Origin of the sequence: Gordonibacter sp. RACS_AR49 (genome assembly GCF_030418435.1) — a bacterium.
GTDB lineage: Bacteria > Actinomycetota > Coriobacteriia > Coriobacteriales > Eggerthellaceae > Gordonibacter > Gordonibacter urolithinfaciens.
Genome location: NZ_JAIUDM010000002.1, coordinates 629,358 through 671,014 on the forward strand (window position 1 = coordinate 629,358; position 41,657 = coordinate 671,014).

The 41,657-nt window shown below is 60.4% G+C and carries 31 protein-coding genes (1 of these 31 only partly in view); 22 read left to right on the forward strand and 9 right to left on the reverse strand.

What is annotated here, in order from left to right:
- The 5 genes from LB310_RS07355 to tagD all read left to right on the forward strand — a co-directional run.
- Positions 1–104, forward strand: partial view of a DegT/DnrJ/EryC1/StrS aminotransferase family protein gene (locus LB310_RS07355; protein ID WP_301154805.1) — the final stretch only. 1,048 nt of this gene lie to the left of the window's left edge; only the last 104 of its 1,152 coding nucleotides appear in the window; its start codon lies beyond the left edge, outside the window; it ends in the stop codon at positions 102–104.
- A 76-nt stretch (positions 105–180) separates the two neighbouring features.
- A complete protein-coding gene (locus tag LB310_RS07360) occupies positions 181–1,083 on the forward strand; it encodes a hypothetical protein (RefSeq protein WP_301154806.1) in 903 nt (300 codons plus the stop codon).
- Entirely contained in the window at positions 1,080–2,198 is a 1,119-nt protein-coding gene (locus tag LB310_RS07365; protein ID WP_301154807.1) for a glycosyltransferase, read from the forward strand. Before LB310_RS07360 ends, LB310_RS07365 begins: the two co-directional genes overlap by 4 nt.
- Positions 2,195–3,382: a CDP-glycerol glycerophosphotransferase family protein gene (locus tag LB310_RS07370; protein ID WP_301154808.1), complete on the forward strand. Its 1,188-nt coding sequence runs from the start codon at positions 2,195–2,197 to the stop codon at positions 3,380–3,382. The genes LB310_RS07365 and LB310_RS07370 overlap by 4 nt, the downstream gene beginning before the upstream one ends.
- Positions 3,383–3,406: 24 nt before the next feature.
- Positions 3,407–3,799 carry a glycerol-3-phosphate cytidylyltransferase gene (tagD, locus tag LB310_RS07375; protein ID WP_301154809.1) on the forward strand — a complete coding sequence of 131 codons (393 nt, stop codon included), beginning with the start codon at positions 3,407–3,409 and terminating at the stop codon, positions 3,797–3,799.
- Positions 3,800–4,025: 226 nt separating this feature from the next.
- Here the strand turns inward: tagD and LB310_RS07380 are convergent, their stop codons facing one another.
- The 8 genes from LB310_RS07380 to LB310_RS07415 form a co-directional block, all read right to left on the reverse strand.
- On the reverse strand, positions 4,026–4,850 hold the full coding sequence (locus LB310_RS07380; RefSeq protein WP_301154810.1) for a transposase: 825 nt from the start codon (positions 4,848–4,850) through the stop codon (positions 4,026–4,028).
- Positions 4,851–4,861: 11 nt separating this feature from the next.
- Positions 4,862–5,131, reverse strand: coding sequence for a hypothetical protein (locus tag LB310_RS07385; protein WP_301154811.1), 270 nt, complete (start codon positions 5,129–5,131; stop codon positions 4,862–4,864).
- A gap of 242 nt (positions 5,132–5,373) precedes the next feature.
- The gene (locus LB310_RS07390) at positions 5,374–5,499 is read right to left on the reverse strand and encodes a hypothetical protein (RefSeq protein ID WP_301154812.1); all 126 of its coding nucleotides are present in this window, start codon (positions 5,497–5,499) and stop codon (positions 5,374–5,376) included.
- A gap of 1,091 nt (positions 5,500–6,590) precedes the next feature.
- Positions 6,591–8,798, reverse strand: coding sequence for an AAA family ATPase (locus tag LB310_RS07395; protein ID WP_301154813.1), 2,208 nt, complete (start codon positions 8,796–8,798; stop codon positions 6,591–6,593).
- 81 nt (positions 8,799–8,879) lie between these two features.
- On the reverse strand, positions 8,880–10,181 hold the full coding sequence (locus LB310_RS07400) for a Wadjet anti-phage system protein JetD domain-containing protein (RefSeq protein ID WP_301154814.1): 1,302 nt from the start codon (positions 10,179–10,181) through the stop codon (positions 8,880–8,882).
- Entirely contained in the window at positions 10,181–13,555 is a 3,375-nt protein-coding gene (locus tag LB310_RS07405) for an ATP-binding protein (protein ID WP_301154815.1), read from the reverse strand. Before LB310_RS07405 ends, LB310_RS07400 begins: the two co-directional genes overlap by 1 nt.
- Positions 13,552–14,202: a DUF4194 domain-containing protein gene (locus LB310_RS07410; protein WP_301154816.1), complete on the reverse strand. Its 651-nt coding sequence runs from the start codon at positions 14,200–14,202 to the stop codon at positions 13,552–13,554. Before LB310_RS07410 ends, LB310_RS07405 begins: the two co-directional genes overlap by 4 nt.
- On the reverse strand, positions 14,203–15,678 hold the full coding sequence (locus LB310_RS07415) for a Wadjet anti-phage system protein JetA family protein (RefSeq protein ID WP_301154817.1): 1,476 nt from the start codon (positions 15,676–15,678) through the stop codon (positions 14,203–14,205).
- 349 nt (positions 15,679–16,027) lie between these two features.
- On the opposite strand from LB310_RS07415, the gene LB310_RS07420 reads away from it, so the two are divergent.
- The 12 genes from LB310_RS07420 to LB310_RS07475 all read left to right on the forward strand — a co-directional run bounded on the left by LB310_RS07420 (position 16,028) and on the right by LB310_RS07475 (position 32,816).
- A complete protein-coding gene (locus tag LB310_RS07420) occupies positions 16,028–17,065 on the forward strand; it encodes an AAA family ATPase (protein ID WP_301154818.1) in 1,038 nt (345 codons plus the stop codon).
- Positions 17,065–19,284 carry a S8 family peptidase gene (locus LB310_RS07425; RefSeq protein ID WP_301154819.1) on the forward strand — a complete coding sequence of 740 codons (2,220 nt, stop codon included), beginning with the start codon at positions 17,065–17,067 and terminating at the stop codon, positions 19,282–19,284. The genes LB310_RS07420 and LB310_RS07425 overlap by 1 nt, the downstream gene beginning before the upstream one ends.
- Before the next feature lie 37 nt (positions 19,285–19,321).
- Positions 19,322–20,872, forward strand: coding sequence for a serine/threonine-protein kinase (locus LB310_RS07430; protein ID WP_301154820.1), 1,551 nt, complete (start codon positions 19,322–19,324; stop codon positions 20,870–20,872).
- A 355-nt stretch (positions 20,873–21,227) separates the two neighbouring features.
- Positions 21,228–22,298 carry an N-acetyl-gamma-glutamyl-phosphate reductase gene (argC, locus tag LB310_RS07435; RefSeq protein WP_301154821.1) on the forward strand — a complete coding sequence of 357 codons (1,071 nt, stop codon included), beginning with the start codon at positions 21,228–21,230 and terminating at the stop codon, positions 22,296–22,298.
- Between the two features lie 54 nt (positions 22,299–22,352).
- The gene (argJ, locus tag LB310_RS07440; protein ID WP_301154822.1) at positions 22,353–23,687 is read left to right on the forward strand and encodes a bifunctional glutamate N-acetyltransferase/amino-acid acetyltransferase ArgJ; all 1,335 of its coding nucleotides are present in this window, start codon (positions 22,353–22,355) and stop codon (positions 23,685–23,687) included.
- Positions 23,684–24,676: an acetylglutamate kinase gene (gene argB, locus LB310_RS07445; RefSeq protein ID WP_301154823.1), complete on the forward strand. Its 993-nt coding sequence runs from the start codon at positions 23,684–23,686 to the stop codon at positions 24,674–24,676. Before argJ ends, argB begins: the two co-directional genes overlap by 4 nt.
- 86 nt (positions 24,677–24,762) lie before the next feature.
- Positions 24,763–26,031: an acetylornithine/succinylornithine family transaminase gene (locus LB310_RS07450; protein WP_301154824.1), complete on the forward strand. Its 1,269-nt coding sequence runs from the start codon at positions 24,763–24,765 to the stop codon at positions 26,029–26,031.
- A 220-nt stretch (positions 26,032–26,251) separates the two neighbouring features.
- Entirely contained in the window at positions 26,252–26,680 is a 429-nt protein-coding gene (locus tag LB310_RS07455; protein WP_015538624.1) for an arginine repressor, read from the forward strand.
- 246 nt (positions 26,681–26,926) lie between these two features.
- Positions 26,927–28,258 (forward strand): argininosuccinate synthase, encoded by a 1,332-nt coding sequence (locus LB310_RS07460; protein WP_301154825.1) that lies wholly within the window; start codon positions 26,927–26,929, stop codon positions 28,256–28,258.
- 14 nt (positions 28,259–28,272) lie between these two features.
- Positions 28,273–29,661 carry an argininosuccinate lyase gene (argH, locus tag LB310_RS07465; protein WP_301154826.1) on the forward strand — a complete coding sequence of 463 codons (1,389 nt, stop codon included), beginning with the start codon at positions 28,273–28,275 and terminating at the stop codon, positions 29,659–29,661.
- A 265-nt stretch (positions 29,662–29,926) separates the two neighbouring features.
- The gene (locus LB310_RS07470) at positions 29,927–32,236 is read left to right on the forward strand and encodes a transglycosylase domain-containing protein (protein WP_301154827.1); all 2,310 of its coding nucleotides are present in this window, start codon (positions 29,927–29,929) and stop codon (positions 32,234–32,236) included.
- Positions 32,237–32,312: 76 nt separating this feature from the next.
- Positions 32,313–32,816: a hypothetical protein gene (locus LB310_RS07475; protein WP_301154828.1), complete on the forward strand. Its 504-nt coding sequence runs from the start codon at positions 32,313–32,315 to the stop codon at positions 32,814–32,816.
- 121 nt (positions 32,817–32,937) lie between these two features.
- Here the strand turns inward: LB310_RS07475 and LB310_RS07480 are convergent, their stop codons facing one another.
- Entirely contained in the window at positions 32,938–35,082 is a 2,145-nt protein-coding gene (locus LB310_RS07480; protein WP_367316803.1) for a transglycosylase domain-containing protein, read from the reverse strand.
- 241 nt (positions 35,083–35,323) lie between these two features.
- Between LB310_RS07480 and LB310_RS07485 the strand changes: the two genes are divergently transcribed.
- The 5 genes from LB310_RS07485 (at position 35,324) to LB310_RS07505 (ending at position 41,270) form a co-directional block, all read left to right on the forward strand.
- Positions 35,324–37,813: a U32 family peptidase gene (locus LB310_RS07485; protein WP_301154830.1), complete on the forward strand. Its 2,490-nt coding sequence runs from the start codon at positions 35,324–35,326 to the stop codon at positions 37,811–37,813.
- A gap of 245 nt (positions 37,814–38,058) precedes the next feature.
- Positions 38,059–39,270, forward strand: a complete 1,212-nt coding sequence (gene tyrS, locus LB310_RS07490) for a tyrosine--tRNA ligase (protein ID WP_096227122.1) — start codon at positions 38,059–38,061, stop codon at positions 39,268–39,270.
- Between the two features lie 153 nt (positions 39,271–39,423).
- Complete coding sequence (locus LB310_RS07495) at positions 39,424–39,915, forward strand: hypothetical protein (RefSeq protein ID WP_096227121.1); 492 nt, start codon at positions 39,424–39,426, stop codon at positions 39,913–39,915.
- 24 nt (positions 39,916–39,939) lie between these two features.
- Positions 39,940–40,431, forward strand: coding sequence for an RNA polymerase sigma factor (locus LB310_RS07500; protein WP_015538618.1), 492 nt, complete (start codon positions 39,940–39,942; stop codon positions 40,429–40,431).
- On the forward strand, positions 40,428–41,270 hold the full coding sequence (locus tag LB310_RS07505) for a hypothetical protein (RefSeq protein WP_301154831.1): 843 nt from the start codon (positions 40,428–40,430) through the stop codon (positions 41,268–41,270). Before LB310_RS07500 ends, LB310_RS07505 begins: the two co-directional genes overlap by 4 nt.
- Positions 41,271–41,657 lie beyond the last annotated feature (387 nt).

Below are 41,657 nucleotides of genomic sequence, written 5' to 3' on the forward strand. Positions count from 1 at the left end.
TCTTGAGTCTCCCCATGGGGCCCTATTTGCATGAGGAAGAGATCGAAGTGGTTGCGACCCGGCTGTTTGACTTGCTCGCTGATGCAGGTGCTTCGCTTGACTAGGCTTCGGGCGGGTGCAAGCAATGCGAATGCCCAATCTCCCCCCCCCATCGTCGAACGCGATTCGTAAGGTTGCTGGATGATAAAACTGTTTCGAGGCGGTAGCTGGCATGTTTGCTTTCGAGAAAGACGAGAGGAGGACGACCGGCTCGAGCTGGATCTGCCGTTTTCTGTCGTCCCCAATCCGCCAAATGGGTGGATAGCCGACCCGTTCCTCTTTAGCCATGGTGATCGCCTGTTTCTCTTCGCGGAGTACTTCATAAACGCAAAAGAGAAGGGGGTGATCGGCGTGTCGGAATACCGCAACGGCGAATTCACGCCCATGAGGCAAGTCATCGAGGAGCCTTTTCATCTTTCGTATCCGATGGTGTTCGCTCATGAGGGCTCGTTTTATATGATTCCCGAATCTGGGCAAGGCGGACGAATCGGCTTGTATCGTTCCGCGAATTTCCCGCTTGAATGGGAATTTACGGCAGAAATTGCCTCTGGCGGCAATTTCGCGGACACGACTTTGACGAAAATCGAGGGTGGGGCATTGGAGCTGGTCTCATACCAGAAGGCCGATGATTGCTACCGGGTTTTCCTCATCGAGTTCTCGCTCGACGAAATGAGGCTCGTGAGATGCGATTCGTCTTCCTATGGCGAGGATTATTGTCGGCCAGCCGGCTTGCCGCTTACCGTCGACGGCCGGTCGCTCATTCCGGTTCAAGACTGCCGAGAAAAGTATGGCGAGTCCATTGGGCTGTTCCCCTTCGATCATACGGCTGGGTTCGCGGCTCGCAGGCCCGTGCGAGTGATCGATGCCGATTCCGTTTCCGTTGCGGAAGAAGCATCGTTTCAAAGGGTTCATACCTTCAATCGGCTCGGGTGTTTCGACGTGATCGATGTCTTCGAGGAGCGTTTCGACGTGCTGCATGCTCCTAAGATGCTCAGGCGTCGTATCCGCACTGCGGCTTTGAAGCACAATAGGCTTCGCGGATGAACGTCCTTTACGTGACCAATCAGGTTTTCGCGTTGAGCAAAAGCAACAAGATGATGTTCTCCTTGTTGGAAAAGCTTGAGCATAAGGTTTTTTGGGCTGCTAATTTCAATTCGTACGTCGGGGATATATCGACTATTCCGTGCGATATCGTGCAAATCGATTTGACTTCGAATCCTCTGAACAAGACCAACGTGAAGGCTTATCGCCAATTGTGCCGGGCCGTCGCGGAGAATTCGATCGAGGCGATGCACTGCCACACTCCCATCGGCAGCTTGCTTGGGAGGGTTGTCGCAAAAAAAATGGGAATAGCGCCTGTGATCTACACTGCGCACGGATTCCTGTTCTTCGAAGGCGCGCCTCGAGTAAGTGGGATGGTTTTCCGCATGGAAGAAAGTCTTCTTGCGAGGTGCACTGATGCCCTCGTGACGATCAACGAGATGGACTATCAAGCTGCCAGGAAATTCAAGCTTCGCAATGGCGGTCGGCTGTACAAAGTCCATGGCGCGGGCATCGAGGCGCAGGTTGATCGTGGGAAGACTGCGGGATTGCGCAAAGCCCTTTCACTGGAAGGCAAAACCTTATGTTTTTCGGCTGCGAGAGTCGATTCCAACAAGAATATCGAGACGGTTCTGAAGGCGATCAGCTTGGTGCCTGATCGCAACATCCACTACGTCGTTGCGGGGGATGGGCCGGATTTGAGTCGTCTGAAAGAACGTGCCGATCGGCTCGGAGTGGCGGATCGGGTGCATTTTCTCGGCTATAGGCTCGACGTGTCAGAGTTGCTCAACGAAATTGATATATTCGTCCTCTCTTCGATTCGCGAGGGCTTATCGAGATCCGTCATGGAGGCAATGTCCCATGGGCTTCCCTGTGTTCTGTCCCAGGCTCGTGGCAATCAAGACCTCGTTGCCCACGGAGTGGGCGGCTACATTTGCGAAACTCTCAACCCGCAGTCATACGCCGAGGCGATCAGAAGGCTGGCCGCATCGGAAGGATTGCGCGCAAAGATGGGCGAACGCAACCGGGCGTCCGTCGAGGAATTCTCATTGTCCAACGTGCGAGAAGAGTACCGGGAAATATATGAGCGTCATCTGGTTGAGGGAATACGGCGATGAAAGATCGGCTCGCGTTTATGAACAGGATTGAATACGCCTTGAAGCATAACAAGGCCCTTCTTTGGCTCTATCGAGTTGCGATGTCGACTTTGTTTCGCTTCATGGGCCTATTTGTCAGGACCGATGACGATCTTGTCTTGATATCTTCTTTCGGCGGCAAGCGCTTCGACGATAGCCCAAAGGCGATTTTCGAGCAAATGCTCGAAAGAAGCGATTGCGAGAAGTTCCGCTTCGCTTGGGCGTTCGTCGAGCCGGAAAAATTCAACTTGCCCAGAACGCGCTGCGTCAAAATGAATAGTCTGGCCTACTTTGTTTGCTCGCTTAAGGCAAGATATTGGATCACGAATGTGAATATCGAGAGAGGGCTCAGGTTCAAGAAGCCCGAAACCATTTACGTGAACACATGGCACGGCACTCCGTTAAAAACGATAGGAAATGCCGTTGATGGACGATTCGATTATGATTTCTCCCATGTCGATCTCATAACCTCCGACGGGGACTATTTCTCGCAAATTATGATGCGAGATTTTAACGCCAATCCTGCTTCGATTTTGAAATGCGGTCGCCCTCGCGAAGACGAGCTGTACCGCTTGGCAAAAGACGGAAACCGTGAAAAGATATGTTCAAAGCTGGGGATCCCCCCTACTGCAAGAGTAGTCCTTTACGCCCCAACCTGGAGAGAAAGCGCGGACGGAGGTTTGAGCTACGGCATAAAGCCCCCTGTTTCGATAGGCAAATGGAGGGAGATGCTCGGAGCGGATTCTGTGATTTTGTTTCGAGCGCACTCCATCACAACCAAGGTGACAGGGTTCGAATTCGGTAACAGGGTTTTGGATTGCTCAGAGTATCCGTGTGTAAATGAACTTCTTTTTATCGCCGACGTGTTGGTTACCGACTATTCGGGCATCTTGTTCGACTATGCGGGGCTCGAAAAGCCGATCATCTGCTTCGCATACGACTTTGAAGAATATCGCGCGTCGCGTGGCATTTATTTCGATATCAGGGAGCACCTCACGACTTTTTTCAACGAGGACGATCTCCTCTCCCATCTGGTGTCGATGGACGATGTCGAGGAGTCTGCCAAATCGAAAGCCTTTTTTGAAGCGTTTGCCGGCTGTGGTGGGAACGCTACTGATGCGTGCATTGATCGTATGCTGGATATTCGGCGACTCCGTTCCAGTTAAATTGTCCGGAGTGGGAGGAAGAGAATGAAACGGGTTATCACCTATGGCACATTCGATCTGCTGCACTATGGGCATATCAACCTTCTCCAACGTGCAAAGCAAAGGGGCGATTATTTAATCGTTGCCCTCTCGACCGACGAGTTCAACTGGAACGAGAAGCGAAAGAAGTGCTACTTCTCTTTTGAGAAGCGCAAGGCATTATTAGAGGCGATTCGCTACGTCGATCTGGTTATTTCCGAGGAATCGTGGGATCAGAAGGTGGAAGATGTGCGCCGATATCAAATCGATACATTTGTGATAGGCGATGACTGGGCTGGAAAGTTCGACTATCTGGAAGATGAAGGATGCGAGGTCGTTTACTTGCCGAGAACGCCTGAAATATCCACGACCCAAATAAAAAGAGACTTGATGGGCTGAAAGCTGAGGGAGCGCTGTCGAGATCCATACCCGCTTTTGATTCGGGGGATTGAGTTGCTTTGGGAATGCGATTGGCGTGGTCAGCATATATTCTGGATCGGACGACGAAAAAGAAAAGCATGGACTTATTAGAGAATTGCAGAACTATGCTCGTCATTGTCTAGCTTGGGATTTTGGGCACAGGAAACTTCGCCCTCGACAAGGCGTTCTTTGACAGATTCGATCTTCAGTGCCGAAGCGGCATGTCTAGGCCATACGCACCAACTTCTCTTTGCGCAGCAGCGCGATGTCGTTCACTTGCTTCACCTCCTGGGTGTTGATGACGGCTCCCTAGTGTCTTGGATCCTCGAACTTCACGTCGTTTGAGCTTCATGCCGCGCTTGATGACGCGCATGTAGCCGAGCGAGAGCAGACAGCGCCTCCTCATGCGCTTGAAGGTCTTGAACCCATAGTTCATCCGCTTCATCACCTTGATGGAATTGTTGAGACCTTCGGCGGTGGCGTTGGTCTTGTTGAACTTGTAACCGTTCAGCACACCTTCGCGGTTGCGCTTGAGCGTCTTGGCGGACCGCTTCATCTCGAAGATGTTGCTTCGCTGCGCAAGGGAAATCCATCTGGAAAGCGAATCACGCTTGTCTGCGCACCACGGCATGTCCGACCAGTCGCGAAACAGGTGCATGAGCTCGTTGGCGCACTTGAGGTCGGGGTCGGCTTCGAGCAGGCGTGCAACCTTGGCGGTGCGCGCTTTTCGGGGCTTGAGGTGAGAAAGATCGGCTATCTCTTTTTCTGTCAAAACGAGCGTGGACGTGAGGGCGGCTCCGTTAGTGGCCAGGCGCTCCGCGTAGGTGAAGGCGATATGCTCGAGATCTTCGGGTCGCATCAGGAAAAACTTCCAGGCACCTCTGATCTCTTTGCGAAGCGAGACGGGCAGCCCCTCGTCCTTCTGCACGCGCTTCCTCTTGTCGTTGAATGCTCCGCTCACGATCTTGACCACATGAAAGCGGTCGATGCAAAAGATGGCGTCCGGAAACCACTCCTTCTTAGTGCGCATGAACAAAGGGTTCATGCCCAAGCAGTAAAACGCACGTGGGATCTTTTCTTGGCGCTGAATCCGCCAAAGAAGCCGTCCGGGCATTTGCCGGTGAGCTTGGGCAGGATATCGACCAGGTATCCGGCGCCGCCATCGGCTATGGCGATGGCCATCTTGCCCTCGTCGGTGTTGGCCTTGAACTCGTCGATGCAGAGCGTCTCGGGCAAGTAGCTCGCATCAAGCACTGCCTGATCGAGCACGCAGTTCACCATATGAGGGCTCGGGCCGTTCTTCTCGCTCATCGCCTTAACCGGCTTCTTGTCCATAAGGCCGGCAAGATCGCATCCTGCGCATCGACGTTCATGTGGATGGAAGCCGTGCCGATCATCTCGTGGCGCTCGTTCCAAGACTTCTCGCATTTCGTGCACTGCATGCGCGTGACCTCGATCATGGGCATGAGTGGGCAGTTGCGGGCAGGTGTGTGCCAGACCTTTCTCCAGCGGCGTCCTTTGATGTGGGCATGGCCGCTGCATATGTGACACGTTCACTCTCGTACTTCGCGGCGCAGATAAGCCGCATCGTAGTCTCCCTGTCGGCTGAACTTGACCGCCTTGTAGTCTTGAGAGGCCTCCAGCACTTCGTTGATCCTGGGCTTGCGTGCGCTCACCATAGCTGCCGCCCCTTCAAGATAAGCTGGTGGCAGTATGCCCCACAGATGCCGGGACAGCCTGTGATGAGCTCATGTCTGATCGCATCCCAGGGGGATATGAAGTCGCCTGGGCAGAAGAGCGCGTCGCATACGTGCGTGAGCTGCTCGAGCGCCTCGAGGTCCTCTTCGCTTAACACTTCGAACCTGAACGCCCGCTCGACGAGTGCGGCGTCAGTTGCGGGCAGAAAGCCCTTTCCCTTGGTGTCATCCTGTGCTCCATGGCATTGCTCCGATCTACCGCGGACGCGGGTTGCCATAGGGCGGTGCGGGGGAGTGTCGTCTCCCCTCGCCGCCTGCCTTACCGGCGCGTGGGCACGCCCGTGCCCGCAGCGATCAAGGTGTTTTCACGCGCCGATCGCATCAATTGTAGGACAGGTGCATACCACCCAACAATATTTGAAGGCTGGGAATGTTTTTCAGAACTGGGGGGAAAGATGAGGGAGGCGACCTAAATGTCCGAAATCGAAACATCCCCCAAGTTATTAGGAAGAGCCCGAACAAACGTGCATTCTCGGAGATACTGTCGACTCCCGATACGATTCCGATGACTTCTTTGAGCATCGCCGCTAGTCATCATCAACGATGGCGCTCAACTTTTCTTTACGCTTTGCGAATGCTGCTAAGGCGGCGGATTCGAGCTCTGCGTTCGATTTATGAGCGGAGTTCTCCCGCGTCCTGAGCATCACGGCGCCCTAGACGCGTTCAAGCTCCTCCTCAAGGTGTGTAGCCATCCAGAATGGCTTTCACGTCCTCGTCAGAAAGCAGTCATGCGGCGGCTTTGGAGGGCGCTGCGCTTTTCGATATTTTCAATTCCGGCTCCGCATGTGGAGCCGGAATTGATTAGCTTGCACTTTCGCGCGAAGGCGCACGAGCAGGGTGGGGTGTTGAGTCGGTCGAGAGTCTCTGCCGGCTCCTTGGGCGCAATGCTGTAGAGGGGTCTGTTTGGTGACGATTGATGGATAGAGCAATGACCCGGGTAAATACGTGTCAAATCATTTGCCTATTTGATGGTTGAGCTAGTTCCATCTGGCCTGTCTAAGCTTTAGCGGGTGCTATATTCGGTTGATATTTATTATCTCATCAACCATGGCGAGAACCTCCTGAATCTCCGAAGTAAGCGTTTTTTCGCTGATATCTATAGCTGGCTGGAAGACATTAACATTCCACTCATAATGACTAAAGCTATTAAGTAGCGTCTTTTTGGATAGCATCTTTCGGCGCCAACGTTTTTCGTATTCGTTTTCGCTGTCTCTCAAGCAGGCGCTGATATAGTTATATAGTTTTGGTTTCGAAGGCAGCGATGCGTCAGGACAGTAGCTTAATAAGGCGTGTTCTACCTTTAGCCTTAACAGATAGAATGCATAGTTGTGAATGAGCGTTCGATTCAAGAGGGGATAAAGGTTTTCGTCAACGATAGTCTCCGGAAGGGTTTCGAGGTTTTTTTCTGCTAAGTCAGAGGGGAGCGCGGCTGTATCGTCGATCAAATCACCTTTGAATACTTCATTAAACAGGGGCGCTATCTCGACCGGCGATGCGTCTTGATGTTTGCAGTGCATCAGCGCGCAGCATCGTTCGTAAGCCTCGCTTTTTCCCGTCAAATTGGCCCATGAGCGAATATAGGGAATCAAAGAAATAAGAAAAGACTCATTGTCTTTAATTCCCAGAGACCCATGATCGGGCAGGAGCTTCGGCAGTTTGTCTGCATAAAGAAGAAGGCCTATCTCATTTCGATTTACCGGCTCGAAACCGTTCAGTCCGCCCTCCGAAGCTGCGAGCATATACAAGTTGAAGCAGTCTTGATGTTGCTCGTGCAGGAGTCTCACGAGTTCGAGATTGTGAGTAAGAACAATGACCTTTTTGTCCTTGAGCATATCCAAAATGAGGTATGCGATACGGTTTTTAAAGATAGAGTCGAAACTAGAAACGGGATCATCGATCACTATACAGCTGGTATTTGATCTCTTTGCCCTCGTCAGATCGAGTAAAAGCGAGAGAAAGTTTTTTTCTCCGGTACTGAGCGGAAACTCCTGCGGATGACTTGGAAGCTCGGAAGAGGAAAGTTCGATCTTGAGATTATTCCCTGAAGTAACTTGAATGTCGAGTGTTTTGCCGAGATAGCTTGAAGCTACCTCTCTCATGAGCTCAATATCCTCCCATGCGTTGTCAAAGCCTACTTTGTTGCGTATTTCTTTATATTCCTTCCACAATACTACACAACCGCTTTCCCGAATCGCTTTCGCTAAGGTGAATTTTGCGAACTGGGCCGCTTCTCGGATGTCATTCTGGATGTTCTCGAGTTCTCTCTCGAGAGGAGCCGCATCGCCATTTTCGAGGAAGTGCGTGTATGCCTTAAATAGATTAGGATTAGTTTGAGAGAGAGCTCCAATTATCTTCTGTTGCTTATCGTTAAGCGTTCCGGTTATGTTATCAATTTTTTGTTGAAGATTCCGATAAGCGTCGCTCCATCCGCTCCATTTTGCTCCGCACGTCGGGCAGTCTTGCATATCGGGTTGGAATTGAAGGAGCAGTTCCGCCTCTTTCTCATACAGTGGCAGGTTGCCGGCTTCTGCGACCCTTTCAGGGGTTGCGGAGTCATTTTTTGCAGCAATGGTTTTATATGCGCTTCCTCCGTCTTTGTCGGCTAAGCAGTCGCGCGAGCTATGTCCTTTAATACGGCCGACACCTTCGAAGGGATTGCTGACATACCATTTGGAACAAGCTTGATCCATGAAGTCGAAGAGTTTTTCGCGGGTGGTTGAATTGCCGAAAACGAGGTCGATTGCCTCAACGAGATCAGGATCGGCTTCCTTGAGTTTCGCGGCAAGGGTGTTGCCTTTGACCGTTAAGCCAACCTTTGCGAATTCCGACTTCAAAGCTTTTTTCATCGCTTGGAATTTGTCGGTGAGCAAATCGTCTAACTCCAGCTCTCTCGCAACATCGTCTCCCAAAAGAAGAGCGCGGCTTCCTGGCAGCTCGGCTACATTTCGACCGTCTTGATCTTTGATCAGGTAGAACTCTTTGCTCCCGTTTAACGAAGAGAATTGAGAGCCAGAAAAAACGCCTTCGCAATGCATCGATGAGCCAGGAGTGCCGCAGAGCGCGTGGGCAATTGTCGATTTGCCGCTTCCATTCGGGGCGTAAATGACAGCGTTGCCTTGTCGAGAAAACTCTACGACATTTAATTCACTTAGATGAGCGAATTCGCTTGGGAGTCTCCCGGGGGCTGTTATTGAGCTAATTATCAATTCGTCGGGTTTCATGCGTCTGCCTCTCTTCGTAGTCGAACATTGGGTCCTTTGCCTTGTGTATGGTTTTGCCGGAACGCGGGCATATCTGTGCCATCACAGCATAACCTCCTGCTCGATGGTCACGCGGTGCTTCAGTAGGGCCTCTATGGTTTCGGCGAACTGCGCGTACTCCGGCTGGTTCATCAGCGCTTCAAGCTGCTGGAAGTACACGTCGCTCCGCGACAGCCCGCTTTTGTAGTAACACTCGACGTCGCTTGCCGCCATGCGCATGGGCTGGAGACGGGGAATGGCGGTCGCAAGCAGGCGGAACATCCTCATCCCGCCCAAATCGATGTCGGCCCAGAAGCGGAATTGCGTTTCCGGCTCCGCATGCTCGGCCATCATCCTGAAGAACCTTCTCTTGCGGGGGCTGGAGAACCCGCCGTGATAGACGACGACCTCGTCCGGGTCGCGCCGGGCGTTTTTGTACGCGTCGTAGTTCGCAAGGTTCTCGATGAGCGTCACCTGGCGAACCCCCGGAAGCCTGATAGCCAGGTCGTTGGTGAGCGCATCGCTCGAAAACGCCGCACCCCCTCTGCCGAAGAGGGAGAAGTCGCAGGTTCCCTGTGTGCTCTCCATGACAACCCTGCCGGAGAACTCGTATACCTCATGGTTCGTGTAAATCCCCAGAAACGCCAGCAAGTCGGAGCGGCTCATGGACTCCTCGGCGTCAGCATCCATGAGCTCGGCGCAGTAGCGCTGTGCCACGTGTAAAAAATCGCTCCGGACAGAGCGCTCGAAATGCTTTGAGTCGTTGAAGCACTCGATGCTGAATGCCCGCTGGGCAATGCCGTCGCCGCCCAGACCGTCGTAGACTGTGAGTGCGCGCAGAAGCTCCTCCATCGAAGCTTCTCTCTTTTTGCAGAGGGCGGTAAGCTTCCCCTTGCCGAGCTGCGCTGCCCGATCATCAAGAAAAGCGATGATCCAAGGCGTCTTGCACGACCTTCGAACTTCCTCCAACCGCAGCTTGCAGTCCTTTAACTGCTCGGCCAAGGACTTTCTTCCCAGCGCTGCGTAGGCGTCCTCGACGCGATCGAGGTCGAGCCAGATGCGTTGCAGGACCTGCCCCTTCTGTCCCTTTGCCCACTCGTAATGCGCATATCCGCGTGCAGCCAGCGCAAGCGCCGCCTCGTTGTAGGCTTCCTTGGCAGAGGTATCCTCGTAGCGGTAGATCAGATTCTTCTCGGTCATGCAGTTGATCATGACGCGCCGCGTCCCCGCGCCGGGCGAGAGCGCATGGCTGCTGCGTTCGTATTTGTCCAGAAGCAAGTCGAGCAAGGGCACTGCAAAGGATTCTTCCAGGAAGGGTTCTTTGCAGTGCGGCGCGAGGCTCCTACCAGGTACAACCTTCGACATCAACGCGTCCCATCTTCCGTTGCGGCCGCTTCGATCGGTTCCGAGTGACTTTTCCTGCTCGTGTAGATCTGCATGCGATACGAATCCTTCAAAACCAGCAGCGTTCGGTCCACCTCAGGCGATATGTCGGGAATCTTGTCGGGCGGCGTGCAGATGATCGCTTGCAGGTCCATATGACGCAGAAGGTGGATGCTCTTGACGATGCGCTCGGCGTCCATCTTGCTGAACGCCTCGTCGAATACGACCAATCGCATGGTGTTGCCCACGGCAGTGGGGTCGTTCACATGGTAGAGCTGGGCGAACGATGCAAGCACGGCAATGTAGAACGGGGTTTGCACCTCGCCTCCCGACTTCTTGCTCAGTTCCCTCGAAAGCAGCTGTTTCTTGCCCTCGCGGTCGGTCGTCTCCAGGTCGAAGCGCAGGTACGTTCTGAAGTCCGTGAAGCGTGCGATGTTCCTCGCCAGCTCGCTTTGCCTGCGCGCGTTCAGCGCCTCGTCATCCGAGACCACGATCATATTAAAAAGCGAATCGACCAGCTCGCCGTAACGGTCCATGAACGCGGTGGCGAACAGGCCATCCTCGTTGTCCATCAGCAAAGGATCCATGATCATGTCGTAGTACTCGGCGTAATCAGGGCTTCGCTCTACGAGGAAGCGGTAGCTGTCGTCTCCGAACTCCATCTGCTTGAGCGCTTTGTTGAGGGTTTGCACGGTGCTCTGGATCTTTTCGATGTTCGACTTCAGCTTGGAAAGGAAGTCGTTTCTGAACTGCTCTATGGCGCTCGCGTGCGCCTCCTTTATCTTGGCACGGTATTTGGGCAGGTCGCTGTTCTGCAACTGCGACAGGTAATCGTCGAACTCCTTGTTGTCCCGCGCATTCGGGTTGAACGAGCAGGGCTGGAACTCGTGAATGTACCCTTCGCGCAGCTGCAAGAGGCTTTCGCGCACCCTCTGCTGCGCCGTGCGGGTCTGCCCGAGGGCCGGGCCAAAGCGCTTGGCGATCTCGAGTGGATCGGGCTCCTTCGCAAGTTCGGACAAGAAGCGTGGCTCTCCCGTCTGCGATCGGTAGTCGTCATCGAACAGGCTTTCCAGCTCGCTGGTCTGCTCGTCGAGGCGCTTTTGCCTCTCCGGCAGCTCTTTCTCCTCGATGGCGCGCACGCGGCCTCTCAGCTCTCCCTGATCGGCTACGATTTCGTCTTGCGCCTTGCGGTTGTCGCCCTGCTCCTTTTCCACTTCGGCTATCCGGGCGTCGAGCTTTTCCAGATACGAGAAGTCCATCCTCCCCATTTCCTCGTCGATGGCCCGCGCGCGCTTGCCGTTTTCGCGGTACCGCCCATATCTTTCTCTATCTTCCAGGGCTCCTTGCGCAAGATAGCGCTCGGAGAGCACGAACCCGTACTCCGCTTGCCGCTTCAACGGGGCTTCGCAGGAAAGGTATCCTTCGATTTCACGCTGCCGCTCTTTCCGTTCCTCTTCCAAGGCGGCCTTGCGAAGCTCTACCGCGCGCTTTCCCACGTACGCATCGCCCATCTGCTCGCGAGAGAGGGCGCGAAGCACGTAGCCCTGGTAGAGCATTCCCTCGGCGGTGAGTGCGACCTGATGCGAGCGTAGCTCCTCTACCCGGTTGCAGCAGACAACGCTGCCGAGCAGGTAGTCGACATAGCTGCGGGCCAACTCGTTTTCGGTGCTCACTTGCGCGGCAAGGCTATCAGGCCGATGCCCGCTCCGCTCGCGTTTGCGCAGCTTCTTTATATCCACCAGGCCATATCCCTTGGTGCCCTTCGCTTTCTTGTAGGCGTGGAACAGGCGTTGCGCGTCTTTGTAGCGATCGGGACCTACGAGCAGGTAGAACTTCCTGCGTCCCAGATACCCCTCGACCGCTCCCTGCCACAGTCCGTTCGGCACCTCGATGACGTCGGCCAGAATAGGCACCTCTTCGCCAAGCTCTTCTTCCAGATAGCTCTTAAGGTTTATGAGTGTTGCCGGATAGTCTTTAATGCCGGCCCCGAGCTTTTTGAGCGTCGCGTCGGCTTCCTGCGCGTCGAGCCGCGCTCTCTCCAGATTTGCCTCGAGGGTATGGTATGCCTTCTGGCATGCCGAACGGTAGTCCGCAAGGGGAGCGAGCAACGAGGCGAAGGCTGTCTGCGGCATGGCGAAGCTTTGCAAGGCGAACTTCTCGAAAGGCGCCAATGCGGCCAAGGCCGCTTGGGAGCTGTGGCGGGCGGCGGCGAGCCAATCACAGGTGACGGTGTCGTGCAGCCAGGCATCGAAGCCTTGCAGCATGAGAACCTCCTGCGCGATGTTGGATGCGGTGCGCGCAAGATGCTGGCGATCCTCGCGGATGCGCTCTTCCAGCCGCTCTGCTTCTTCCACAAGGCGCTGCCGCTGCCGGCCTTCGTCGCTGGTCGCTTTGTCGTTTTGTAAGCGGAGGTACTCTGCCCTGAGGCGGTCTTCGATGTCGACGAGTTGCTCCCGGCTGCTCTCCAGCTCGGCGATTCGGGCTTGCGCCTGCTCTTTCTCGTCTCGCAAAGCAGACAGGGCCTGGCCTTCGGCAAACTGGTTGGCGCGCTTTATCAGGTATTCTTGGATGGCTTCCCGGTCGTCGTAGGCCGTCGATTCCTCGAACGCCTTGCCTATTTCCACAAGGCGCCGCTCCTTCTCCTCCTGCTTCTTCGCCATGTCGAGCTGGCGCTGGTAATCGCGGATGTTCTGCTGCATGGAGGCGATGTCGGGGTGGTCCGGGAGGTCGCAGATGTTCTCGGTGATGAACTTCTGGATGTCTTGGATGGGGCGGAAGGAGACGGCCTTCTTGAGAAGCGAGAAAACCTGGGCGTTGTGAACGTTCCACATGGCCAGGATGCTCTCGCGATAGTTCTTGTCGATGTCGTATATGCGGTAGCCGGTACTGAAGCGATCCTTCAGCTCCTGGCGAAGCTCTGTCTTCGTGCGGGGACGATTGTCCGTGACGAACACGCTTTCGTCGAAAGCGCCTCGGAAGGTGAAGAAGTCGTGGCGATGGGAGCCGTCTTGACCGCACGAGAAAACAACGCCCTGCACGAAGCGGCTGTCTTTGACGTCGTCGTAGCATTCGCAGACGATGTAGGAGTTGAATTCCTTGCCAATGCGAGAATGCGGATGCTCTCTTGGAAGGTCGGTGCGCAGGTATCCCTCGAGGGTGCGTTGGGATTTCTCGTCGGCGGCCTTGTTGAAGTTCTTGGAGCTCGCTTCTCCCAGAAGGACTATCTCGAGCGCGTCGATCAGAGTCGACTTTCCTGCCGAGTTCTTCCCGGTCAGGAAGTTAATATCCTCGAATTCGACCAGCTGCACGCTGTAGTAGAACCAGTTGAGGAGGAACAGCTTGGAAAGCTTCTTCATTCGCCGATCCCTTCTTCCGCTTCCATTTCCGCCTCCGTGCCGTCGCTCTCGTTTTCTTCGGCCCTGAGCTGCTCGACGACGGCTCGAACCCTGTCCGAGGGGACAGCGGCCAAAATGGTGGGCAGGATGGCGAAGCGCCCTGTGGGCTTCTCGTACGAACTCTCCAACCGCGCGATCAGGTTGTGCGCGTCCATCTGCCGCATGCAGGCCCCGACGTCGCGGAAATTGGGGCGCTTGCCGAGTATGCCGTAGTCGGTGACCACCTTCTCCAGCACCTCCTGGACGCTGCATTCCAAATCCTGCGCAAGGCCAAGGCGACCCTCGTTCTCCTCGTAGAGCAGCCTCAACGCCAACAAGATGCCGGTGGCCATCTTGTTGAACACGAGCTTGTTGGCCTGCGCAGCGTTTCGCACGTAGAAGAACCCGTTGAAGTCGTCTCTGACGAGCTCCCAGTCGATCAGCGAGAGATAGTCTCTCACCAAGGAGAAGTTACGGGAAAGAAAGCTGTATTCCGGGTTGTTGATTGTCTCGCCACCGGGCTTGACCAGCGTTCGCAATACGAACGTTTCGGCAAGAAGGCGGTTGCATGCGGAGGTGAACGTGTCCTTGTCTTTGGAAGAGAGCTCCTCGTATTCCGGATAGGCCATCTAGCCGGCCTCCTTTCTCACTTCGAAGCAAACGTCCGGAAGGCTGTAGCAGCCTGATTTCACGAAATCGTTTGGGCGCTCCGGCGTCTTTCCGCATGCGGGAGCGCCTTCCGCCGCCCCTGCGGAGGACTTTATCCGGTAGAAGCTGTCCCTGCTGTCTGCATGCATGATCGCGAGAAGGGCGACGACGTAGTCGTCGTCGTCGGCGAAGGGCATGTCGGCTATGGGGAGCACGCGCCTGGCTCCGAACGCGTCCCTCATGCGCCGGTATACCTCCTGCTTGCTGAAAGGGTTATTCAGCACCGCCTCGGCATGCGTGCGCTGTTCGGCGGTCAGGGGGGCGGGGGCTTCGAGCGCGACGAGATCCCCCTTGCTCCTCTCGCGCAAGGCGGGCGAGGTGTACAGGCTTCGCCCGCCTTGCGCGACGTAGGCTTGCTCTTGCAGCTGAAACGCGTCCTGCAGCGAATCGAGCGTTTGCGCGCTGGCAGGGTCGCGCTCTTTGCAGCTTGCCAAGCGCATCATCAGGTAACTCAAGTGCCCGCTGGTTGTTCCGTCTTTGTTGGTGAGGTTCTCCAGCTTCTGGGTTGTCGCGCGCGTGTACTTCGCCACCTTCTTGTCTATCTCGTCGAGGTACTCGCTCCCCAGGTTCTCGTAGCTCTCTTTGATGAAGTAGATTTTCCTCAAGATGTCCGCATGAGCGCTTTCGGTCGATTCGAAACCGTATTCCGCGACGGCGGCCTCGGCCATCTGCTCGAGCACCTCGGCGTTGTCGATCCAGCTGTCGAGCGCGTTCTCAATGCTCACCCGGTATTTGGGCACCGACTCCCGCACTTTGAGCGGTTTCACGTACATTTCGATAATACGCTGCGCGAAATCGTCGTAGTGCATTTTGAGAATGTCGTTGATATGGTCGCAGTCGGTTTGCCTGTTGCAGTAGTTGTTTATGTTGTGGTAGACGGACTTGAGCAGGTGAATGAGCTGCTCGGTTTTCTCGGCTGCCCCGTACAGCACTCCGAGGGTGTCGGAGGCGCTGAGGCCCTTTCCTGTCGACGCAGATTTGAGCGACGAATACGTGTCGTACACATATGAGAATCCCCTCAGGGGCTTGTCGGCAACAAGGTCGGCGAACAGCTCGATAAGGCGAATCGCATAGTCCGGCACGGTGATGTACTCTTTGAATTCCTCGCCGCGTTCAAAGTCGATCCAGCCCTTTTCTTTGAGCCTGCGAACGAGGAAGCGTGCGCGGCCCTGCGTGTCGCAGAGTTCTTCCGGGGTCGGCTCCTCGTCGGCGAAGTCCATTGCGGAAAGCTGCTCCTCCAGGCTATCGCGGAGCATGTGCGTGTACGATTCGCGGGGGATCTTCAGAGCGCTTTGGAAGGCGCTGTTCAGCACGAGTAAGGCGTCGCTGTAAACGGCCCGGTTGGGAGAGGCCAGCAAGCTGAACAGGTCGGAAGGTATGATTTCGAAGAAGCGCAAACGGCGTGCTCCTTTGCTTGCGTCGCCTACAACGACAAGGACCTTACATCTCATTGTATATCAGTAAATAGGTAAGTTTTTCATCAAATTCAGGCCCTTGATGTCTTCTTCGCGTTTCGGATCTGATTGTAGGAGAAGCCCCATTTACTTGTGGCGGGCTGACTGAGCCCCTTCTTTTACTTCCCTTGTCCCATCAGGTCTTTTTTCTTGACGACTAACCGAGGAGCGTCTCACCCTTCTCTGCTCATATGCTACTATTAAATTATTCCTTTTTGTGTCCCAAAAATGGAATATCGTGTCCCATATGCTATAATCATCCCAAAAGGAAGCAATCTAAGGGGTGATGTGGGTGAAGAAGAAGAGCGTCATCAACCTTATCAGGTACTACTCCGAGAAGAACGACGCGGGATTTCGCAGCGAAGCTTACGAGATAGCCCGCGAGTTCGACAAAACGGGCGACATCCAGCTCTCGGAATACATCATGGCGCTGCTCTCGGATGCGAACGCGTTTGTGCCGCAGGAGGTGCGCGGTGAGTCCGCTTATCTCCGGAAGGCCTCGGGTTCGCCGAAGCCTCTGCCGCTTCCCGATGTGATCGCCGATGATGTGAAGGGCGTCATCAACGCCATCGGCCACAATGCGGGCATCAACAAGTACCTTTTCGAAGGATCTCCCGGAACCGGCAAAACCGAGACTGCGAAGCACATCGCGCGCATTCTTGAGCGCGAGCTGTTCTCCGTCGACTTCGATGCTCTTCTTGACAGCCGGCTTGGTCAGAGTGCGAAAAACATTGCGGAGTTGTTCAGAGAGATCAATGGGTTCGCGCATCCTGACAAAGTCGTCGTCCTTTTCGACGAGATAGACGCGCTGGCGCTCGACCGGACGAATTCGAACGATGTTCGGGAGATGGGCAGGGCGACCACCGCTGTGCTCAAGGGTCTCGACGGCCTCGACGAGCGAATCGTGCTGATTGCCACAACGAACCTGTTCGACTCATTCGACAAGGCCCTGGTGCGGCGATTCGACTCCGTTATCGATTTTAACCGCTACTCGCACGAGGATCTGCTCGACGTGGCGGAGGCCCTGCTGGGCAGCTATCTCAACAGGTTCAAATTCGCAGGGCGCAACATGAAGCTGTTTCGGAAGATCATGCAGCGTATGCCCGAGATCCCCTTCCCGGGGGAGCTGGAGAACCTGCTGAAGACGTCCATCGCATTCAGCGACGTTGGGAACAGTTTCGATTACTTGCGAAGACTGTACAAGACCGTTGGTGCAGGCGATCCCGACGATCTGAAGGAGCTGCAGGCCCAAGGTTTCACCATGCGGGAAATTGAGATTCTCAGCGGCGTGTCCAAGAGCACGGCCGCACGTGAGCTGAAGGAGTCCTGATGAACCAGACCTTGAGGCTGAAGGGGGAGTTCAACCAAAAGCCCAACTCCTCGCGGCCGGGGCCGTCGACCATCCCGGCAGGAGCGCAGGTGACCGCCGACCACCTGCGGAAACTCGTCGATGACCTCGCTCGAATCCTCGACTACTGGAGCGGCGTCTCGTTGGTGGAGACACCGCTTGTGAGCGTCTACTACAAGAGGGTCATCGCCAAGAGCAACCGCCTCGGCAAGCTGCTGGCAGACGGGCGGCGCAGGCCGAACGATACGATCGTAGGGGCGAAGTACGCAGAAGGGCCCAAGCACGTCATCACCCATTGTGTGTCAAAAGCGTCGATCCGGCGCTCCGTCGACCTTCTGCTTGCGTGCGCCCATGTGCTGGAGGGGGAGTTCAACGGCTGGATCGACAAGGAGAAGCTCGATCGGGTCAACAGTGGCGAAATCAAGCTGCGAACGAGCGAGCTGTCGAAGTCGCTTTTCGCGAACATCGTGAAGGACGCCTGCTATGTCGAGCGCTTCGGCGTCGAGCTGAGCCGAGAGGACGTCGACGATCGATCGGTCGTGACGTTCTACGACACCGGAATGGACACTCGCGAGTTGCTGAGAAGGATCGGCATCGACGATTTCGCGATTCGCTCGATCGACCCGAACACCATGCTCTTATCGAAAGATCAGGTCAAGCGCGTGCAGCATGAAGCGCCTTACCTCATCGCGATGACGGTGAGCGATTTTGCGCGCCTCTCCCATGACGACTTCTTCGAGAGGCGGGACGACGTCGCCCCCTTGTCTATCCCCTCGCCCAGTACGGAGCCCGTCATCGGGGTCATAGACACCATGTTCGACGAGAGGGTCTACTTCAGCGAGTGGGTCGAATTCCGCAACATGCTGGACGAGGATATCGAGCTTCAGCCGAAGGACTTCGAGCATGGAACCGAGGTTTCGTCGCTCATTGTCGACGGCCCCTCTTTCAACCCCGACCTCGACGACGGGTGCGGCAGGTTCCAAGTCCGTCATTTTGGGGTGGCGACGCAAGGGCGGTTCAGCTCGTTCGAGGTCGTGCGCATGATCGAGGAGGTAGTATCCGGCAATCAGGACATCAAGGTGTGGAACCTGTCTCTCGGTGCCGAAGCGGAGGTGCATCCGAACTTCATCTCGCCCGAAGCCGCCGCGCTCGATCGGCTCCAGTGTGAGTACGACGTGCAATTCGTCGTCGCCGGAACCAATCTTGGTCGGCAGGAAGGGCCGCGCAGGATAGGAGCTCCCGCCGATTCCGTTAACTCCATCGTGGTCAACGCGGTGGACGCGGACGGCAGGCCGGCGCGGTACCACCGAACGGGCCCGGTGCTCAAGTTCTTCAGCAAGCCGGACGTGAGCTGCTTTGGAGGCGATGCTGGCAAGCTCATGCGCGTCTGCTCTCCGACAGGCGCTCAGTTTGTTCGGGGAACGTCATACGCCGCGCCCTGGATTGCTCGGAAGATGGCCTATTTGATCCAAGTTATGGGGTTTAGTCGCGAAGAAGCGAAAGCGCTTCTCATTGATTCTGCCACTCATTGGGAGGGTCGCGAAGGCCCGCTCGAGGCGGTTGGATTCGGGATCGTTCCTGTGCGCATTGCCGACGTGCTCGATGTGCCCGATGGCGAGATCAGATTCGTGACATCTGGCGTTTCCGAGGCGTACGATACATACAACTACGACCTCCCGGTGCCGCTGCACAAAGGGAAGCACCCCTACATCGCACGGGCCACGCTGTGCTACTTCCCGCACTGCTCTCGCAATCAAGGCGTCGACTACACGAACACCGAGATGGACTTCCATTTCGGCCGCCTTTGCGAGTCGGGCATACAACCTGTCGACAACAACATGCAAGGCGAGGAGGGCCTTCATGTCCTCTACGAGGAGACCGCTCGCGGCGAGTTCGGAAAATGGAACAACGTCAAGCAGGTGGGAGAGGTGTTCTCTGAGCGCCTTCGCCCGCGCAAAGCGTATTTCGAAAGCGGTCTGTGGGGTATGAGCCTGAAGACGAAGGAGCGCCTGAACGGTCACGATGGGGACGGAATGCGGTTCGGTCTGGTCGTGCGCTTCAAGGCGCTGGATGGCGAGAACCGCATCGAGGAGTTCATTCAGCGTTGCAGCCTCAGGGGCTGGCTCGTGAGCAAGGTGGATGTCGAGTCCCGCATCGAAGTGTTCGTGAAAACCCAAGAAGAGATCGAGTTTGAGGAGTAAGGGCTCAAAATTTAGTTATCAGCTGGAAGGAAGTCGGATGGGAAACGGTGCGGCAGAATCTCTGAAGGCATTGGTCGAAGAGATTGATGCTCGAGGCAGTTACGGCAATTGTCAAAAGAACTCGAAAGCCTATGTCGATTGGTGCGATTGGATCGAAGGGGTCAAAGGGAGACTGACGGTATACTCTCGGTTTCTCTCTGAGGATACGCGGGCTCAGATAGGGGCCGTGGAATACGACTGGGATGATTGGCTTTCGGTCAGCGCCGCTATCGAAAGGATTCACGCGATCAGCGATCTTGTCAAAGATGATCTCGCCGGAAACGAAGGAAGGCCTAATTCGTCAAAAAAGGTTTTCGAGACTGCATCCAGCAATTACAGAAGAATCCAGGCTATCGGCAGCGGCGGAGCTGGATCCGTATATGAAGTAGAAAGTGAAAACGGGAAGCGCTATGCTCTGAAGCTTTTGAGCAAAGAGGCTGCCAGGAGCAGCAGGAAGGCCAAACGCTTCCTGCGGGAAGTTGGGTACTGTCGCAATGTCGACGGAGAGCCCATCATCACCGCAGTCGACGAGGGCTTCATTTTCACTGACGATATCAAACGGCCCTTTTACGTAATGCCGCTTATGGCCAAGAGCTTAAAAAGCCTAATGGACGACGAGGAGTCTCCTGCGGAAGAGAATCTCGCCCTGCTTCTTACGATGATGTCGGGACTCAAAAAGTTTTATGCAAAAGACAATGTCCACAGGGATGTGAAGCCTCAAAACATACTGTTCGACAGCGCGAAGAAGCGTTTGGTGTTGGCAGATTTCGGCATCGCTCACATCGTTGACGACATTCCGGGAGCGACCGTTGAAACTGTTTCCGCAGAAAGGCTCGCAAACTTCACTTATGCTGCCCCTGAGCAAAGGGTGCCGGGAGGGGCAACGGATCAGAGGACGGATCAATATGCTTATGGATTGATCATAAACGAGCTGTTCACTGGAGAAGTTCCGCAAGGCTCATCGTACAAAAAAATCGCCGAAGTTGACGCCTCCTATGCGTTTTTGGACGACGTAGTGTCTCGGATGGTTTCTCAGAGAGTGGAAGACAGGTACCCGTCCTTGGAGGCGGTGCTTTCAGACATTGGCGCTCGGGAGGCGATAGCTTCCAAGCAGCATGGTTTGCGAAAGGCGTTGAACGAGGCGGAAAACTCTTCGGCTGTCTGGAAGGACGTTTTCCTGGTAGGGAAAAAGTGGCAATCAGGGGATATCGTGTTCACGCTTGATAGGGAGCCGGGAAGCGTTTGGGAGAAGGTGTTCAGATCGCATCCTGAAGATTTCTGGAGCACCGATGGATATAAAGGCGGTCCGAAGCACTATCCCGTCAGCGGGAAGGAGATAACGGTTCGGGCGGTTCGGCGCGATGAAGGACGTATCCGGGAAGTCTGCGAGAAAATGCCCTGGTATGTTGAATGGGCCAATCGGCAGACTGAGGCATACTTAATGAATGAGGAGGAGAAGACAAGAGAGGCGGCAGTCAAAGCAAGGCGGGAAGAGCTCGAACGCGTCTCTGAAAATTTCGAGATGAATAGTCTTCTCGCTGAATTATGATGCCCCTTTGCTCTTCACAATGTATCGCGTCAGCGTCAGGCGGCTTCTCTGCTGTTTGTATAAAAGAGGAGAAGGGTCACAGTGAAGCGTAGGTTGCGTCCGGATGCTCGAAATGCGGTTCACTTCCATCTGCCTTCTTTGAAAATCCCTAAGCCCGGTCCTCGGTCGTAGCCGTACAACCACGCTCCCGGTCTTCATGTAACTATTTCATTTCCCGCCTTGCCAAACGTGCGGTTCTTTCTTACGATGATCCGTAATGATGTCGTGGCGTGTTTTTGTGCAGGTGCACGAAAGTAGTCTCGCGCCCGGCAGGCTGGACAACACGTCCGGCGCAACAAGCAAGCGAGGGATCGACATGGCCATCAAGACGGGTATCGTGGGTGCGGCGGGTTTTGCGGGCATCGAGCTGGTGCGCCTCGTGTTGCGACATCCCGACCTCGAACTCGTGGTCGCCACGTCCAACGAGCTGGCCGGCACGCGCGTGGCCGACGAGTACCCCGGCTTCGCCGGCGCCACCGATCTCGCCTTCGCCACGCACGACGACCCGGCGCTCGACGCGTGCGAGCTCGTGTTCCTGGCCGTGCCGCACACGGCGGCACTCGCCATGGCGCCGCGCCTCGTGGCGGGCGGCGCGACGGTCATCGACCTCTCGGCCGACTTCCGCCTCAAGGACCCCGCCGTCTACGAGCAATGGTACAACACCCCGCATACGGCAACCGAGCTTCTGGCCCGCGCGGCATTCGGCCTGCCCGAGCTTTTCCCCGATGACTTGGCGCGCGCAGCCCGCGCTCACGCCAACGGCGAGCCTGTGCTCGTCGCCTGCGCCGGCTGCTATCCCACGGCAACCTCCCTCGCGGCGGCGCCCGCAATCCGCGCCGGCCTCGCGGCTCCAGGCGGCACCGTCGTCGTCGATGCCATCTCAGGCGTCACGGGCGCGGGCAAGAAGGCCACGGCGCGCACGCACTTCTGCTTCGCAGACGAGAACCTGGAGGCCTACGGCGTGGGCACGCACCGCCACACGCCCGAGATCGAGCAGATCCTCGGCATCGCAGGGCAGGGGCGCCTCGTGTTCACGCCGCACCTCGCCCCGCTGAACCGCGGTCTGCTCTCCACGGCGAACATCCCGCTCGCGCCCGACGCGCCCGTCGACGCTGCCTTCTACATCGACCAGTACCGCGCCTTCTACCGCGAGAGTCCCTTCGTGCACGTGCTTGACGCCGGTTCCCTGCCGAAGACGTCCTCGGTCGCCGGCACGAACAACGCCCATATCGGCCTTGCCGTGAACGCGCCCGCGCGCATGCTCATCTCCCTATGCGCCATCGATAACCTGGGGAAAGGCGCGGCCGCCCAGGCCGTGCAGTGCGCGAACATCGTCTGCGGCCTGCCCGAGCGACGAGGCTTCGACGCCGTCGCCGTGCCCGTCTGATCGAAGGAATCCGCTAGCGAACAGCCCGAGCAACGCAACCAGAAAGAAGCCGCCATGACCGACACGCATGCCGCATCCGCCCCGCCGTCATCCACCAGCAGCGTAACGCCGCTGCGCGCGGAAACCGCCGCGCAGCTTCCCGACACCCTCGCGGCTGTCGAGGGCGGCGGCGTCACCTCGGCGCGCGGCTTCCGCGCGGCCGGCGTCCATGCGGGCTTCCGCAAAGATCCCAGCCGCCTCGACCTCGCGCTCGTGGCCGCCGACAAGCCGTGCGCATGCGCGGCCGTGTTCACCCAGAACGTGTTCTGCGCGGCGCCCGTCACGGTGTCTCGCGAGCATTTGGAGGACTGCGGCTACGGCATCGCGCAGGCCGTGGTCGTGAACTCCGGCAACGCGAACGCCGCCACGGGGGAGCGCGGGCTCGCGGCCGCCCGCGAAACCGCTGATATCGCTAGCGACGTCCTCGGCTGCGCGCCCGCCGAGGTGCTGGTGGCCTCCACCGGCGTGATCGGCGAGCATCTGCCGCTCGAGCCGTTCGCCGCGGGCATCCCCCTCGCCGCCCTCGAGCTCTCGGTGGTCAGCGGCGGCGCCAACGCGGCGCGCGCCATCATGACCACCGACACACGCCCGAAGGAGGCGGCGGTCACGTTCTCGGGCGACGGCATCGGCTACGACGGCTGCACGTTCACGGTGGGCGGCATGGCGAAGGGCTCGGGCATGATCATGCCGAACATGGCCACCATGATAGCCGTGCTCACCACCGATGCGCCGGTGCGCCCCGACGCGCTGCACGCCGCCCTCTCCCGCGCGGTGGGCGTGAGCTTCAACAAGGTCACGGTCGATTCCGACACGTCCACGAACGACTCGTGCTTCCTGTTCTCCAATGGCGGCGCCACGTCGAGCACTGTTCCCTTCCACCCGGGTTCCCCGGCGCTCGCCCGCTTCGAGCAGGCGCTCGACGCCGTGTGCCAGAACCTCGCGCGCCAGATGGCCGCCGACGGCGAGGGCGCCACGCGCCTCGTCACCGTGAACGTGACGGGCGCCGCCACGCCGTCCGACGCCGACGCTGCCGCACGCGCCGTCGCGAACTCCCCGCTCGTCAAGACGGCCGTGTACGGCCATGACGCCAACTGGGGCCGCGTGGCCATGGCCATCGGCAAGTCGGGCGCCGCCTTCCGCCAGGAGGACGCCGCCATCGACATCATGGGCCTGCCCGTGTGCCGCGGCGGGCTCACCGTCCCCTTCGACGAGGACGAGGCGCTCCGGCGCTTCGAGAACCCCGAAATCGCAATCGACGTCGACCTCGGCGCCGGCGATGCCGCCGCCACGGTTTGGACCTGCGATTTCAGCCACGATTACGTCACGATCAACGGAGATTACCGCTCATGAAGTACGCAAAGGACACGCGCCCGAAAGGCGTATCGCACAAGGCCGCGGAAGTGCTCGTCGAGGCCCTTCCCTGGATCAAGAACATCACCGGCAAGACCGTCGTCATCAAGTACGGCGGTTCCGCCATGGTCGATGCGCAGCTGCGCGCCGACGTCATGAACGACATCGTGCTGCTGAAGATCGTTGGCGTGAACCCCGTCATCGTGCACGGCGGCGGCAAGGCCATCACCGAGGCCATGGAATTCGTGAACCTGCCCGTGGAGTTCAAGGACGGCCAGCGCGTCACCACGCCCGAGGCCATGGACCTCGTGCGCACTGTGCTCATGGGCAAGGTAAACCAGGAGCTCGTGGAGGCCCTGAACGAGCACGGCAACTTCGCCGTGGGCGTGTCCGGCGCCGACGCGGGCGTCATCGTGGCCGAGCAGGCCAGCCCCGACCTGGGACGTGTGGGCCGCATCACGCGCATCAACCGCCCGCTGCTCGACGACCTCGTGAACGCCGACTACATCCCCGTGGTCGCGTCGGTTGCGCTCGGCGAGGACGGCGGCTTCTACAACGTGAACGCCGACATGGTGGCGGGCCACATCGCGGCCGCCATAGGCGCGCACAAGGTGGTGTTCCTCACCGATGTGGACGGCCTCTACGAGAACTTCGAGGACAAGTCCACGCTCATCTCGAACCTCACGCTCTTCGAGGCCCAGTACATGATCGAGAACAACGTGGTGTCCACCGGCATGATACCCAAGCTGAAGTCATGCGTCACCGCGCTCGACGCCGGCGTGTTCCGTGCGCACATCCTGAACGGCACCACGCCGCACTCACTGCTGCTCGAGCTTCTGACCAGCACCGGCGTGGGCACTACCATGCACTCTACGGAGGAGGCGTGCAAGTTCGACTCCCACCCTCTGGGCAACTTCGCCTCCAAGCTGCTGGAGAACCGCGAGCAGGCGGCTGCGCAGGCGGCCGCTGCCGAGCGCTTCGTCGGCTGACCGCCGCTAACGCCGACCGTCGAAGGGGTCGGCCTTTCCCTGCTTTGCGCAGGGGAATTCTGCAGCAACCGAACGGAAGGACCGTTATGAGCCTCGAGGAACAGCAGGAACTGGAAGAGAGCTACGTTATGCACACGTTCGGGCGCAAGCCCGTCGAGTTCGTGCGCGGCAGCGGCATGGTGCTCGAGGACGACAAGGGCCGTGAGTACCTGGACTTCATCGCCGGCATCGGCGTCATCAGCCTGGGGCACTGCCATCCGGCCGTCGTCCGCGCGCTGCAGCAGCAGGCGGAAAAGCTCATCCATGTGAGCAACTACTACTATATCGAAGGCCGCGGGGAAGTGGCGCGCCGCCTCTCCGACCTGCTCAACCACGGCGCTCCCGCCGGCGCGGAGCCCTGGCAGAGCTTCTTCGCGAACTCGGGCGCCGAGGCCAACGAGTGTGCCATCAAGCTGGCGCGCCTGCATGCCCGCAAGCGCGCGGAGGCGCACGCGCTCGCCGACGGGGCGGGAGAGGACGAGGCCCGCGCCGCTGCGTCCGCCGCACCCCGCGTCATCGTCACGCTCGACCGCAGCTTCCACGGGCGCACCATGGCCACGCTGGCCGCCACGGCCCAGCCCGCCAAGCAGAAGGCCTTCCAGCCGCTGCCCGACGGCTTCGCCCACACGCCGCCGAACGACGTGGCCGCGCTCGAGGCCCTGTTCGCCGAGCGAGGCGACGAGATCTGCGCCGTCATGGTGGAATGCGTGCAGGGCGAGGGCGGCGTGCATCCGTGCACGTCCGAGTTCCTGCAGGCTGCACGCCGCCTTACCGAGGAGCGCGGCGCGCTGCTCATGTGCGACGAGGTGCAGACGGGCGTCTTCCGCTGCGGCACGCCGTTCGCGTTCCAGCGCTTCGGCATCGTGCCCGACGTCGTGACCATCGCCAAGGGCGTGGCCTCGGGCATGCCCACGGGCATGTGCGCGGCCCGTGCCGACGTGGCCGCCTCGTTCGCTCCCGGCGACCACGGCTCCACGTTCGGCGGCAGCAACCTGGCAGTCGTCGCCGCGCAGGCCACGTTGCGCACGCTCGCGGACGAGGGCTTCGGCGAGCGCGTCGAGCGCGTAGGCGCCTACCTGCGCGCGCGCCTGGCCGAATTGACCCACGTCGTGGAGGTGCGCGGGCTGGGGCTCATGGTGGCTGCCGACCTGGCCGAGTGCGTCGATGCGAACGACGTCGTCCTGCGCGCACTGGGCGAGGGCCTCGTTGTCAACGCCACCGGCCCGCATACGCTGCGCTTCCTGCCCCCGCTCGTCTGCGAGGAGCAGCACGTGGACCAGCTCGTCGAGCGCTTGTCCCGCCTGCTGGGCGCGTAGGGCTGCCCGCTATCGCCTCGAACGCCCGCCGCCTTGGGCGTTCGAGGCGCCCGCTTCACCGAATTTTTCGTACTTTTGGAAATTCCTACTTCGCAAACGCAGTGTCATGAGGTACTATTTACTGCATAAATTTTGCCGGTCTTGCGATTTTCTGCATAACCGTGCGAATGGCTGTGAAACTGTATGTGATAGTGCTCCGCAAGGACAGAGAGTCGAGGGCATGAGGAAACGTCAGCAACGGCATGACATCATCCGCGATATCATTCGCGAGCATAATGTCAAGACGCAGCGCGATCTCGCCGATCAGCTGCAAGCCGCAGGCTACGATTGCACCCAGGCCACCATCTCTCGGGACATCATGGACATGGGCCTGGTGAAGTCCCGCGAAGGCTATTACGTGCTGCCGGAGGAAATGCGCCTCCAGCGCATGGTTTCCGAACTGGTTGAAGAGGTACACGTGGCAGGCAATCTCATCGTGGTCAAGACGTTCTCCGGCGGAGCCGCCGGCGTCTCCGCTGCGCTCGATAAAGCGAGCTTGCGCGGCGCGCTCGGCACCGTTGCCGGTGACAACACGATCATGATCGCTGCCGAGAGCCCCGAGGCCGCTCTTGAAGTTGAGCGTGCCATCGACCGACTGCGACGACGTTAGTCGTCTACTTTAGCGCGAGGGACGCTTTTCTCCCTCCTTTCCCCCAAGGCTGCCCAGCAGCATGAAGTCGTGAGAGCCGCCCGGCGCTCACGCCACCGCGAAAAGCCGCGATGCACACGGGACCCCGTGTATCCGCACGCCGAGAACGGCAGGGCGGAGCCAAGGCCAACCCGTACCCGCATCGGAGACCCGGGCACGAACCAGCTAAAACAAAAAGAAAAAGCAAACGCAGGAAAGGGATTCATCATGGCAGATCAGAAGAAAAAAGCGGTACTGGCATACTCGGGTGGCCTCGACACGTCGTGCTGCATCAAGTGGCTCCAGGAGAACAAGGGCGTCGACGTCATCGCCGTCGTGGGCGACGTGGGACAGGAGCACGAGGGCCTCGAGAAGATCAAGCAGAAGGCGCTCAAATCCGGCGCGCTCGACTGCCTGGTGGTGGACATGCGGGAGACGTTCGCCAAGGAGTACCTGGCCAAGGCGCTCGCTGCCAACGCCATGTACGAGAACAAGTACCCGCTGGTCTCGGCGCTGTCGCGGCCGCTCATCTCCAAGCACCTCGTGGATGCCGCCCACAAGTTCGGCGCGAAGTACATCGCGCACGGCTGCACGGGCAAGGGCAACGACCAGGTGCGCTTCGAGTCGAGCATCACGATGCTGGACCCCGACATCGAGATCCTCGCCCCGGTGCGCGAGTGGGAGCTCAAGACCCGGCCCGAGGAGATGGAGTGGGCGCAGGCCCACGGCATCGAGGTGCCCACCACCAAGAAGTCGCCGTACTCCATCGACGACAACCTGTGGGGCCGGGCCATCGAGTGCGGCGTGCTGGAGGACCCGTGGACCGAGCCGCCGGCGGACATCTACACCATGACGAGCGATCCGATGCAGGCTCCCGACCAGCCCGAATACGTTGAGCTCACGTTCGCGCGCGGCCTGCCCTACATGATCAACGGCGACCAGAAGAGCTTCCTCGGCATCATCTACGCGCTGAACGAGATCGCCGGCAAGCACGGCTACGGCCGCATCGACATGATCGAGAACCGGCTCGTGGGCGTGAAGAGCCGCGAGTGCTACGAGGTGCCGGCGGGTCTCGCGCTCATCCAGGCGCACAAGGCGCTCGAGGACCTCGTGCTCGAGCGGGAAGTGCTGCACTACAAGCTGGGCATGGAGCAGGCCTGGGCCACCGCCGTGTACAACGGCCAGTGGTTCTCGCCGCTCAAGGAGGCCATCGACGCGTTCATGGCGTCCACGCAGCGCTGCCTGTCCGGCACGGTGAGGCTCAAGTTCTACAAGGGCTCCTGCACCGTGGTCGGCCGGAAGAGCGCCTACTCGCTCTACGACTACGCGCTGGCCACCTATGACAAGGACGACGCGTTCGACCACACGGCCGCCAAGGGCTTCATCAAGCTGCAGACGCTCTCCGGCAAGACGTGGGCCTCGAACCGCCGGCAGGAGGGCGCCCCGGCCGAGCTCTTCGACGCCGAGAAGCAGCAGGGTCCCCTCAAGAAGGGCAAGTACGAGGACGTCACCCCGCTCGGCCAGCAAGTGGTGGCCGAAGCCGAAGCCGTCTTGGCGTAAGCGAAAGGAAACCCATGGCACTCTGGTCTGGCAGGTTCACGGAGAACGTGAGCGAGTTCACGCAGCGCTTCGGCGCCTCGCTGCCGGTTGACAAAGCGCTCTACGCGCAGGACATCGCCGGCTCGAAGGCGCACGCGGCCATGCTGGCGAAGGCGGGCGTCATCGCGCAGGCCGACGCCGACGCCATCGCGGGCGGGCTCGGGCGCGTGCAGGAGCGCATCGAGGCGGGGGAGTTCGCGTTCGACATCAACGACGAGGACATACACATGTCGGTGGAGCGCGCGCTCATCGCCGATATCGGCGACGCCGGCGCGCGCCTGCACACGGGCCGCAGCCGCAACGACCAGGTGGCCACCGACACGCGCCTGTTCGCGAAGCAGCGCTGCGAGGACCTCATGGCGGCCAACATCGCGCTGCGCCAGGCGCTCGTCAAGCAGGCCGAGGCGCATCCGGACGTCATCATGCCGGGCTACACGCACCTGCAGCACGCCCAGCCCGTGCTGTTCGCGCACCATATGCTCGCCTACGTGTGGATGCTCGCACGCGACTTCGAGCGCCTGGCTGCCGCCCGCCGCGCCGCCGATGCCAGCCCGCTGGGCGCGGCGGCCCTCGCCGGCACCACGTACCCGCTCGACCGCCAGATGACGGCGGAGTCGCTCGGCTTCTCGCGCGTGATCCCCAACTCGCTCGACGCCGTGTCCGACCGCGACTTCCTGCTCGACCTGTCCTACGCGTGCAGCGTGTCGTGCATGCACCTGTCGCGCCTGTGCGAGGAGATCGTGCTGTGGTCCACGGCCGAGTTCGACTTCATCGAGCTCTCCGACGCGTTCTCCACGGGCTCGTCCATCATGCCGCAGAAGAAGAACCCCGACTTCGCCGAGCTCATCCGCGGAAAGACCGGGCGTGTGGTGGGCGACCTCGTGGCGCTGCTCGTCACCATGAAGGCGCTGCCGCTCGCGTACAACAAGGACCTGCAGGAGGACAAGGAGGGAGCCATCGACGCCGCCAAGACGCTCGAGGACTGCCTCGTGTGCGCCGCCGGCATGATCGAGACGATGGCCGTGAAGCCCGAGAGCATGCGCGCCCAAGCGAAGAAGGGCTACCTGGCCGCCACCGACGTGGCCGACTATCTGGCGAAGAAGGGCATGCCGTTCCGTCGCGCCCACGAGGTGGTGGGGCACCTTGTGCTTTTGTGCGAGCAGCGCGGCTGCGATTTGGACGACCTTGCGCTCGCGGACTTCCAGGCCGAGAGCGACCTCTTCGAGGCCGACATCACCTCCGCGCTCGACCTCGACGCCATCGTGGCCGCCCGCACCACCGAGGGCGGCACGGGCCATGCCGTCGTGGCCGAGCAGCTGGCGCTCGCGAAGCAGGTTCTCGCCGCCGATGAGGCCGCGCTCTAGCCAGCTAGGGCGTGACAGGGGGACGGGGATAATGTCACGCCCCTGTATCTGCTTGAAGGTCGTGAGAGCCCCGTGGGCGTGACATTATCCCCGTCCCCCTGTCACGCCCCTCAACCTCGCGTTCATGCCGCCGGATAATCCGACGGCATTTTTAGGCCTCCCATCGGCCCTTTTGCCTTGTGACCATTTTCCAACAAACTTGTGTTGATTCAAGAGGGCCTGTCCCCCGATGATACAATGGCGAAAGTTTTTTGGAGGTGTTCACGTGGCTTCACGTTCAATGAAGAACCGGCCCAGTGCCAAGAAGAAGCATCCCAAGATCGGGCTGCTCGTCGTCGTCAGCGTGCTGGCGGCTGTAATCGTCGCCGGCGGCGTGGGCGTCTACGCCCTCGGCATGTCCTGGATCGGCGATCTGACGGAGTACGACGTCTCGAATACGGACAATCTCAATACCTCGCTCCCGAGCGAGGCGTGGGACAGCACCAAGACCGTCCAGCTTGCCAAATTCCAGCTGGACAACCGCGAGCCGGTTGAGCTGAACCAGATCAGCCAGTATGTTCTCGACGGAACGGTGGCAACCGAGGACGAGCGCTTCTACGAGCACGGCGGCTTCGACCTGGCCGGCATCGCCCGTGCACTCGTGGTGAACATCACCGGATCGGGTCGCGAGGGTGCCTCGACCATCACGCAGCAGTTCGTGCGCAACACCATCCTCTCCGACGAGATGGATGAGATCTCCATCAAGCGCAAGGTGCGCGAGATGTACCTTTCCGTCAAGCTTGAGGAAGTGTACTCGAAAGACGAGATCCTGCGCATGTACCTCAACACCATCAACTACGGCAACGCCACGTACGGCATCCAGGCCGCCTCGCAGCGCTACTTCTCGAAGGACGCGACCGACTTGACGCTGGCCGAGGCTGCCGCCCTCGTGGGCATTCCCCAGTCGCCGTCTTACAACAACCCGCTTGTCGACGGCGGCAAGAACTGCATAGAGCGACGCAATCTCGTGCTCGACCGGATGCTGTCGAACGGCTACATCACCCAGGAGGAGCACGACGCGGCGCAGCAGGCTCCCCTCGAGGTTAACGAGACCATCCCCACGAACGACGGCATCCTTGCCTACCCGTACTTCACCAGCTACATGCGCCAAGAGCTCAAGGAAGAGCTGGGAATGTCGGAGGCGGAGATACTCAAGGGCGGGTTCACCATCGTCACGACGCTTGACGTCACTGCCCAGGAAGCGGCGGAGCAGGCGGCGAGGGACAAAGCTGCCCAGGCGAACGGGACTGCCGGCCTTGACAACGTGTTCGAGTCCGCCATGGCGGCGGTCGACCCCGAGACGGGCCACATCAAGGCGCTCGTCGGGGGCAGGGATTACTCTGAGAGCCAGGTAAACCTCGCGACGGGCACCGGCGGGGCAGGCCGTCAATCGGGTTCCTCGTTCAAGACGTTCACCCTGGTGGCGGCTATCAAGGCGGGTATCGATCCGCAGACCCTCATCAACTGCTCGGCCACGGCGAAGTTCCCCGGGTGGTCCGTCGAGAACATCAACAAGACGGAGTACGGAACCCGCAGCATCGCGCGTGCCTTCGCTGTGTCTTCGAACACCGGTTTCGCGCGCCTCTGCCTGTCGCTCGGGCCCGACGCCGTGGCCTCGACTGCGAAGGAGATGGGCATCCACTCCGATCTGTCGAGCACCGGCTCCATCACGTTGGGCGTCGACGCGGTGACGCCCCTTGAGATGGCCGAGGCCTACGCCACGCTTGCCAGCGGGGGCGTCCACCACAACACCACCCCCGTCCTGCAAGTTTACAATCGCGATGACGAGCTGGTCGTGGATAACACCACCACCGAGGGAGAGCGGGTGCTCGAGCCCGAGGTCGCCCATGCGGCCCTCAAGGTTATGGAAGGCGTCGTGCAGAGCTCCGAGGGCACCGGCACCGATGCCGCCTTGGCGAACGGGCAAGTTGTCGCAGGCAAGACGGGCACCTCGGACGATTACAAGGACAGTTGGTTCTGCGGCGTGACGCCCCAGATGTCGGTGGCTTTCTGGCTTGGCGACCGTCGCGATTACTTTGGAGACAACTCCTGCGAATCAATCCCGCCGTCGGTGACGGTGGCAAGCGCCTTTGCCAGCTTCATGAACGTGGTGCTCGAAGGACAGCCTGCGGTCGATTTCGCCAATGCCGCCAATCCGCCGTATAAGGCCTATACCGATGCGAAGTACGGGATCGGGGGCACCGCCGGCTCTTCGGGCGAGGATACTTCGAAAGACTCGGACAAGAAGGACGAAGACACCGATTCCAACAGCGCGAACGGGACCAACAACGGCTCGAACTCGGGCGGCACTAACGGATCCAACACGCCGGGAGGGCCATCCGGCGGTGGGACCGACAAGCCCGATCCGGCTCCAACCCCGGACCCCGAGCCCACGCCGGACCCCGAGCCCACGCCCGATCCGGAACCGGAGCCGACTCCCGATCCCGAGCCCACGCCCGATCCGACGACCCCGTCTGCGGCAAGTTTCTCTCTGCCAACGATTTGGTCGCGCACACTTCAAATGCTCGCCGCATAACAGGTAAACTGTTTGCAGGTTGTTTTCGCGCGCCGCATCCAAGCGGCGCTTTACTCGAAAGGGAAGTAGGTTGTACATGAAACGTTCCATGCTCATCAAAGCCGTCGGCGTCATGTGCGCGGCCTTCGTGGCGGTTGCCGCGCTTGTCGGCTGCGCATCGCAGGAAAGCGCTGCGACGAAGCAGCAGTCCGAGAACCGACAGTACATGACGCAGGTCAACCAGACGATGGAAGATCTGCAGAGCCGGCTCGACGGCTTCACCGACGCGGTGTCGCGCGGCGACCTGGTAGGCATGCGGACACAGGCCGACAACGCCTACAAGGCGCTCGACGAGCTGGGCAAGCTGAACGTCCCCGATGATCTCAAGGACATCCAGCAGGAGTACGTCGACGGCACGAACAAGCTGAAGGACGCCCTGAACGCCTACATCGAGCTCTACACGGAAATCGACAGCGCCACCGAGGCGCAGCCTTTTGATTATTCGACGTACGACCAACGCGTAGCCGATATCAAGAGCCTCTACGACGAGGGTATCGGCAAACTTCAGTCGGGCGACAACAAGGCCTCCGAGAAGAACTAGCGGCGGCCTGCGGCGGATCGGCCCTATACGACAACGCACGCTTCATCTAACCAAAACACCCCCTTCCGTAGTTCGCGGAAGGGGGTGTTCTCTATGCAGGAAAGGGCAAAACGTCGAATCGTCACGTGCCGTCAGGTGGAGGATCGGGGTTTGGATCCGGGTCGGGAGGCGGCTCCGGGTCAGGGGTGGGCGTGGGATCTGGCGTGGGGGTTGGGTCAACCGGCTTCGGACCCTTTGACACCACGAGCACTATCTTGCCGTTCTGCACGCTCTGGCTGATGACGGTGCCGGCTGCAACGCTGTTCGAATACTCCTCGGTATAGGAGACGTCGTACCCTTTCAGCAGGGAGGCGGCATCACTCAGCGAAAGCCCAACGGCAGCTGCCGCCTTGGCGGCAAGCCCCTTGTCCTTCTCTTCCTGCGTCTCCTTCGCGTACCTCTCCTTCTGCTCGGTGTTGAAGGCGTTCTTGTACTCGGGATCCTTCGTCTCGGGGAAGGGCACGACCTCCGTGCCCTCGAGGGCCCGCGACATGAAGTCCTGCCACAGGTCGTTGGCTTTGAGGTCCTCGTCGGTGGACTCGTAGTTGCGGTCGCCGATCCAGGCGGCGCACGACAGCTGCGGCGCGTACCCTACGAGCCAATGGTCGGTGAACTGCTGCCCGGTGCCCGTCTTGCCTGCCACGGGCTGGCCGTTGGACGGGCCCTGTCCGTAGGCCGTGCCTTCCGAGCTTTCAAAAACGGTGCGCAGCGTTTTCGTTACGGCGCCAGCGACTTCTTCGGATATCACCCGGGTCGGTTCGTTGCCGTCGGTCGCCGCATCGTATACGACCGTGCCGTCCTTGCCAATGATCTTGGTTATAGCCACGGGATCGTGCCTGACGCCGCCCGACGCGAACGTGGCATAGGCGCTTGCCATGTCGAGGGGGGTCGTGTTGTCGGTGCCGAGCGTGATGATCGGGTAGGGGTTGAAGTCGGCGGTGACTCCGAGCCGATGGGCCATGTCGATGGTGGCGGCAGGCGTGACTTTCTCCATCAGACGAAAATAGCCCGTGTTTGATGAAACCGCCGTGGCTCGCTGTATGGAGCGTATGCCGTAGTTTATGCGGCCGAAGTTCCAGAGGTCGTCGCCGTTGGAGAGCTTCAAAGGGTTGGTGCAATCGATGAGCGTGTTCGGGTTGATGCCCTGCTCGATGGCGGTTGCGAGGGTGAACGCTTTGAACGACGAGCCCGTCGGCCGACCGCCCTGGGTCGCTATGTTGAACTGGTCGGTGAAGTAGTCTTTGCCACCCACGAGGGCCTTCACGTAGCCCGTAGAAGGCTCGATGGCAACCAAGGAAGACTCGAGCTCGTCGGCCATGCGGTCGTTCTGGGCCTCGCAGGTCGCCTCGGCCTTCTCCTGCAAGGCCGGGTCGAGCGACGTGTAGATGGTGTAGCCGCCCTCGAACAGGTCGGCGTAGGAGAGGCCGTAGGGATTGTCCTCGGCCGTCAACAGGTCGCGCACGTAGCTTGTGAAGTACGGGTAGGCGTAGATGCCTTGGGCTGGGGCGTTCGGGGCCAGCTTCAGATCTTCCTCCAGCGGTACCGCCTGGGCTGCATCGTGCTCCTCTTGGGTGATGTCGCCGGCTGTGAGCATACGGTCGAGCACCACGTTGCGGCGCTCCTGGCAGGCCTCCAGGTTCTCCTTCGGGTTGAGATACGTGGGCGACTGGGGGATGCCAACGAGGGCGGCGGCCTGCGACAGCGTTAGGTCGAGCGCCGACACCTGGAAGTAGTTCTGCGCCGCCGCCTCTATGCCGTAGCAGCCGTCGCCGTAGTTGATGGTGTTCAGGTACATGAGGAGTATCTCGTCTTTGGAGTACATCTTCTCCATGTCCACCGCCAGCTGTGCCTCGCGGATCTTGCGCTCGAACGAGATGTCGTTAGCCTCCTCGGACAGCACGGTGTTGCGCACGAGCTGCTGCGTGATGGTGGAGGCGCCCTCGAGCGCCCCTCCGCCCAGGTTGACGAGCACGGCGCGCGCGATGCCGGGGAGGTCCACGCCCGTATGCTCGTAGAAGCGCACGTCCTCCGTGTCCACCGTGCCCTTGAGCACGTAGGGGCTCACCTGGTCGGACGAGGCGAGCGGGTCGCGCTTCTCAAGCTGGAACTCGGCCAAGAGCGTGCTCTGGTCGCCTGCGTACATGGTCGATTCCTGCGCGTAGTTGAACGCGTCGGTGCTCGACAGGCTGGGGAGGTCGCTCGTCCAATCGTCTATGACGTGGAGCACGCCCTGGACGCCTTGATACGCCACGAAGCAGAAAGCCGCTGCCGCAACGAGCAGGAGCCATTTCGCGGCATGGGTGCGCGTTTCGCGCTGTTTTCGCCGTATTTTCATGGTTCGACTATACTACCATACTGCCGTTGCCGAACCGTTACAAGGCGGGTAGCGCGCATAAAAGAGCATGAAGCGGCTGCTCGCACGCATAGTGCCTGTGCAGTCGCATGAGATATGCAGTAAGGAAGCAACTATGTCGAACCAACAAGGCGCCGGGTTGCCGGCTGTGGAGCTGCTCGCCCCGGCGGGGGGCGCAGAGGCGCTGCATGCGGCGGTGGCGGGTGGGGCGGACGCCGTCTACCTGGGATTGGACGCGTTCAACGCGCGGCGCAACGCCGACAACTTCACGCTCGAGACCCTCGGCGAGGCCTGCGACTACGCGCATCTGCGCGGCGTGCGCGTGTACGTGACGCTTAACACCGCCATCCTGCCCTCGGAGGTCGATCGTGCGCTCGAATGCGCAAGGCAGGCGTATCGCGCCGGCGCCGATGCCTTCATCGTGCAGGACGTGGGCGTGGCCGCCGAGCTCTCCCGGTCGCTTTCCCAGGCGCGCCTGCATATCTCCACGCAGATGAACACCCACAACGCTGCCGGCATCGAGGCGGCTGCCAAGCTGGGCGCGCGCCGCGTGACGCTCGCGCGCGAGCTGTCCCTTGCGGAAGTGGAGCATCTGGCGCATGTTGCGTCCGACCTCGGCCTGGAGGTGGAGGCGTTCGCCCACGGCGCCCTGTGCGTGTGCTATTCGGGCCAGTGCTTCATGTCCTCGATGATCGGCGGCCGCTCGGCGAACCGGGGCTTGTGTGCCCAGGCGTGCCGGCTTCCCTACGAGCTACGCAACCGCGCACAGCGCAAGGAGCTGCCGTCGCCGGGCGAGCACCTGCTCTCGCCTCAGGACCTCTGCGCCATCGACCTCATGCCCGAGCTGGTGGCGGCCGGTGCCGCCTCGCTCAAGATAGAGGGGCGCATGAAGTCCGCCGACTACGTGTTCGCGGTGACGTCCGCCTACCGGGCAGTGCTCGACCGCGTGCTGGCCGCGTGCGCTATGGGCGCGATAGGGGAGGATGCCCCCGTGCGCGCCACCGGCGACGAGCGCCGCGCGCTCGAGGAGGCATTCTCGCGCGGCTTCACCACCGCGTACCTCACGGGCCAGCGCGGCAACGACATCATGAGCTACGGGCGCCCCAACAACCGCGGCGTTTTCGTGGGCCGCGTGGCCTACGCGCGCGACGGGGTGGCGGCCATCGCCGCCGAAGAAGAGTTGCATGAAGGCGATGTGCTGGAGTTTTGGACGAACAAGGGCCACTTCGCCCACACGCTCGGCCCCCTCGAGGCCGACAAGGCGGGCAACGTGTGCGCGGCTCCGCAGCGGGCGGTGGGCAAGGGCGACCGCGTGTTCCGCGTGCGCAACTCCGCCACCGGCTTCGCCGACGACCCGTCGGCGCCGCGCGTGGGCGTGGTCGGTTCGGCGCGGCTGCGCATTGGCGAGCCGCTGCGCATCGAGTTCCGGCTTGCCGGCGCGGCGGGTGATGCTGCAGACGCCACCGGCGTGGCGGAGGGCGACGTCGTGGAGGCAGCGCGCACGAAGGCTGTTGCCGCGGCGGACGTCCGGGCGCATATCGACCGGCTCGGGCAGACGCCGTTCCAGCTCGACGCGCTCGACATCGAACTCGACGAGAACGTGGGCATCGGCTTCTCCCAGCTGCACCGCGTGCGCGCCGAAGCGCTCGACAACCTGGGCGCGAGCCTGCTGGCTCCCTATCGCAACCGCATCCTTCCGCGCGTGCAGGAGCGGCCCCACCGGGTCCCGGCCGAGCGCCGGGGCTGCGCCGTTGCCGCATGGGTGACGAACCCTGCCTGCGCGCGTGCCGCCAAGCGCGCCGGCGCCGATACGGTCTACGTTCCAGCTCTCAACTACAAGCGCGGCGAGGCGGTAGTCGCCGGTCAGCGCACGGGCACGGCAGAGCAGGCCGGCTACCCGAAGCAGTGCGTCACGGCGCTGCCCGTGGTCGACCACGACCCGGTGGCCGGCACTCGCGAGGACCTGCTCGGCTTCGACCCCTGGCGCTACGTGAAGCCAGGAAAGCCCGTGCTCGCCGAGAGCCTGGGCGCGGTGCAGCGCGCCGCCGAGCTGGGTGCAGTCGTGGAGGTGGGCCCGCGCCTGCCGCTTGTGAACCGCCTCTCGCTCGAAACGATGGCCGACTGGGGGGTCGAGCGCGTGTGGCTCTCGCCCGAGCTCACGCTCGGCCAGGTGGCCGACCTGGCCGAGAACGCGCCCATCGCGCTCGGCCTGACCATCATCGGCGCACAGGAGCTCATGGTGTGCGAGCACTGCCTGCTCATGAGCCAGGGACCGTGCAACGAGCGGTGCGACGAATGCGCGCGCCGCAAGAGCCCGCACTACCTCAAGGACCGCAAGGACTACGAGTTTCCCGTCGTCACCGATGCGCTGGGGCGCAGCCATGTGTACAACGGCGTGGTGCTCGACGTGGCACAGGTGGTTCCCGACCTCATTGCAGCCGGCCTCTCGGCGCTCATGGTGGATGCCACGCTCATGAACGTCGAGGAGACGGCCGCCGCCGTGGCCCGCGCCGTCCGCGCCCGCGACGTGGCCCAGCGCGACGGCAACGCGCTCGCCAAGACTCCCGGCACCACCAGCGGCCACCTCTACCGAGGGGTCTCGTAAGGGGGAAGCGCCACGATCGCACCCTACGCCCCAGGGGGTGGCAGGGGGACGGGGGTAATCTCACATTCCCAGAAGTTTCGCAGGGCCGTACTGCGCTGGGGAATGTGAGATTATCCCCGTCCCCTGTCACCCCGCAAGCCGGCTCCGCCCTCGCCGCCCTCGCAATCCCGGGCATGTGAAACGCCCCTTGTCGACCACCGATGTGCTAGAATCTCCAACACTATATATAGTAAGGAGAGAGATCGATGCTATCCGCTGAAGAACAACTGCACACCATCGCCTCCGGCGCGGCGCAGATCGTGCCGGAAAGCGCGCTGCTTGAGAAGCTCAAGCGCGGCAAGCCCCTCAATATCAAGCTGGGCGTCGACCCCACGGCCCCCGACATCCACCTCGGGCATGCCGTGCCACTGCGGAAGCTCCGCCAGTTCCAGGATCTCGGCCATGGCGTCACGCTCATCATCGGCGACGGCACCGCGCTCATCGGCGACCCGTCGGGCCGTAACTCCACGCGCCCGCAGCTCACGTCAGAGCAGATCAAGGCCAACGCTCAAACCTATGTGGACCAAGCCTTCAAGATCCTCGATCCCGAGAAGACCACGCTGCGCTACAACTCCGAGTGGCTGCTGTCCCTCAACATGGAGGGCCTCTTGAAGCTGGCCAGCAACTTCACGGTGGCCCGCATCCTCGAGCGCGACGACTTCCACAACCGCTACACGTCGAACCAGTCCATCAGCCTGCACGAGTTCCTTTACCCGCTCATGCAGGCCTACGACTCGGTGGTCATCGAGGCCGACGTGGAGCTCGGCGGCACCGACCAGCTGTTCAACCTGCTGGCCGGCCGCGAGCTCATGGAGAAGATGGGCATGGAGCCGCAGGTGTGCCTGACGCTGCCCCTGCTCGAAGGCACCGACGGCGTGCAGAAGATGTCCAAGAGCTACGGCAACTACATCGGCCTCACCGACGAGCCGGCCGACATGTTCGGCAAGGTCATGTCCATCCCCGACGAGCTCATGGTGAAGTACTACCGCCTGGCCTCCGCGCTGCCGGTGGGCGAGATCGACGAGATCGAGCGCGGCCTGGCAGCCGATGAGCTCCATCCCAACAAGGTGAAGCGCGCGCTGGCGCGCAACATCGTGGCGGCCTACTACGACGAGGCCGCGGCGCAGGCGGCCGAGGAGCAGTTCGACCTCGTGTTCAAGCAGCATGCCGTGCCCGACGACATCCCCGAGTTCGCGGCCGACCTCGCCCCCAACGACGAGGGCACCGTCTACTTGGCCAAGCTCCTCGCCGATGCGGGCCTGGCCGCCAGCGCCGGCGAGGCCCGGCGCCTCATCGACGGCGGCGGCGTGAAGGTGAACGGCGAGCCCGTTCCCGCCAAGTCCTACAACGTGGACCCGGCGATGCTGGCGGGTGCCACGCTCCAGGTAGGCAAGCGCAAGTTCGTGCGCCTGGTCTAGGAAATCTGCCGACGAAGGCCCGTTCCGCCCTTGGCGGGGCGGGCTTTTTCGCATCAAGGGAAAGAATTTGGAAAACGTTGCAAGGATTCGCCTCGCCCGCTCGTGTTAGCGGTGAAGGAAGAAGCGAACCGAACCAACCAGGAGGACCGAAGCATGAAGAAGAGAACCGTCGCCATCGCCCTTGTCGCGTTGCTGGCAGTTGCCGCCGTGCCCACCATCGCCTTCGCCAGCGCCCAGGGCGGCGCCACGACGACGGAGCCTGTAGTCGTGCGGGGGATTGCCGATTCGGCGCCGGCGGCGCAGAAGGCCGTCGAGGCGGCATCGACCGCCGCGCCCGCGTGTCCGGGCTATGTCGATGCCGATAACGATGGCGTTTGCGACAACTACGCAGCCGGCACGTGCGCGCAGGGCGGACACCATCGCGGCTATGTCGACGCCGACAACGACGGTGTCTGCGACAACTACGCCAGCGGCGCGTGCGCCGGTCAAGGCAACGGCTGTGGCCAGGGTGCCGGCTATGTCGATGCGGACGGCAACGGCACGTGCGACAACTACGAGGCAGGCACCTGCCCGGGCAACGGCGCCGGCCACGGTCACGGCCAGGGGGCCGGCGCGGGCCGCGGCCATCACGGCCGCGGCTGCTAGCGCCGTCGTCGCACCGGGCAGGGCATGAGGCCGCACGAGGACATAGAGCAGGCGATGGACGCTCACGGCTCCACGGTGTGGCGCGTGTGCGTCCTCTACTTTCGTGCTTCGGCCGATGCCCAGGATGCGTTCCAGGACACCATGGTCAAATACGCCCTTGCCGACACCGTCTCGTTCAACGACGACGAGCATCGCAAGGCCTGGCTCATTCGCGTGGCTGCCAACACCTGCAAGGACATGCTCAAGGCATCCAGCCGCGCGAACGTTCCCCTTGACGAAGGTGCCTGCGGCGACAAGCTCGTGTCCTGCGACGAGGCGATGCAGCCCGCATCGTTTTCGAGCGAGGTCGTGGACGCCCTGCGTGGGCTGACCGACCCGCCGCGCACGCCCCTCTACCTTTCTCTCTATGAAGGCTACACCGCTCCGGAAATCGCGACGATGGTCGACGCGCCCGTCAACACCGTGTACTCGTGGATTGCACGCGGCAAGATGCTTCTGAAGGAGGCCCTCTCATGAACGATTTGGAGCAACGCGTTCGCGAGGCCTTCGATGAGGTGTCGCTTCCTCCCGAAGTGAGGGCGCGCACGCTTGCCGCCATCGACGATCTGGTACAGCCCAGGGAAGCTTTGCCTTCGAAGCCCCCTGCGCCGCGCATTGTGAAGTGGCGCCGTGCCGCCATCGCCCTTGCAGCGTGCTTGGCGCTGACGGCCGTGGGCCTCATAGGCTCCCGCCTGTACTTCGAGGAGACGGCATTCGTGGGCATCGACGTGAATCCGTCTATCGAGCTTGGCATCAACCGCTTTGACATCGTTGTCTCGGCGAAGGCCTACAACGAGGACGGCGAGGCTCTGCTCCGCGACGTATCGGTTACGGGAAAGCCCTACGACAGCGCCGTGACAACGCTCACCTCGAGCACCGCCTTCGCGCCTTACCTGGAAAGCGATGCCTACATTGCGATAAGCGTGGCTTCCAACGATGCAGGCCAGTCCGACACGCTGCGCACGCAAAGCGACGCCTGCCTGCGCAGCCTGCCTTGCGAGGGCTCCTGTCATACGGTTGACGCGGAGACGCGCGCGGCCGCTTCGGCTGCCGGCATGGGTGCAGGCCGCTATCAGGCGGCACTCCGCCTGCTGGAGCTGGACAGCAGCTTGACGCTCGAAGACTGTGCCTCCATGAGCATGCATGAGCTGCGCAGCCGTATCGCCGCCCTCGAAGGTGGCGAGCCAGAGGGGGAGGGCGGCCAGCAAGGCGGCGCAGGCTGGGGATCCGGTCACGACGGCCCCGCTGGCAACGGCCACGGGCAGGGGGCAGGCCAGGGAAAGGGCGCTTCGGGCAAGGGTCACCACGCCGAATAAGCGCAAGTTTGAAGGATATGTGGCGCCATCCACGATAAGCTTGAAGCTTAATAGTGCTTCATCAGGCGTTTTGCCAAAAGGTGTCGAAAAGTTTTCAAAAACTTGCATTTTCCCATTGCGTTGGTAATAGCTTACCGGTATTATACAAAACCCGCGCTTGAGGAGAGCGTGGGTCGTTCCTTCAGAAGAGAGCTTTTAGGAGCACGAAGATTGCGAGTCCGTTTCAACGGCATCTCGAAAATCTTCGAAAGTTTTTAAAAAAAGTTCTTGACAGGATGGCAACGGGAAGGTAAAGTATCTCCTTGCGCCGCTCGCCCGGAAGGGAGGCGGCGAGGCCCCCCGGAAGGGGAGGCGGGAACCTTGAAAACCGGATATTGCGAGATGAAT

What these genes read in the sequence shown, in the direction of transcription:
- LB310_RS07360 (WP_301154806.1), top strand. Translation starts at nt 181, where the DNA reads ATGATAAAACTGTTTCGAGGCGGTAGCTGGCATGTTTGCTTTCGAGAA.
- LB310_RS07365 (WP_301154807.1), top strand. Translation starts at nt 1,080, where the DNA reads ATGAACGTCCTTTACGTGACCAATCAGGTTTTCGCGTTGAGCAAAAGC.
- LB310_RS07370 (WP_301154808.1), top strand. Translation starts at nt 2,195, where the DNA reads ATGAAAGATCGGCTCGCGTTTATGAACAGGATTGAATACGCCTTGAAG.
- tagD (WP_301154809.1), top strand. Translation starts at nt 3,407, where the DNA reads ATGAAACGGGTTATCACCTATGGCACATTCGATCTGCTGCACTATGGG.
- LB310_RS07380 (WP_301154810.1), bottom strand. Translation starts at nt 4,850, where the DNA reads ATGCGCACTAAGAAGGAGTGGTTTCCGGACGCCATCTTTTGCATCGAC.
- LB310_RS07385 (WP_301154811.1), bottom strand. Translation starts at nt 5,131, where the DNA reads ATGAGCGAGAAGAACGGCCCGAGCCCTCATATGGTGAACTGCGTGCTC.
- LB310_RS07390 (WP_301154812.1), bottom strand. Translation starts at nt 5,499, where the DNA reads ATGGTGAGCGCACGCAAGCCCAGGATCAACGAAGTGCTGGAGGCCTCT.
- LB310_RS07395 (WP_301154813.1), bottom strand. Translation starts at nt 8,798, where the DNA reads ATGAAACCCGACGAATTGATAATTAGCTCAATAACAGCCCCCGGGAGA.
- LB310_RS07400 (WP_301154814.1), bottom strand. Translation starts at nt 10,181, where the DNA reads ATGTCGAAGGTTGTACCTGGTAGGAGCCTCGCGCCGCACTGCAAAGAA.
- LB310_RS07405 (WP_301154815.1), bottom strand. Translation starts at nt 13,555, where the DNA reads ATGAAGAAGCTTTCCAAGCTGTTCCTCCTCAACTGGTTCTACTACAGC.
- LB310_RS07410 (WP_301154816.1), bottom strand. Translation starts at nt 14,202, where the DNA reads ATGGCCTATCCGGAATACGAGGAGCTCTCTTCCAAAGACAAGGACACG.
- LB310_RS07425 (WP_301154819.1), top strand. Translation starts at nt 17,065, where the DNA reads ATGAACCAGACCTTGAGGCTGAAGGGGGAGTTCAACCAAAAGCCCAAC.
- LB310_RS07430 (WP_301154820.1), top strand. Translation starts at nt 19,322, where the DNA reads ATGGGAAACGGTGCGGCAGAATCTCTGAAGGCATTGGTCGAAGAGATT.
- argC (WP_301154821.1), top strand. Translation starts at nt 21,228, where the DNA reads ATGGCCATCAAGACGGGTATCGTGGGTGCGGCGGGTTTTGCGGGCATC.
- argJ (WP_301154822.1), top strand. Translation starts at nt 22,353, where the DNA reads ATGACCGACACGCATGCCGCATCCGCCCCGCCGTCATCCACCAGCAGC.
- argB (WP_301154823.1), top strand. Translation starts at nt 23,684, where the DNA reads ATGAAGTACGCAAAGGACACGCGCCCGAAAGGCGTATCGCACAAGGCC.
- LB310_RS07450 (WP_301154824.1), top strand. Translation starts at nt 24,763, where the DNA reads ATGAGCCTCGAGGAACAGCAGGAACTGGAAGAGAGCTACGTTATGCAC.
- LB310_RS07455 (WP_015538624.1), top strand. Translation starts at nt 26,252, where the DNA reads ATGAGGAAACGTCAGCAACGGCATGACATCATCCGCGATATCATTCGC.
- LB310_RS07460 (WP_301154825.1), top strand. Translation starts at nt 26,927, where the DNA reads ATGGCAGATCAGAAGAAAAAAGCGGTACTGGCATACTCGGGTGGCCTC.
- argH (WP_301154826.1), top strand. Translation starts at nt 28,273, where the DNA reads ATGGCACTCTGGTCTGGCAGGTTCACGGAGAACGTGAGCGAGTTCACG.
- LB310_RS07475 (WP_301154828.1), top strand. Translation starts at nt 32,313, where the DNA reads ATGAAACGTTCCATGCTCATCAAAGCCGTCGGCGTCATGTGCGCGGCC.
- LB310_RS07485 (WP_301154830.1), top strand. Translation starts at nt 35,324, where the DNA reads ATGTCGAACCAACAAGGCGCCGGGTTGCCGGCTGTGGAGCTGCTCGCC.
- tyrS (WP_096227122.1), top strand. Translation starts at nt 38,059, where the DNA reads ATGCTATCCGCTGAAGAACAACTGCACACCATCGCCTCCGGCGCGGCG.
- LB310_RS07495 (WP_096227121.1), top strand. Translation starts at nt 39,424, where the DNA reads ATGAAGAAGAGAACCGTCGCCATCGCCCTTGTCGCGTTGCTGGCAGTT.
- LB310_RS07500 (WP_015538618.1), top strand. Translation starts at nt 39,940, where the DNA reads ATGAGGCCGCACGAGGACATAGAGCAGGCGATGGACGCTCACGGCTCC.
- LB310_RS07505 (WP_301154831.1), top strand. Translation starts at nt 40,428, where the DNA reads ATGAACGATTTGGAGCAACGCGTTCGCGAGGCCTTCGATGAGGTGTCG.